Origin of the sequence: Treponema sp. OMZ 805, from assembly GCF_050937395.1 — a bacterium.
GTDB lineage: Bacteria > Spirochaetota > Spirochaetia > Treponematales > Treponemataceae > Treponema.
On sequence record NZ_JACCLP010000007.1, the window covers coordinates 1 to 57,671 of the forward strand.

General features: G+C 46.3%; 51 protein-coding genes and 1 tRNA gene (1 of these 52 running past the window's edge). 33 read left to right on the plus strand and 19 right to left on the minus strand.

Annotation, left to right across the window (positions count from 1 at the left end; genetic code table 11):
- The 6 genes from HGH47_RS06955 to HGH47_RS06980 form a co-directional block, all read left to right on the plus strand.
- The coding region (locus HGH47_RS06955; protein ID WP_432911250.1) for a hypothetical protein at nt 1-213 on the plus strand (213 nt) is incomplete at its 5' end.
- 92 nt (nt 214-305) lie between these two features.
- Nucleotides 306-557 carry a hypothetical protein gene (locus tag HGH47_RS06960; RefSeq protein WP_432911253.1) on the plus strand — a complete coding sequence of 84 codons (252 nt, stop codon included), beginning with the start codon at nt 306-308 and terminating at the stop codon, nt 555-557.
- Nucleotides 521-3,904, plus strand: coding sequence for a hypothetical protein (locus tag HGH47_RS06965; protein WP_432911256.1), 3,384 nt, complete (start codon nt 521-523; stop codon nt 3,902-3,904). Before HGH47_RS06960 ends, HGH47_RS06965 begins: the two co-directional genes overlap by 37 nt.
- A 9-nt stretch (nt 3,905-3,913) precedes the next feature.
- Entirely contained in the window at nt 3,914-4,378 is a 465-nt protein-coding gene (locus HGH47_RS06970; RefSeq protein ID WP_432911258.1) for a glycosyltransferase, read from the plus strand.
- A gap of 158 nt (nt 4,379-4,536) precedes the next feature.
- Complete coding sequence (locus HGH47_RS06975; RefSeq protein ID WP_212564814.1) at nt 4,537-5,268, plus strand: YggS family pyridoxal phosphate-dependent enzyme; 732 nt, start codon at nt 4,537-4,539, stop codon at nt 5,266-5,268.
- A 13-nt stretch (nt 5,269-5,281) separates the two neighbouring features.
- The gene (locus HGH47_RS06980; RefSeq protein ID WP_212564815.1) at nt 5,282-6,004 is read left to right on the plus strand and encodes a DUF4097 family beta strand repeat-containing protein; all 723 of its coding nucleotides are present in this window, start codon (nt 5,282-5,284) and stop codon (nt 6,002-6,004) included.
- Nucleotides 6,005-6,056: 52 nt separating this feature from the next.
- Here the strand turns inward: HGH47_RS06980 and HGH47_RS06985 are convergent.
- Nucleotides 6,057-6,138 (minus strand) — tRNA-Leu (locus HGH47_RS06985).
- Nucleotides 6,139-6,537: 399 nt separating this feature from the next.
- Between HGH47_RS06985 and HGH47_RS06990 the strand changes: the two genes are divergently transcribed.
- From HGH47_RS06990 to HGH47_RS07015, 6 genes are all read left to right on the plus strand, one after another.
- Complete coding sequence (locus tag HGH47_RS06990) at nt 6,538-7,527, plus strand: tRNA dihydrouridine synthase (protein ID WP_212566572.1); 990 nt, start codon at nt 6,538-6,540, stop codon at nt 7,525-7,527.
- 283 nt (nt 7,528-7,810) lie between these two features.
- Nucleotides 7,811-8,539 carry a glycogen-binding domain-containing protein gene (locus tag HGH47_RS06995; RefSeq protein ID WP_212564816.1) on the plus strand — a complete coding sequence of 243 codons (729 nt, stop codon included), beginning with the start codon at nt 7,811-7,813 and terminating at the stop codon, nt 8,537-8,539.
- A gap of 22 nt (nt 8,540-8,561) precedes the next feature.
- A complete protein-coding gene (locus HGH47_RS07000) occupies nt 8,562-9,938 on the plus strand; it encodes an MATE family efflux transporter (protein WP_212564817.1) in 1,377 nt (458 codons plus the stop codon).
- A 5-nt stretch (nt 9,939-9,943) separates the two neighbouring features.
- The gene (gene selA, locus HGH47_RS07005) at nt 9,944-11,293 is read left to right on the plus strand and encodes an L-seryl-tRNA(Sec) selenium transferase (RefSeq protein WP_432911264.1); all 1,350 of its coding nucleotides are present in this window, start codon (nt 9,944-9,946) and stop codon (nt 11,291-11,293) included.
- A 35-nt stretch (nt 11,294-11,328) separates the two neighbouring features.
- Nucleotides 11,329-13,104: a selenocysteine-specific translation elongation factor gene (gene selB, locus HGH47_RS07010; protein ID WP_432911267.1), complete on the plus strand. Its 1,776-nt coding sequence runs from the start codon at nt 11,329-11,331 to the stop codon at nt 13,102-13,104.
- 372 nt (nt 13,105-13,476) lie between these two features.
- Complete coding sequence (locus HGH47_RS07015; protein WP_016522159.1) at nt 13,477-13,764, plus strand: HPF/RaiA family ribosome-associated protein; 288 nt, start codon at nt 13,477-13,479, stop codon at nt 13,762-13,764.
- A 112-nt stretch (nt 13,765-13,876) separates the two neighbouring features.
- Here the strand turns inward: HGH47_RS07015 and HGH47_RS07020 are convergent, their stop codons facing one another.
- Together HGH47_RS07020 and HGH47_RS07025 are read right to left on the minus strand one after the other, a co-directional pair.
- A complete protein-coding gene (locus tag HGH47_RS07020; protein WP_432911272.1) occupies nt 13,877-15,724 on the minus strand; it encodes a methyl-accepting chemotaxis protein in 1,848 nt (615 codons plus the stop codon).
- 169 nt (nt 15,725-15,893) lie between these two features.
- Entirely contained in the window at nt 15,894-17,552 is a 1,659-nt protein-coding gene (locus tag HGH47_RS07025) for a FumA C-terminus/TtdB family hydratase beta subunit (RefSeq protein WP_432911275.1), read from the minus strand.
- A 283-nt stretch (nt 17,553-17,835) separates the two neighbouring features.
- Between HGH47_RS07025 and HGH47_RS07030 the strand changes: the two genes are divergently transcribed.
- A complete protein-coding gene (locus tag HGH47_RS07030; RefSeq protein WP_212564821.1) occupies nt 17,836-18,447 on the plus strand; it encodes an HAD family hydrolase in 612 nt (203 codons plus the stop codon).
- Between the two features lie 166 nt (nt 18,448-18,613).
- Complete coding sequence (gene ppdK, locus HGH47_RS07035) at nt 18,614-21,358, plus strand: pyruvate, phosphate dikinase (RefSeq protein WP_212564822.1); 2,745 nt, start codon at nt 18,614-18,616, stop codon at nt 21,356-21,358.
- 207 nt (nt 21,359-21,565) lie between these two features.
- Here ppdK and HGH47_RS07040 read toward each other — a convergent pair whose 3' ends face one another.
- The 5 genes from HGH47_RS07040 to folK form a co-directional block, all read right to left on the minus strand.
- Nucleotides 21,566-22,405 carry a hypothetical protein gene (locus HGH47_RS07040; RefSeq protein WP_212564823.1) on the minus strand — a complete coding sequence of 280 codons (840 nt, stop codon included), beginning with the start codon at nt 22,403-22,405 and terminating at the stop codon, nt 21,566-21,568.
- Complete coding sequence (locus tag HGH47_RS07045) at nt 22,380-23,255, minus strand: hypothetical protein (protein ID WP_212564824.1); 876 nt, start codon at nt 23,253-23,255, stop codon at nt 22,380-22,382. Before HGH47_RS07045 ends, HGH47_RS07040 begins: the two co-directional genes overlap by 26 nt.
- Nucleotides 23,255-24,235, minus strand: coding sequence for a cation diffusion facilitator family transporter (locus HGH47_RS07050; RefSeq protein WP_212564825.1), 981 nt, complete (start codon nt 24,233-24,235; stop codon nt 23,255-23,257). The genes HGH47_RS07045 and HGH47_RS07050 overlap by 1 nt, the downstream gene beginning before the upstream one ends.
- Nucleotides 24,236-25,270, minus strand: a complete 1,035-nt coding sequence (gene ltaE / locus HGH47_RS07055) for a low-specificity L-threonine aldolase (protein ID WP_432911282.1) — start codon at nt 25,268-25,270, stop codon at nt 24,236-24,238.
- Between the two features lie 116 nt (nt 25,271-25,386).
- Nucleotides 25,387-25,875 (minus strand): 2-amino-4-hydroxy-6-hydroxymethyldihydropteridine diphosphokinase, encoded by a 489-nt coding sequence (gene folK / locus HGH47_RS07060; protein WP_432911285.1) that lies wholly within the window; start codon nt 25,873-25,875, stop codon nt 25,387-25,389.
- 102 nt (nt 25,876-25,977) lie between these two features.
- Here folK and HGH47_RS07065 point away from each other — a divergent pair, with 102 nt between their 5' ends.
- From HGH47_RS07065 to HGH47_RS07085, 5 genes are all read left to right on the plus strand, one after another.
- On the plus strand, nt 25,978-26,682 hold the full coding sequence (locus HGH47_RS07065) for a B3/B4 domain-containing protein (RefSeq protein ID WP_253675093.1): 705 nt from the start codon (nt 25,978-25,980) through the stop codon (nt 26,680-26,682).
- 206 nt (nt 26,683-26,888) lie between these two features.
- The gene (locus HGH47_RS07070) at nt 26,889-28,043 is read left to right on the plus strand and encodes an iron-containing alcohol dehydrogenase (RefSeq protein WP_432911289.1); all 1,155 of its coding nucleotides are present in this window, start codon (nt 26,889-26,891) and stop codon (nt 28,041-28,043) included.
- A 249-nt stretch (nt 28,044-28,292) separates the two neighbouring features.
- Nucleotides 28,293-28,673, plus strand: coding sequence for a GntR family transcriptional regulator (locus HGH47_RS07075; RefSeq protein WP_432911292.1), 381 nt, complete (start codon nt 28,293-28,295; stop codon nt 28,671-28,673).
- Nucleotides 28,670-29,365: an ABC transporter ATP-binding protein gene (locus HGH47_RS07080; RefSeq protein ID WP_212564831.1), complete on the plus strand. Its 696-nt coding sequence runs from the start codon at nt 28,670-28,672 to the stop codon at nt 29,363-29,365. The genes HGH47_RS07075 and HGH47_RS07080 overlap by 4 nt, the downstream gene beginning before the upstream one ends.
- A 28-nt stretch (nt 29,366-29,393) precedes the next feature.
- The gene (locus HGH47_RS07085; protein ID WP_432911295.1) at nt 29,394-30,218 is read left to right on the plus strand and encodes a hypothetical protein; all 825 of its coding nucleotides are present in this window, start codon (nt 29,394-29,396) and stop codon (nt 30,216-30,218) included.
- Nucleotides 30,219-30,561: 343 nt separating this feature from the next.
- Here the strand turns inward: HGH47_RS07085 and HGH47_RS07090 are convergent, their stop codons facing one another.
- The 11 genes from HGH47_RS07090 to gyrB form a co-directional block, all read right to left on the minus strand.
- Nucleotides 30,562-32,655, minus strand: a complete 2,094-nt coding sequence (locus HGH47_RS07090; protein ID WP_432911298.1) for a ribonucleoside triphosphate reductase — start codon at nt 32,653-32,655, stop codon at nt 30,562-30,564.
- Nucleotides 32,656-32,705: 50 nt separating this feature from the next.
- A complete protein-coding gene (nrdR, locus tag HGH47_RS07095) occupies nt 32,706-33,167 on the minus strand; it encodes a transcriptional regulator NrdR (protein ID WP_212564833.1) in 462 nt (153 codons plus the stop codon).
- Nucleotides 33,168-33,181: 14 nt separating this feature from the next.
- Nucleotides 33,182-33,646 (minus strand): hypothetical protein, encoded by a 465-nt coding sequence (locus HGH47_RS07100; RefSeq protein WP_432911301.1) that lies wholly within the window; start codon nt 33,644-33,646, stop codon nt 33,182-33,184.
- On the minus strand, nt 33,639-34,622 hold the full coding sequence (lgt, locus tag HGH47_RS07105) for a prolipoprotein diacylglyceryl transferase (RefSeq protein ID WP_432911304.1): 984 nt from the start codon (nt 34,620-34,622) through the stop codon (nt 33,639-33,641). The genes HGH47_RS07100 and lgt overlap by 8 nt, the downstream gene beginning before the upstream one ends.
- An 11-nt stretch (nt 34,623-34,633) precedes the next feature.
- A complete protein-coding gene (locus tag HGH47_RS07110; protein WP_432911307.1) occupies nt 34,634-36,835 on the minus strand; it encodes a FapA family protein in 2,202 nt (733 codons plus the stop codon).
- Between the two features lie 10 nt (nt 36,836-36,845).
- A complete protein-coding gene (locus HGH47_RS07115) occupies nt 36,846-37,991 on the minus strand; it encodes a P-loop NTPase (protein WP_432911310.1) in 1,146 nt (381 codons plus the stop codon).
- On the minus strand, nt 37,969-38,388 hold the full coding sequence (locus HGH47_RS07120; RefSeq protein WP_212564837.1) for a hypothetical protein: 420 nt from the start codon (nt 38,386-38,388) through the stop codon (nt 37,969-37,971). The genes HGH47_RS07115 and HGH47_RS07120 overlap by 23 nt, the downstream gene beginning before the upstream one ends.
- A gap of 219 nt (nt 38,389-38,607) precedes the next feature.
- The gene (gene gyrA, locus HGH47_RS07125; protein ID WP_432911314.1) at nt 38,608-41,124 is read right to left on the minus strand and encodes a DNA topoisomerase (ATP-hydrolyzing) subunit A; all 2,517 of its coding nucleotides are present in this window, start codon (nt 41,122-41,124) and stop codon (nt 38,608-38,610) included.
- Nucleotides 41,125-41,310: 186 nt separating this feature from the next.
- Nucleotides 41,311-41,925: a hypothetical protein gene (locus tag HGH47_RS07130; protein ID WP_432911317.1), complete on the minus strand. Its 615-nt coding sequence runs from the start codon at nt 41,923-41,925 to the stop codon at nt 41,311-41,313.
- Between the two features lie 3 nt (nt 41,926-41,928).
- Nucleotides 41,929-42,105 carry a hypothetical protein gene (locus HGH47_RS07135; protein ID WP_298680029.1) on the minus strand — a complete coding sequence of 59 codons (177 nt, stop codon included), beginning with the start codon at nt 42,103-42,105 and terminating at the stop codon, nt 41,929-41,931.
- A 31-nt stretch (nt 42,106-42,136) separates the two neighbouring features.
- Nucleotides 42,137-44,053 carry a DNA topoisomerase (ATP-hydrolyzing) subunit B gene (gyrB, locus tag HGH47_RS07140; RefSeq protein WP_432911322.1) on the minus strand — a complete coding sequence of 639 codons (1,917 nt, stop codon included), beginning with the start codon at nt 44,051-44,053 and terminating at the stop codon, nt 42,137-42,139.
- Between the two features lie 294 nt (nt 44,054-44,347).
- Here gyrB and HGH47_RS07145 point away from each other — a divergent pair, with 294 nt between their 5' ends.
- The 14 genes from HGH47_RS07145 to rsmA all read left to right on the plus strand — a co-directional run.
- Nucleotides 44,348-45,208, plus strand: a complete 861-nt coding sequence (locus tag HGH47_RS07145; RefSeq protein WP_432911434.1) for a lipoprotein — start codon at nt 44,348-44,350, stop codon at nt 45,206-45,208.
- Nucleotides 45,209-45,255: 47 nt separating this feature from the next.
- The gene (locus HGH47_RS07150) at nt 45,256-45,555 is read left to right on the plus strand and encodes an FmdB family zinc ribbon protein (protein WP_212564840.1); all 300 of its coding nucleotides are present in this window, start codon (nt 45,256-45,258) and stop codon (nt 45,553-45,555) included.
- Nucleotides 45,467-45,919: a double zinc ribbon domain-containing protein gene (locus HGH47_RS07155; RefSeq protein ID WP_432911325.1), complete on the plus strand. Its 453-nt coding sequence runs from the start codon at nt 45,467-45,469 to the stop codon at nt 45,917-45,919. The genes HGH47_RS07150 and HGH47_RS07155 overlap by 89 nt, the downstream gene beginning before the upstream one ends.
- A gap of 326 nt (nt 45,920-46,245) precedes the next feature.
- Complete coding sequence (locus HGH47_RS07160) at nt 46,246-47,511, plus strand: Glu/Leu/Phe/Val family dehydrogenase (RefSeq protein WP_212564841.1); 1,266 nt, start codon at nt 46,246-46,248, stop codon at nt 47,509-47,511.
- 545 nt (nt 47,512-48,056) lie between these two features.
- Nucleotides 48,057-49,010, plus strand: coding sequence for a D-2-hydroxyacid dehydrogenase (locus HGH47_RS07165; protein WP_432911328.1), 954 nt, complete (start codon nt 48,057-48,059; stop codon nt 49,008-49,010).
- A gap of 217 nt (nt 49,011-49,227) precedes the next feature.
- A complete protein-coding gene (hflK, locus tag HGH47_RS07170) occupies nt 49,228-50,166 on the plus strand; it encodes an FtsH protease activity modulator HflK (RefSeq protein WP_432911331.1) in 939 nt (312 codons plus the stop codon).
- Complete coding sequence (hflC, locus tag HGH47_RS07175) at nt 50,163-51,161, plus strand: protease modulator HflC (protein ID WP_432911334.1); 999 nt, start codon at nt 50,163-50,165, stop codon at nt 51,159-51,161. The genes hflK and hflC overlap by 4 nt, the downstream gene beginning before the upstream one ends.
- Before the next feature lie 150 nt (nt 51,162-51,311).
- The gene (locus tag HGH47_RS07180; protein ID WP_212564845.1) at nt 51,312-51,569 is read left to right on the plus strand and encodes a hypothetical protein; all 258 of its coding nucleotides are present in this window, start codon (nt 51,312-51,314) and stop codon (nt 51,567-51,569) included.
- The gene (locus tag HGH47_RS07185; RefSeq protein ID WP_432911338.1) at nt 51,569-51,964 is read left to right on the plus strand and encodes a hypothetical protein; all 396 of its coding nucleotides are present in this window, start codon (nt 51,569-51,571) and stop codon (nt 51,962-51,964) included. The genes HGH47_RS07180 and HGH47_RS07185 overlap by 1 nt, the downstream gene beginning before the upstream one ends.
- Nucleotides 51,965-52,012: 48 nt before the next feature.
- Entirely contained in the window at nt 52,013-52,636 is a 624-nt protein-coding gene (locus tag HGH47_RS07190) for a periplasmic-type flagellar collar protein FlbB (RefSeq protein WP_212564847.1), read from the plus strand.
- Nucleotides 52,637-52,647: 11 nt separating this feature from the next.
- A complete protein-coding gene (locus HGH47_RS07195) occupies nt 52,648-54,189 on the plus strand; it encodes an MBOAT family O-acyltransferase (protein WP_212564848.1) in 1,542 nt (513 codons plus the stop codon).
- A gap of 16 nt (nt 54,190-54,205) precedes the next feature.
- Entirely contained in the window at nt 54,206-55,354 is a 1,149-nt protein-coding gene (locus HGH47_RS07200) for an SGNH/GDSL hydrolase family protein (RefSeq protein ID WP_212564849.1), read from the plus strand.
- Between the two features lie 592 nt (nt 55,355-55,946).
- Nucleotides 55,947-56,837 (plus strand): acyl-[acyl-carrier-protein] thioesterase, encoded by an 891-nt coding sequence (locus tag HGH47_RS07205; protein ID WP_432911437.1) that lies wholly within the window; start codon nt 55,947-55,949, stop codon nt 56,835-56,837.
- Nucleotides 56,818-57,671, plus strand: partial view of a 16S rRNA (adenine(1518)-N(6)/adenine(1519)-N(6))-dimethyltransferase RsmA gene (gene rsmA, locus HGH47_RS07210; RefSeq protein ID WP_432911342.1) — the 5' portion only. Its footprint extends 10 nt past the window's final position; only the first 854 of its 864 coding nucleotides appear in the window; its start codon is at nt 56,818-56,820; its stop codon lies off the right edge, out of view. Before HGH47_RS07205 ends, rsmA begins: the two co-directional genes overlap by 20 nt.

The following is a 57,671-nucleotide window of genomic DNA, read 5'->3' on the forward strand; positions in this document are numbered from 1 at the left end:
AATGGTCTCATAGCCTCTCTTATTTTGCTGAATTTAATTTATCTGCCTGATGCGTTTACCCGTCTGCACAAAAAGGCCCCTCCTTTGGAAACCCCATCCGGCTTTTGCAAAAAGACTTTGATGCATCAAGAATCCTTGCAAATAATTCTCGCAGATCTATGTTTTTTCTACGGGATGGGATATACTAGATTTGAGAAAAACGGTAAAGCGTGAATACTGAAAAAGATAACGGATAAACTGGAAGTTTTGTTCCATTGACAAGTACGAATAAACGAATCGCTATTTTTTATGGGAGGAGAAAGACTATGAAAAAACGATATGTAAACTTTGTAAGCATTTTTTTTGCAGCGCTGTGTTTTGCATTTACGGCATGTAACGGTATGACTACCGGAAAAGGAACCGGCACGGTACGGGTTATCATTGGGGGGGGGCAGCCCGTGCCGTTGATCCCGCCAGCGGATTGCCTGTTTTTGATGATACCAATACTAAAATTACCGTTACCGATAAAGATGGAACTGAATTGGCAAAAGGAAACGGCAAAACGCCTGTTGAGTTGACGCTTAATATCGATACCAAAATTACCGTAAAGGTCGTTGTTACAACGGCAGCAGGCGTATGGCGCGGTTCAAAAGAACATACCGTTACGGCCGGAAACAATGATGTTGTCGTAAAGCTGTCTAAAACACCGAAGAGTGTAGGGAATGTTCTTTCCAAGGTTAAACTGAACAAGCCTCAAGATGTTGAAATTACGCTCAAGCTGGCAAACGGGAAAGAGCTTATTGATGATGTTAAAATCCGCGGCAATCATCAGGGTTATCCGGTCATAGCACGTGACGGTAAAGGCAGGATATATGTGCTCTATGACAAGGGGAGTTCAAGACATTTTAGCCGCTTTGATACCGAAGGGACTGAGGATGCCCACTTTGAGACCGCTATTACGAGTGCACTGCCATCCTCTGTCCGCATCCGCACTATGACGGTTGATGCTAAAACCAATACCATTTTTGTATTTGATACTTCTTCCCCTAATGTATACGCGCTAACAGAAAGCAGCCCTAAGGTCTTTACCTGTTCAGGTTCGTTTGACATTAGTACGTTGCATGGGGCAGCTACTGCTCTCCCTGTTAGCGCAGCAGCTGCATATAACGGCGTGCTGTTCTTAGCAACAAGTGCAAATAAACTGATTGCCTGCGATGTAACGTTATCCGGTACATCCTTGACACTGGTTGAAAGAGCCATAGAAACGTTGGAAAATCTCCGCCCCAGTTCTCTAGGCGGGTGGACTGCATGTACCGGTCTTTTTGCCGATGAAAGCGGCGTCTACTGTCTGCTGTATGGAAGTTCATTGAGTAGTCCTCAGTGGTATATGGTAGGAGCGCTTGTCCATTATACATATAGTGAAGGGGGGCTTGCAAATAAAACAGTGAAAGGGCTCCATTCCAAAGCAGGAGAAAACGATCCATCCCTTACCTTTGAGGAGAATGCTTTTGTTAATCCCGTAGGCTTTATCGGCTATGATGAGGATTACCTCTACATTGCGGATGACGGTGCTGAAATAAGCGAAAATCCCTATATAGACTTTTGTATTGCCGGCAACAAAAACCGTATTGCAAAGGTCAATCGTGATACCAAGGTCTTGACCTTTGAAGATTCCGCCTCCGACGTAACATGGTTTGCGGAATACCGTGAATATCCTCCAACGAAGATACCGCATTTATTGTGGAGCCGCGATGAGGACGGCCATGTTACCCTCAAGCTGAAAACTTTGGACGGCAGCGTAAAAGAGCTTGTTCAGGATATCAACACAAGGCAGCAGGACAAGCTGATGACCGCGCGGGACAGCGCGGGGAATGTTTATGTGTTGTATTGCGACAGTACGCCGACTGCACAGCTTCATCTTGAACGCTTTAGCGCGGACGGTACAAAAGATAATAACTTCGGAACTGCAAAGACGGGATTTACTTTGCCCGATACCGGTATAACCGATCTTGCCGTAGATTTTAAAACGGCGGATGTCTTTTTGCTCAAACGCACGAGGGTAAGTTCCACGGATACTATGATTACCGCATATATGGCAAAGGCTGATAACGGCTATGCTTCTTTCAGCGGCCCCGCGACAGTTACTATGCCCGATGTTCGGGGGGCGGTAACTATCGATGCCGTTGCCGCGTTTGACGGTACGCTCTTTTTTGCAATGGATGTGAAGGTTGGCTCGGACGATGTTAAAAAACTGTACGCATATAAGGTGCAGACGGCAGGAAGTTTTGCATTTACTACGGATAAAGCCGAAACGGCACTTGATGAACTTTGGCAGCATCCCACCAAAAGCCCAATGGTATGCACCGGCTTATTTGCCGACCGAAAGGGTGTCTACGGCGTGCTTGCCCAACAAAATGTCATTGGGGGAGCGGCCTTCTATGCGCTGGGTAAAATAGTGCGATACACGTACGACGGTTCTACACAATTAACGCCGGTCGTACTGTCGGGCAATAACAGCGGCCTTAATCCGGCTGCTGCAAACCCCGGTTCCATGGGATATGATGCGCAGTATTTTTCCTATCCGGCAGGCTTTCTCGGCTATGACGGGGATACCCTGTACATTGCAGACGATGGCGTAAATATCGAGGAGGTGAACGAAAATATCTATATCAACGGCAATAAAGACCGCATTATGGCCTTTAATCGTAAAAATAACACCTTGAGCGCTTCTTCTTTGGATTTGGACGGTGCAACATGGTTTAAAAGCTATGATAAGTACACATATCCCGAAACGAAGATGCTGCTGTGGGAGAAAGGCAGCAGCCAATATTGGGTCGGTGACAACGGAACGGAGGTATATTCTTCATCCTCTGCACTTAGTACTACCCCCTCCCAACATCTTACCGATGTGTTCTGCTATGACCAAAACGGTAATCTTTATATCGTGATGCGTGATGGCTCGGACTATAAGGTCAAACGCTTTACGCCTACGGATACCGGCTTGAATAGTACGGGAGATATGAAAATAAAGAACGAGCAGAAACAGCCTGTGTCGATTGCAGTGGATGTTTCCGGCGGTACCAATATCTTGTATTACGGCATTAACAATTATAGTCCGTTGCAGTGGGCTGTAAAGAAGATAGAATGGCAATATTCTTTTGATGAAGAAAGAGAGCCGGAGCCCTTTACTTCCTTTGCCCGCGAAGAGTTGTTGACTGCACTCGCCGCAAACAAAGACGGGGTATTCGTCGGTGTAAAGCAGATATATGAAGAGACTGTAGGAGGTAATCAGATTCCTAAATACCGGTTAAAGGTAAAAAAATTCCTGAAAGGAAAGCATGCCAACGGATCGGTTACGGTTGTTGAAAATGCTTCGTCGTATGTGGATCCCGACAATCCTGATACTCCAATACCAAATCCGCAGCCGTATAGTAGCAGTCAGCTACCGTATATCGAGTACGAAGAAGCAATTAACGACTTACAGGTGGTTGAGGGTACGCTGTATGCCATTACGTCAAAGGCAGAAGAGACCAAGAAATGGAATAATGATGCAGGCAAATGTACCATTGATAAATTTAAGATGAGCAGCGTCCTGTACAAAATCGGTAAGACGGTGGTGGGATTCTCCGGCAACGCAGAAAAGCTTGCTGAAAAGAGTGCCGTACCTCCGGTGGGTTCAAATCCGGGAGTCGGCTATGGGTTCTATCGCTTTATTGCCGTTAAGCCGAAAAAACTTGTGATTGCTTCGGACGGCGCTTATGATGTAAACGGACACAATTCCGGTTCGTCCAGTAATCCGGTGCATAATGACAACAAAGTATTGACATACGACTTAGACGGAAACTTGAACACACCGGAAGAAAAGGATGCCGCCGGAAAATTCACCAAAGAATTGCAGCCCGGTTCCGGCTTTAGCTGGGAATAACCCCGTAAGATGAGTTTTCTCCAACGCTGTGCGGTGCGCTTCGGGCGTGCCGCACAGCAAAAGCCGCTTGTCAGCCTCTGCGTGCCGGTATATGGGACAGAGGGGCTGGTGGAGCGGTTTTTAGACAGTGTTTTGGCGCAAAAGGATGCGCCGCTTTTTGAAACGATTGTTGTAAACGACGGCAGCCCCGATACCGTGTATAACTACCGCATCAACACCGGTATAACGTCCCGCAAAGAAATCACCGATCTTGCCGAATGGCAAAAAGTGTGTTCCACCTCCTCGGTGTTTACTATTATCCTTTCTTATCTAGATGAACACCCTATTCCGGACAGCCGTATACGCGAAGCGGTACAGGCATTAGGGCGCATATACCGTGCCGATAACCTCAAACAGCTGGAAGCCTGCGTGGTTCCCTCATTACAGGCAGAAGCACGGGCTCTGCTGGATGAATGGTGGGGAATTATTGATTAAGAATTGAGAATTACCCTTTCCTGCATACCTGATGCTGTGTTACATCGTCCGTTTTTCCATTGCATAAATACCAAAGGGATTATATACTAGACCTGTTCCGAAACGGAAGTTTCCGAACAGGTTTACTTTAGGGTATCAGGAGCATACGGTACATTTTTATGGAACTTATTCAAGAAAACATCCTGCATATTATGGAAAGGATTAAAGTGGCGTGCAAAAAGGCAGGGCGCGATCCAAAAGAAGTTCAGCTGCTGCTTGCAACTAAAACCGTCGAGCCGGAGCGGATTCTACAGGCTTTTTCTTACGGCTGTACTTTAATCGGCGAAAACAAGGTACAAGAGTTGCGCGATAAATATGAAGCACTTTCCGTAGTGCCGCATACGACGCATTTTATCGGGCATCTGCAATCGAATAAGATTAAAGAGGTTATTCAATATGCTCAATGTATCCAATCAATCGATAATATTGATACGGCGCAAAAACTGGAACAGCGGCTTGCGCAGGAAGACCGTAAGCTCGACATCTTAGTGCAGGTAAACACCTCAGCGGAAGAAAGTAAATTCGGCTGTGCGCCGGAAGAAGCGGAATATCTGGTAAAAGCCATCGCTGCCCTACCCCATGTCACTATCCGCGGGTTTATGACTATCGGATTATTCTCCGGGGAAGAAGACAAGGTTCGGGCATGCTTCCGCTGCCTTAAACAGGTACAAAAGCGCGTTGCGGCACTGGCGCTGCCGAATGTTTCTACGGATATTCTTTCGATGGGGATGTCGGGCGACCTCGAAATTGCCATTGAAGAAGGTTCGACCATGTTGCGTATCGGTACGGCGGTATTCGGCGAACGTCATTATCCCGATACTTACTACTGGAATGAACAAAACCCTTCATAATAATGCTAAAGAGATGATGAAAAAAAAGATTTTGCTTGTAATTATATTCTTACTATCTGCCTTAACCGCTTTCGGCGAAGAGCTTACCTACGCACGGTCGAAGACCAACGGTCTTGATATTGAGCTTTCTCAGGTACATTTGATTGCAGAAACGTTCGATGAAGAGCGCATCGCCTATCGGTTTGAACTTGCGGAAGGCAAAAAACTGTCCTGCATAGAGACACAAAAAACCCTGCGGATACGCCAGATGACTCCTTCTCAGGGCACACTGTATGTCTTTATACCGAAAACGATGTTGCTGGAAAATTGCAGCATACGGGTAAGCCGTGCGGATATCCGCCTCGAAGGAGTACAGGCAGTACATATCCTTGCGATGTTGAATATGGGATCGGTAACAACTACCGAATGTGTCTTTAAAAATGCCGTAATCAATATTGTGCGAGGTGCGCTGTCCTTTGATAAAACACAAATTGTAAAATCCTGTGCATTCACCGTAACCGATGCAACCGCTGCCATAGTCTTCCCTTCGGAAGAGACCGAATATCATATCGATTACGTCCAAAACGGAGGGACGCTCACCATTGCCGGTAATGAACTTACCAAAAGCCCGGGAGAATACGGCAACGCGAAAGCAAAACACCGCATCATCTTTTCGGGAAGCGCAGCAAAAACTTCAATCAGCTTTACAAAAAAAGACACAAAAACGGCAGCTTCAACGCAAAATACCGGAAACTGATATTCCTCGTGCATAAAAAAAGGCTTCTTTTGAGTTTCAAAAGAAGCCTTCATGCGGCGAACTGGACTTGAACCAGCACACCTCGCGGCATCAGCACCTCAAGCTGACGTGTCTACCAATTCCACCACCGCCGCATTTGTAACAGTGCTGTACTATATCTAAGATTACAAATAAAGTCAAGACCTTTTGAAATATACGGTGCATCTGCGTTGTCGCTACGCCGAAATAAATGCTCGACGTACAAAAAGTACGCCTCCGCTTTATTTCGGCTAGGCTCCTAGCATCTACACCGTCTATTTCAAAAGGCTAACGGCAAATGGTATTTCAGAACGAACATGGATGTCCGTGGTTCCATGCAGAAGTGAGTTTGCGTTGCAAACTCGTCGTTAAGCAGTGTACAGGGAGGTACACTGCTCAACAGCGGCACGGATGTCGCTGATTCTCGTCAGTAGTGTGTTTGCCCGATTGCTATAAAAAATGTGCGGAATTCCACGCATTGCAAAATCACGGAGTTTTTGCTAAAGTTATCCGCGATGAAGCTCATACTGGCGCCGCTTGCAAATATCAGCCATTCGGGATTGAGGATGCTTATCCATACCTTCGGCGATCCCGACGAATACTTTACCGAGATGATTCATGCGCCGTCGCTGCTTGCGGGCGGGCGGTTTGAACAGTGGTATCTGCGGGCAAACCCCGTGCCGGAAAAGCTGGTGTGGCAACTCACTTCGCCTAAGGCGGAGGCATTCGCACAGGTGATACCTATCGTACTGCAGCACGGCGGCAGCGGGGTTGACTTAAACATGGGCTGTTCCGCGCCGCCGATTGTACGAACGGGGGCGGGCGTTGCATGGATGCTGAAGCCGCTTAACACGACAGCCGAAGCGGTGCGCTCGGTTAAACAAGCGCTTGAGGCATATTCTACGGAACAAGGCAAGTCGTTTAGACTGAGCGTAAAGCTGAGACTCGGCGCTACTATCAATTATGCGTATCTTTTACGCTTTTGTACGATGTTGATTGATGAAGGCGTGCAACTTATCACGATCCACCCACGCCTGCAGCGGCAAAGCTATGCGCGGCCGGCTCTCCACGAATACACGGCAACGCTCGCGAAGGATTTGCCTATTCCGGTATACGGCAACGGAGACATCAATTCGGCAGAGAAACTGCAAACCGCCGCGCAGCACTATCCTTGCGCGGGGTGGATGATCGGACGCGCAGCGGTACAAATGCCGTGGATTTTTGAAGCAATACGCCGCAAACGTGTCGGCGATTCGACTTCCGCACCGTACCGTATCGACCTTGAACAAACGGCGTTATCGTTTTTGCACTACCTCGAAGCCGAACAGCCGCCGGAATTCTTTCTTACGCGGGCGCAGCGGTTCTTTCAGTTTTATTGCGATAACTTCTCGTTTGCACACTATTGCAGAACACAGGTGCTGCGGGCTCGAAGCAGGGAAGAAATGGAGCGCGTACTGCACACCTACTTTGAGCAGTCGCCGGACGACAAACTGATTGAAATATAAAGTTTTCGGATTATTTTCCGATGCTTATTAAATAGAAGTATGTTATTATTAGAAAAGGGAACCTCTAAAAACTTCAGTTTTGAGAGGTTTTCCTTAAGCTTATTTGCGATGTTTTGTTTAAGTCATTATGAAATAAAGACTTAAACAAAACTCGTCGGGCATCTCTAAAATCTAACCGAGTTTTTAGAGATGCCCAAAGATAACAGCCGATTAACTACCAGTGATTACAATCGGTGTTTCCTGAGATTTAGTTACGATGTTTAAAATATTCAGGGAGGACATCATGCGCAATGCAATACGGCAAAAAGCCGTGGCGGTCTTTTTTTTCTTGTGTATACTGATCGCGGTGCAAGCGGCGGAGCAAACTACCATCGACACATACACCTACGGCGAACTTGTTGAAACAATTGCACGGACGGATGCGCCGCTTATCACCGGAAAATATATCATTTTTACGGCAGCCGGATCCGCACGCCATGTCGGTATCGCCTTTGAACATGAAAACTTTCAATCAATTCATTCTTTCCAGCGCTTGTATCGAAGCGATGATAGCACCGAAACCAAAAAATCAATTCTCTTCTACATCATGCAAATACCTGAAGAAATGAGAGAGCTGCGCTATCGGCTGGTTATCAACGGTCTCTGGTCTACCGATCCGCTCAATCCCGATGAAATCTTCGACTACTCCGCCGGAATGTCTCTTTCGGTTTTAAAGATTCCGTATCAAAAAGAATATAGAACCGCTGTTGAAAATAACGGCAGAACTCGTTTTGTCTATCAAGGAGAATCGGGCAAACGGATATACCTTGCAGGCACATTCAATAACTGGGATCCCTTTATGTATACCTTGGAAGAAGTGATGCCAGGCAGATACGAATTATACCTTCCGCTGCCGAATGGCGTTTGGTATTACGCATATTTTAAAGACGGAAAGCAAATTCCCGATACGACAAACCGCGAACACGTCTACATGGCCGACGGCAGAACCGCTTCCGTTATTTCCGTGGAATAGCGGCATATAGGCTTCTTGCCGTATGAAGACATTCCTGAAGCAATCGACGGAAGCGCGACGCGAACTCATCCTGACCGCCAACCCTATTAAAACATTGCTTATTCTCTCTCTTCCCTCGCTTCTGATGAATACCGTGCAAGCGATGATGCCATTCACCGATGGGCTTTTTATCAATAACCTCACCGGTTATGCAGTAACAGGGGCGGTAACTTTTTCGCAGCCGATTATTTCGATGGTATTGGGTTTATCGCAAGGATTAAGCGTTGCTGCGATGGCAATTATCGGGCAGCTGAACGGCAGAGGCGCAATCGAAGAAGGGAAACGGGTCGCAGCACAGATATTCTTATTCGCGGTTATGCTCGGTATCATTAGCGCGCCACTGCTCCTTATCATCAGTGTGGCGGTTTCACGGAGCTTGCAGAGCGATATAGCGCCGTATGTCCGTCAGTACATCGCGTGGTACAGCATCGTCTTACCGTTCAGCTTTTTGGAGTCCGTATACAACGGTATCAAAAACGCGAATGGAAAACCCGAAGCGGCTTTTACCCGAATGACCATCCTCTTTGTTATGAAGGTTGTCGGGAATTTTCTCTTTCTTTATGTATTGCGGCTCGAAATTCTCGGGTGCGTACTCGCCTCGCTTTTGGCAAATACAACGATCACAATCTGGATGGTATACGAATTGTTCATCCACAAAAGTCCGGACAAGCTCGATGTCAAAAACTTCAAGTTCGATTCAAAGATCATCAGAGAGGTTCTGAAAGTCGGTTTTCCGGCAATGTTCAACTATTCTTTTTTATACCTCGGCTTTTTTCTTATCAATAAAGAGATTGAAAAATACGGAGCCATCGTTGTTGCGGCGCAGGGAATCGCGAGCAATATCAATGCCCTGTGCTTCAATCTACCTGCGGCTTTTAGCGCGGCAATTACTACGATGGTCAGTATGCACATCGGCGCCGGTTGCCCTGAAAAAGCGAAACGGGATTGCCTACTCGGCTGTATTACCAGCATCATTATCGCCGTTATAATGATTTCGATTATGATTCCGCTTTCGCCTTATCTAACCGTCTTATTCAGGCGAGAGCCGGAAATTATCGGTATTGCAAACAATGCGCTCAACATCTACACTTATTCGATTGTCGGCTTCGGTATTTGTATGACCATCCAAGGCGCGTTTATCGGACTCGGTAAAACGAAGATGCCGCTTTTGCTCGGGGTTCTCCGTATATGGCTGCTGCGCTATATCTTTGTGCTGGCAACGGAACATGTCCTGCACTACTACGCTATTTTTTGGGGAAATCTCTTTTCGAATATGACAACTGCGCTCATCGCAACCGTCCTCATTTTGCGGACAAAATGGGTGTCGGCGCTCACCATCACCACTGAAAAAAAGGAGTAACCGCCATGCACGGTTCACTGGCACAGATACCGCAAGTCGAAAAACTGCTTTCACATCATGACCTTTCCGGCTGCATCGAAAAGCTCGGTAGACCGATTGTATCTTCCATCGTATCGGAGTATATCAAAGAGATACGGGCTGAGGCTTTAAAAGGAGCCGCCGTTCCGTCTTTTGATGCGTGTATAGCGGACATCCGACAGCGATGTACAAAGCATATACGGAAGCGGATTTCGAAGATTATCAACACAACGGGCATTATCCTGCACACAAACCTCGGACGAAGCCCGCTTCCGCACGGTATTTGGGATGCGGCAAAGGAAGCAGCCCAATCATACTCGGCTATCGAGATGGATTTGGAGGACGGCAAACGGGGACAGCGGTTCCCCTTTGCCGTCGAAGCGATGAGTACGCTTGTCCGTGCGGAAGCGGCGCTGATGCTGAACAACAACGCCGCCGCCGTGTTTCTGTTACTTAAAGCGCTTGCAAGCGGAAAAGAGGTTATCGTTGCGCGCGGCCAGCAGGTGCAAATAGGCGGCGGCTTCCGCATTCCCGACATTCTACGGGAAGCAGGCTGTACGCTCGTAGAAGTCGGCACTACCAACATCACCACCCTTGAAGACATTACCGCCGCCGTTACCGAACAGACGGCGATGGTGCTATGGGTGCATACCTCAAACTATAAAATCCGCGGCTTTACGGAACAGCCCTCCCTTACCGCCATCCGCAAGGCCCTACCGCCTGAGGTAATCCTTGCGGTGGATCAAGGTTCAGGCGCTATTTCGCTTAGCCTACAAGACGAGCCGACCGTACCGGCCTTATTAAAAGAAGGCGCCGACCTCGTTTGTTTTTCGGGGGATAAAGTATTCGGCGGCCCGCAGTGCGGATGGATTACCGGCAAAAAAGATTTAATCGCGCTCATTGCCCGCCATCCGCTGATGCGCACCTATCGGGTAGGCCGCGCCGTCGCCGCTTTAATGGAAGAGACCCTCGTGCACTACCTGAATAACGGAAAGAGCGCCGCGGCCGAAGCGTTGCTGCTTGACCCTGCCGTGATAAAAAAACGGAGTGAAAAACTTGTAAGAAAACTGCCGTCCGGAACCGCATGTGTTGTCCCCTACCCTTTCTCGCTCGGCGGCGGCAGCACCCCCGACGAGACCTTCCCGTCATGGGCAATTATGCTGCACACGCATAAACCGGAAGCGGTAAAGACAGCGCTGCGGTTTTGCAGCATTCCGATTATCGCTATTATTTCGGAGGACAGGCTGCTGCTACACCTTGCCGCCGTGAATCCTGCCGATGATACCTATATTATCAAAGAATTACAGGACATCTCTAAAAACTCGCCCGGCTTTTAGAGGTTCGCTAAAAAAATCACAGAGGTGCGTTGACTATGGCATATATTTTGGGAACCGCCGGACACGTCGATCACGGCAAAACCGCATTGGTAAAATGCTTAACCGGAGTGGAAACCAGCCACATCCCTGAAGAAAAGAAGCGGGGTATGACCATTGAGCTGGGTTTTGCCGCCTTGGAAGATCCCGTACACGGAACGGTCGGCATCGTCGATGTTCCCGGACACGAACGGTTTATCCGTAACATGGTGGCAGGCACGTGGGGACTTGACGCGGCAATGTTGATTGTCGCAGCAGACGACGGATGGATGCAGATGTCGTCGGATCACCTGCGGGTGCTTAAAGCGATGCATATCAACTCCATCCTGTTGGTCATAACCAAATCAGACTTGGCTGATCCCGATATGATCGAGCTGATACGGGAAGATGCAAATCGGCATTGCCGCGAAATTCTCGGAAGGGAATTACCCTCGGTGGCTGTTTCCGCACATACCGGCGCCGGTATCGACGAACTCAAGAAAAAAATTACGGAATTATTGAGCGCCGTCCACACAGCTCCGTTAGATAAACCGTTCCTGTATATCGACCGCGCCTTTACGCTAAAAGGAATCGGCATCACGGTAACCGGTACGCTCCGCGGTAAAAGCATTGCCGTCGGCGATCAGCTTGCACTCTATCCCGGCGGAACCGAGTGCAAGATTAAAAACATTCAAAACCACCACGCCGACGTATCTTCTTCCGAATCGGGAATGCGGACGGCACTCAACCTGAAAATATCCGAAAAAGAAAAGGTAGCGCGCGGGATGCTGCTTGCAGGCATGGGCGAAAGTCCCGTACTGCAAGGCTCCGAACTGCTCGTCCGCGTCGATGAATATTTTAACAAACAGGAAACCGGCGCCGGTATGAAAAATCATATCGAACTGGAACTTGCAACCGGCAGTACCAATGCCATCGGCGCGATTCACTTTAATAAAACCGATCCTACGCTGGCGCGGGTGTCCTTGCAGGAACCTATCGCCGGACGCTGGAACCAACCAGCCGTCCTTATCAGGCATGGCGGAAGTTCCATTCTCGCCTCATGCAGAATACTTGCGGCCTTTGACTCCTACCGCGCATCTGTCTTTAAACAGCTCTTTTCGGTATATGCCGGACGGGAATTACCGTCGTGGAAAAGCTGCGGCTTTTTTATCACCGGCTTTATAGAAAAAGACCGCGCGGAACCTAAGGAGCTTTCGGCTGATGCAAAAGACGTTACGGCTTGCGGCAAACAACTCATCTTTACCAAAAAGCTTGCCGAATGGGAAGCAAAGATTTTAGAGACCGCAAAGAAAAGTCAGGCAGGTTTTACGCTTGAGGAAATCGATACGGCCGTGCCGGTAAAGGTGCGGCAGGAAATCTTGAAAAAACTATGCGCGGAAAACAAACTGGTCAATGAAGGCAGTGTATACAAGCTGGCAGGCAGCGGGGAAACCTTGTCGAAAACGGCACAACAGCTGTTACAGTTGGCGCTTAAAGCAGGGTTTGACGGTATCGAAATCGATAAAATCCAGCTGCCGCAGGTGCGGAAAGACGCTCGCGATTTGGTAAAGCTCGGCAAACTCGTTGTATTGGAAAATTTTTTGCACTACCACCGTGAGATATACGACAAAGCGATTGCCGCTATCTTAAAAGGGAAAAAAGCAGGGGACGTCATCACCATTGCAGATGCCCGTACCGCGACCAATCTTTCGCGCAAGTATGTTATCCCCCTACTCAATATTCTGGAAAAAAACGGCAAGGTAAGGCGGCAGGAGAATGACCGGATCGTTTTGTAGGGTAATCGCACCGGACTTATTTTTTTACGGCCCCGCAGAATCACAGAGGCTATTCAACCAGAGTTGAACCTCTTCGCGATTCAAATGGTCTCATAACCTCTGTGATTCTGCGATTTTGATTTATCTGTCTGGTACGATTACCCTTCTTCCGAAAAAAAATGCATGAAATTTTAGGTAAAATTTCGTGCAAAAGGAAAAGAGGAATACATGCGGATTCTCCTCGACTTTTTGCATTTTATTACGTATACTTAATAAGGAAGGTTTCTAAAAACGTGTTCAACCTTTTTAGAATGACTCGAAAGAAGGAACGCTTCAAAAGGCAGCTACTTTTGCGGCGCCTTCACACACCTGATACCGTATAGGAGGTCTCGTATGAACATCAATTTACAGGCGGTAAAATTTACGCTGGACGAAGATCAAAAAACCTTCGTGCACAAGAAATTTGAACGGATTAAGTATGCGGAAGATTTAATTGTCGATGTCCTCTGCACGATAAAATTCGACAAAAAATTTACCTATGAATGTACCGTCAATTTTAAGGGCGGAACCGCACACGTTTCCACCGAAGATTATGACTTTAACGCAGGGGTCAATAAATTGATGGATATTTTGGATCAAAAAGTACGAAAGGAAAAGGATAAGATACAAGCTAAAAAATAACATAGATCAAAAAAATCGGTTAATTCGTGTAGAGGGAATCGATTCCTTCAAGGTGAATTTAGTGAGAAGGAACTAAACTCTCTACACGAATAATTCCGGTGCGAACACCGAACTATACTTTAAACTTACCGACTTCTGCAGACAAGCTTTCGATTGTGTCTTTATTCTGCTGCGTAATAGCATTTACCTCCTGTACGGCATTATTTATCTGAACAGCTTCGTGCGCCATTGCGTTCATATTATCGGTGATAATTTTTGTCAGGCCGTCAAGCTTCCGTATCTCGCCGCTAACGTGAGTTCCGTCTTTGAGCATTTGTTCCGACCCGCTTTTGACATCCGATGTTACTGTTTTTATATTCGAGATTGCTCCCAAGATTTCACGATTGCCGTTTTCTTGTTCACCCATTGCTTTCATAAGATTGGTGCTCATTGCTTTTACATGTTCGGAAAGTTCGAAAATACTGGCAAATTTTTCTTCGACGGTTTTTGATGACGTAGATAAACTCGCGATTTCGGAGCCGAGCATTTTCAATGTCATCGTGATAGTTTTGCCTTGTACGGAAGATTCTTCCGCCAACTTCCGTATTTCGTCTGCAACGACTGCGAATCCCTTGCCGGCTTCTCCTGCGTGAGCAGCTTCGATTGCAGCGTTCATTGCAAGGAGATTTGTTTGACTTGCAATATTTTGGATAACATTGCTTGCCTCTATCAATCCGCCTGATTCCTCAGCTATCTTTTTTGTTACGGCATTGGAATTCACTATTGTTGTTTTCCCGTCGGCAGTCGCATCGGCAAGCCGTTTGATTGCCTCATCGGTTTTTTCCAGCGTTTGCGTAATAGAAGCGATATTCGCTGCCATTTGTTCTATCGATGATGAAGACTGAGCGACACTTTCCACTTGTACTTCAATACTCGCATTCAGTTGTTTGATCGTGTTGATTATCTCTTCGACTGCAGCGGATGTTTCCATAACACTTGTAGCCTGTGCGATAGTCTGTTGTTTCACTCCTTCGGCATTGGCATTTATTTGATGAGCCGAATCCGCTGTTCGCGCCGTGTTCACGGAAAGCACTCCGATAGCATCTTTCATTGCTTGGGTATTGTTTTTTACGCCGGCAAGTAAGGCGACTGTGTTTTTATGGAATACGTTCAATCTTGTCCCCAAAAGCCCGAAAATATCACGGCGCCGTAATTCTAAGTGACTCGGAGTAAAATCTCCAACCGCTAACTTATCGGTAAACGACACAATAGTTTCGATCTCGTTGTTAATACCTTTGTAAAGCGTATAAGTGACAAAAAGGGCACCCACCAACACCACCAACGATATCGGAATAATTGAATGCGTTATCGTACCGACGATCGTCATACCGTTATAGAGGCTTGCTAAAAACGGAGATACACAGAGAAAAATGATACCCATAAAAAGGAAAAAACCGACAAGCATACCGCGCGTTGTATAAGACATAGCAATATGTTCTCTTTCAAGCGGTAAAAATTTTACATATTGTTCAAGCGCCTGAATCCAAATCACATAAAAAAAGAGTGCGATAAAAAACAAGCATCCAGCCGATGCAAAAATTGCTGCAGTAAACTGTGCGGTAGAATTCATACCTACCCATAATAGTGATACAACCGGAGTTACAGTCGATAATACAATCGGAACCACGATACTGAGCTTTGAATATATATTCAGCGCTCTATTCGCCTTATTTACGCCGTCTTCTTCCGTTTCCCAGTTGAGAACGATATTCATAGTTCTTTTATAGAGAACAATAGGAAAAAGAATTGTAATACAGGCGGCCAACAATGTAGAAGGCGCCATAAAAATTTTAAAGAGCGCCTCTCTGGGAACTACTCTTGTATACCATGCATATAAGAAAATAAAAATAAAAACACCGCTGTATATGAAAAGATTCAAGACAAAAATAGACTTTGGCGGCTTTGAAACTACAGTAGTCATCGGTGATACCTCCCACACTGTACCGCGTTACGGTATAGTGTTTGCCATGATAGAAGTTTTTATTTTCGCGGTCAATAAATTTTCGTAAAAAGAACCATGGTTACTAAACGGCACATGAGTGTTAGACCATTTAGAAAAACGCTCTCTTTTCTCGCCGGATGCGCATTTCCTACCGAAGGCTCTTTTGTAGGGAAGCGTAAAAATCGTTCCCCTTATCATCCGTAATCAAGAATACCGGCAAATCCTTCACCGAAATCAGCTGTACGGCTTCCATTCCCAAATCGGGATAGTCGAGGACTTTACGCGCGGTAATATGCTTTTCCGCAATCAACGCAGCAGCGCCTCCGATGGTGCCGAGATAAAAGGCGCCGTATTTTTTACACGCGGTACGCCACAGTTCAGACCGGTTCCCCTTGGCAATGGTAATCAACGCAGCACCCCTGCTCATCAAATCGTCTGCATAGGGATCCATGCGGTTTGCCGTTGTAGGCCCAAAACTGCCGATAACGGCGCCTTTCGGTGTTTCCGCCGGCCCTGCATACAGGATCGGATAGTGCAGCGTGTAATCGGGCAGCGGCTTACCGCTTTCCAGCAATGCCTTCCAGCGGGCATGCGCCGCATCACGCGCAACTAAAATCTCTCCCGAAAAGAGGAACGCCTGTCCTACCGGATAGTCGGAAAGCTTGGCGCGTGCGGCCTCGATGGAGCTGAGGTCAACCTTAACCGGCTCTCCATGATGCGCATCGGCACCGGCTGTATATGCCGCGGCTTTTTCAAAGAACGGCCGAGGATCGGAAATATTTTTTTGCAAAAAGGCGCCTTCGCGGCTGATATAACCGACGAGGTTCCGGTGCGCATTACAAGATACGCCTATAGAGGCAAAGCAGCTTGCCCCGTGCCGCGGCAATCGGAACACACGGGCATGCGCCGCAAGGTGGGAACCGCCGAACTGGGCGCCCAATCCTGTTTCCGCTGCGATCTGTAATACCCGCTCTTCCCAATCCTTACACCGCAGGGGGCGCACTCCGCCGATTGTATCCGTCCAACGGATAGCACCGCCGGCTTCGTTTAACGCCTCTGCCGCATCCCAATAGCCGGTCGTTGCCAGCTTAAGCGTCTGTAAGTTTTGTTCGGGGCTTAAGCCGCCGATAACAACGGCAATCGTGTACGGGGGACAGGCAGCCGTTCCAAGGGCGGCGATCTTTGTCTGCAAAAAACGCTCAAATGATTGCGGGTTTAACAGCGCCTTAGTCGCGCAGGTAAAATCCGTTTTATTGGATGAACCGCCGCCTTTCGCGCAAAACAAGAAACGGTACGAAGGCTCGCCGCTTTCGTTTGTACTGAATACATCGACTTGAGCCGGTAAATTGGTAGCCGAGTTTTTTTCATCAAAAAGCGAAGAAGGAATGTTGATAGAAAACCGCAGATTATTCTCTTTATACGCCTTCCCGACACCGGCAGTAAGCGCTTCCGTATCGGAAGTGAAAGGCATTGTTCGATTCACAGCATTTAAGATCGAATACACAGAGGAATCCTTCCATGCAAAAACTTGTGCAACGCCTGTGTCCTGACAGAGCGGCAGCGTACCTTTCGCCGCAATGACGGCATTTTCCAGCAATTTTACTGCAACGAGCCGGTCATTCTCCGAAGATGCGGGATCACACGCAACATTCAGCAAACTTTCCAAATGTTCTTGAGGAAAGGTAAAGGACAAGCGTTTAAACGCTTGCTCTGCAAAGACAGCGAGTACGCTGCCGTTAACTAGTAAGCCGTTTCCGCCCTGTACCGCCGCAAGACCGGAGGCGGGAATAATCTTTTCAAATTCCATATACATCAGTATACATCGAAAAGAACAAATTTACCAGCCCACGCATCGGTTATATATCGGTTATATCGGTTATATCACTATTTTTTTTGACTCTATTTATAATGCGGAATCCATAGCGTTTACCGTGAACTTCTTGAGTTTTATATTCAATTCATGCTATGACAATAAGGACATCTCTAAAAAACTGCGAGCTTATCAGCTTATTCTGTAAGAAAATGCTCATTCAGGTGTCCGCGTTGCCGACCTACGAATCAGTTTTTAAAAGATGCCCAAGGAGTCTTTCATGATTAAAGCACTGATTTTGGATTACGGCAATGTTATTTCTTTAACCGATACGGAAGCTATCGATGCGACACTGGCTGCCGAAACCGGCATTCCGCTGAAAGCATTTGGAAATCTTTACAGCACACACCGCAGCGATTTTGATCGCGGCATCATCAGCGGTGAGGAAATGTACAGCCGCTTACTGCAAAATAACGGCTATGAAGAAGCCGCTAAAGATGCCGAGCTACTAAAAAAAATGGTGGATATCGATTTAGCCGCTTGGCGAACTTTAAATAATGCGGTATGCGATTGGGCATTGAACATTCAAAAGCAAGGATTTAAATTGGGCATCCTTTCCAATATGCCATATCAATTTTTAGATCGATATGAAAAAGAAATTCCTCCCTTTGTAGCCGCCGATTATGCATGCTTTTCATGCCGGTTGCATCTGATAAAACCCGAACCGGAAATTTATCGCAAGTGTCTTAAAGGTTTGGGTATCCGCGCAGATGAAGTTGTTTTTTTCGATGACATTGAACGGAATATCGCTGCAGCGCAAAAGCTCGGATTCCGAGGTTTTGTATGGACAGGATTGGCGCAAGCTCAGAAAGATTGGCTTTCTTGCCTGTAAACGACAAAGCCCGGATTAAGCCCTGATTGAGCCGTTGACATAAACTATCGTACACTATAAAATAACGGCATTATTTATATGTTAGGACATTTCTAAAAGCTAACCGAGTTTTTAGAGATGCCCATGTATCTAATCTATTTTTATCTATTTATTAAGGAAGGAAATCATGGCAGAAGAAAAATATGTCTATTTCTTCGGAAACGGCAAGGCTGAAGGTAACGGCGAGATGAAGCAGTTACTGGGCGGTAAAGGCGCCGGCTTAGCCGAAATGACCCGTGCAAAGTTGCCCGTTCCCGCTGGTTTTACAATTACCACTGAAGTTTGTCAATTGTATTATTCAAATAATAAGAAATACCCTACCGGTTTGGAAAAATCTGTAAAAGAGAATTTGCAGAAGCTGGAAAAAAGCGCCGGTAAGAAACTCGGTGATCCCAACGATCCGCTTTTGGTTTCCGTCCGTTCAGGTGCTCCCGTCTCGATGCCCGGTATGATGGAAACGATTTTGAACCTCGGTTTAACCGATAAATCGGTTGAAGGCTTGGCAAAAAAGACATCGAACCGCCGTTTCGCTTTGGATGCGTACCGCCGTTTCATTATGATGTACGGTTCAACGGCAATGGGTATTGACCGCAGTAAATTCGACGCCCTTTTTGATGAAGTAAAAGAAAAACATACCCGCGGACGCTTGAACATTGCAGCAAGTAAAAAAGTCGGCGATACCGATGTAAATGAAGACGAGCTTGCAGAAGTTATTACAAAATTTAAGGCGCTGTATAAAAAAGAGATTAAGAAAGACTTCCCACAGGATCCGATCGAGCAGCTTTGGGGCGCTATCGGAGCGGTATTCAATTCATGGATGGCCGAAAAAGCCGTTACTTACCGCCGCGTAGAAAACCTCGTCGGAATTAAAGGCACTGCAGTAAACGTTATGCAGATGGTATTCGGTAACAAGGGGAATACCTCCGGTACCGGCGTTTGCTTTACGCGCGATCCCAACAGCGGTGAAAATATATTCTACGGAGACTACCTCTTTAATGCACAGGGTGAAGACGTTGTTGCGGGTATCCGTACACCGATTAAACTTTCCGAATTTGAAAAAGAAGATAAAAAAGCTTATGACCAGCTCTGCAAAGTCCGCGCTCTTTTGGAAGACCACTACAAGGACATGCAGGATATGGAGTTTACCGTAGAAGAGGGTAAACTCTATATGCTTCAGTGCCGTACCGGTAAACGCTCTCCTGCTGCCGCGTTCAGAATGGCTGTCGATATGGTGAATGAAGGGCTTATCACAAAAGAAGAAGCGATCATGCGTATTAAAGCAAGCGATATCGAAGGTATCTTCTATCCGGCTATTGACTACAAGCAGGCAAATTTGAAATCCGCATTGCTTGTAAGCGGAATTGCCGCAGTCCCGGGCGCTGCCACCGGAAAAATCTGTTTTTCCGCCGCTAAGGCAGAAGAGCTTGCTGCAAAGAAAGAAAAAGCAATTCTCGTGCGTAAGGAAACCAGCCCCGAAGATGTCGGCGGTATGCACGCTGCACAGGGTATTTTGACTGCAACCGGTGGAAAGACCAGCCACGCAGCGGTTGTTGCGCGCGGTTGGGGAAAATGCTGTATCGTCGGATGCGAAAAACTCGTTATCGATTACGAAAAAGGCGAATGCAGCTATGACGGTAAAGTCCTGAAAGAAGGCGATTTTATCACCCTTGACGGAACCAAAGGTGATGTGTATGTCGGCGAGCTGAAATTGGTACAAGCAAAACAGCCTGAATCATATAAGACCTTGATGAAGTGGGTTGACGAGATTCGTACCATTAGAGTACGCACCAATGCTGACCGCCCCGAAGATGCGAAAGTTGCAATCGAACACGGAGCCGAAGGTATCGGTTTGTGCCGCACCGAGCACATGTTCTTTAATGATGAAAAGCGTATTCTCGCGATCCGTGAGATGATTGTTGCAAACACTACCGAGGGACGCAAAAAGGCTTTGGCTAAGCTGCTTCCGATTCAAACAAAGGACTTTGAAGGCATCTTTAAAGCAATGGATGGAAAAGGCGTTACCATCCGCTTAATCGATCCTCCGCTGCATGAATTTGTACCACACGATAAGGAAGGTCAGCAGAAGTTGGCCGAAGCGCTCAATATCAGTTTTGCAAGTGTAAAGGAACGGGTAGAACAGCTCCATGAAGCAAACCCGATGCTCGGTCATCGCGGCTGCCGTTTGGCAATTACTTATCCCGAAATTCTCGAAATGCAAGTAACCGCTATTATTACTGCAGCATGCAATGTGCACAAAAAAGGTATTACGGTACTGCCCGAAATTATGATTCCGCTTACTATCGATCCTAAAGAATTTGCGATTCTTGAGCAAAGAATTCGCAGCGTTGCAGACGCAATTCTAAAAAAGCATGAGGCTAAGATTAAATACTTGGTCGGTACGATGATCGAAACTCCGCGCGCTGCTTTATTAGCCGATAAAATCGCAGAACGGGCAGAGTTCTTCTCGTTCGGAACTAACGACTTAACGCAGATGACGCTTGGTATAAGCCGCGATGATGCTGCGAAGTTCTTGCCTGCGTATGTGGATGAGCAAAAAGCGGGAGTATTCCCCGCCGATCCCTTCCAGTCGTTGGATCAAGTCGGCGTCGGGTTGCTCGTAAAAGACGGTATTGCAAAAGGCCGTTCAACTCGCCCCGAATTAAAGGTCGGTATCTGCGGTGAACACGGCGGAGATTTGGAATCCGTTAAGTTCTGCTGCCGTGTCGGCATGTCTTATGTTTCGGCATCCCCATTCCGTGTTCCGATTGCCCGCCTTGCTGCTGCACAGGCTGCAATAGAAGCGAAAAAGGGCGGAGCTAAAAAAACGACCAAAACGGCAAAATCCGCTAAAACCACAACAAAGAAGAAATAAATAATCGTTATAGTTTATATAACTGTACCCAAAGGCTGCCCGAAAATTTTAGTTTTGGGTAGCCTTTTTACTTTATAGCTTAATTCCGGATGAAAGCTAATAAGGGAGATACGCTTAAAAACTATAAAGAAGGAGCATGGGGATGTTCCAAAAGTTAGTTACTTTCAAGACAGCTCCAAGGCAACGAAGTAGATGTGTCGTATATTTTCAAAAGTCAGAGGGGTTGTACTTTTCATGATACACCCGCTCATACAAAAACCGTTTATCCTCTTCGAAAAGATCTTCGAACACAAAGCCGAGTACAGCACAGTTGCTTTTTGGAAGAAAATGGGAAAATAGACTTCGCCCTTTGCTATGAATGGTACGGTGAGGAAAATGCAGCACAAACTGAAGCGATTGCCGTTTCCCGATTGAAACTGCATAGCGGTCTTTGCATCCGCAGATGAGTATCTTACTGTCTATAAACAATACATACAGCCCGCTTGATGAATATGGGTTAAACATCATAAACGTTTGCCGTTCAAACTCGTGCAGGCGGTATAAAAAAAGCGGGAACATATTCCGCGTTATTGTTTTTTCTGCCGTATATTGTGCGGCCGTTTGATAAGCCGATGGTAAAAAATCGGTGAAGGCAGGCAAATACAGATCAGTATGGATAATCGAATCGAGGGGAAAATGTTCGTGTTCATGCGCGGTAATCGGAGAGTTATCCGGTATATGAATTTCTGCAAAAACATTGTTTTTTTGCTGTCCATCGGGGTCGTATTTATATGCAATATCGGGTAACGCTATAGAGCAGCTGCCGTTATGTGCATAAACAGTTGTATGAAAGACAATGCTTCGTTTTTTATGATCAAAAAAAACGGATGTTTTTTTCCCGATGAATTCAGGCAGTGGTTGAAAATAGAGCTTACTGTTTTTTATCGTATAGGAGCCGGACGGCAACATATAAAAGAGCGCTCCCGATTGTAGAAGAAGCGGCGGGAACTCCTGTAAGAATGATTCAATGATATAGTCATATTCAATTCGTGAGAGCGGAATCTGCATATTCTGCCCCCTTAAAATCGATATAAGAAATTTTCCATGCGGTATCTTCTTTTACTGCGCCGAATTCCAGCATAATAAACAGCGGCTGTTCGTCATCGGAAAAAAAGTCTGGAACCTCAGCGATATTCTCCGGCTGTTCTTCGATACCTTCCTCGATAGCTTTAGTACCTGCGGTATTTTCCATACTTTTGGTATTTTCGATAGGAAGAGCGTCCGGTTCCGGCTCTCCAGTCTGTACAATTGCATTCTGTTGTACAGCTGCATCTTGTTGTGTAATCGCATCCTGCTGTAAAGATGAACCTTGGCTTATCGCCGTATCATGCGGTACAGCGGTCTCTTTGCTTTCATTGCTAACTTCATCACTCACTTCCGCTGCTGCCGGTTTTACAGTCAGCCGCATCAGTATTATTGCACTGCCATCCTGTTTGAATGATGGGCGTCCGTAAAACGCATAAGAAAAATCAGGAAAATGTTCTATCATAAAACGACCGAGATGAGATAAAAATGCTTTTTGTGTACTAAAAAAGGCATCATCAATCGATTTTGAAACAATTGCTGCTGTGATTTTATCACAAAAGGCGAGGACATCTTCGGGAATATTTTGATAATCCAGTATCCCAAGCTGCGGCAATGAAGGAAGAATATCGCCGTCATCGATAGTATCCGCATACGGAACAGGCCGGTCGCCTTCAATAGTATACGGTTCGGGAAGGGGCGGAATAACCAAATCATCTCCCAATGCTTCCCATTGAATAGAGTCAAAATATGCCTTATTTTGATCCCGTAGAGATTCCGAACAGAGCGGCAGTAGTATCAATAAAAAAAATGCCCCGAACCATTTTTTTCGCACTATTTTATATCTCCTCCCATACCATCCATATCTTCCAACGATAATCCGTAGCACTCCCCGTCCCTATCGGAATTATACGGTTCAATATGGATCACAATATCATACACATTCCCAAGTGCATTTCTAATAGCGAGCGAAGTTTTTTCGGCAATACTGTGCGCTTCACTTACCGGCATGGAGCCGTCAACCTCGATATCCAAATCGATATCCCACAAATTCGCCATTTTGCGTATCCGCGCCCGATGCGGGTTTTTAACCTCCGGGATGGTTGCTACGGCGCTAAAAAGCTGTTCGTAAAGCTGCTTATTGGTATTGCCATCCATCAATTCAACATTGAGTTCAATAAAGAGCGTAATGGCCGATTTGATAATCAGGCATGAAACGAGCAATGCAACAAGCGGGTCAAAATACGGTGCATGGAATAACAGAGAAATAACAAAGCCGAAAAGTACCGATGATGATATAACAATATCATTTACCATATTGCGTGCATTGGCGAGTATCATCAAGCTTTGGGCTTTTTTACCGAGGAGATATTGATTAAGCGCGAGGAGAAGCTTACCGGCAATAGACACCGTCGTTACGATTATCGCAATGCGCTGCGGCATCGGAAGCAGCTCGCCTTTATATACCTGTATCAGTTTATTGATTGAGGCGATAAAGAGCTGGATGCCGGCGAACATAATGATAAACGCCAATACCATAGAGGCAATGGTTTCGGCACGCTGCCGTCCCCACGGATAGCGGGAGTCCGACGGCTTATTGATGATAAAGCTGACGAGCACTGCCATCACGGCAATACCGACATCGGTTGCCGTATCGATGCCGTCTCCCAACACTGCAAGACTGCCGGTTATAAGGCCTACGGCGAGCTTCATTATGCAGAGAAACAGATTACCCCCGAGTGCAATAAAAGAAGCTGTGCGTACAATCTTGGTGCGTGTATCCTGTGTAAGCGTATTTTGATCGGTCGATTGCATTTAGGCGTAAAACTCTTTAATTGTGTCCGCAATATATTGGATATGTTCTTTTGTTATCCAATAGTGTGTTGCCAATCGGAAATACCCGTTGCGGTCGCAAGGATTGATCAAAATATTTTTTCCATGCATATATTCGACAAAGGCTTCCGTATCCAATTGTGCATCTGCGCTATTTTTGAAAAACAAAAAGTTAATGTCCCTGCGGTCATGCGCAATCTCTATTTTATCGATATCGTTTAAGAGCTTTTCCAACATTCCCGCATTCTGATGGTCGGTATCAAGGCGGTACCGCATCTCTTTTAAGGCGATTAAGCCCGCAGCGGCAAGGATACCCACCTGACGCAAACCGCCGCCCATAATTTTGCGGTTCCGGCGGGCTTGGTCGATAAATTTGCGGCTTCCCGCTAAAATAGAGCCGACCGGTGCGCATAAGCCTTTGGAAAGGCAGAACATAACAGAATCGACATGCTGCGTCAGTTCCTTCGCTTCAACACCTAAAGAAACGGCTGCATTGAACAGACGCGCGCCGTCAAGGTGAACGGGAATATGATAGCGGTTTGCGCATCTCCTCACCTGCTCCATCTGCTCTACCGAAAACACTTTTCCGTTTGAGTGCGCATTTTCCAAACAGATAAGACTTGTTTTAGGTTCATGGATATCGTCGCCGATACGTACCCGCGGTTCGATTGATTCCGGCGAAAGAATAGAACCGTGCGCATCGATCGTCCGCAGTTGTACGCCTGCAATAATACTCGCGGCTCCGCTTTCGTGCTGTACGATATGACATTGATCGTCTAAAATGACCTCACTGCCGCGGGGACAATGCGTGAAAAGCGCCAACTGGTTTCCGAATACGCCGGACGGCACGAAGAGCGCTGCCTCTTTTGCCGTAATACTTGCCGCATATTGTTCCAGCTCCTTAACGGTAGGATCATCTTCGTACACATCATCGCCGACCGGAGCCTTCGCCATCGCTTCTCGCATTGCCTCGGTTGGCCACGTAACGGTATCACTGCGTAAATCAATGTAATTCATATATTCAAGTGTATCTCATAACCCCTTCCAATGCAATACAGGACATCTCTAAAAAACTTACGGTTTTTAGAGGTTTTTCTTAGATGTAATTTGCGATGCTGAACCTCAGCTACGCATCAGACACTTTTCCGCACGCCTTGATCGGGGAGGGCTGCGAGTGCGGCGGCGAGCGGCTGTCGCGTAACGGGATCATGGTAGTCAGGATACAGTTCCAATAATGGGATGAGTGCAAAGGCTCGCCGGTGTACGGCAGGGTGCGGGATGATAAGCGGAGGATTATCGAGCTTAACGATTTGGCTCCCAAAAAAGAGAATATCGATGTCGAGTGTACGAGGGCCTTTTGGAATCTCAATTTCACGGTTTCTGCCGTAGTCCGCTTCGATCCGTTGCAGAGTTTTAAGCAACGAGGCGGGACTCCCTGCATAGTGTCCCGATACAACCATGTTGTAAAAATCATCCTGATCGAGATAATCCTGCGGCTTTGTGATATAGACGGATGAGGTACGGATATTATTTAAAAAAGACGCGAACCGTTTAATTGCTTCTGCAAGGATTGTTTTTGAATCTCCACGGTTGGAGCCAAGTCCCAATATAATTGTTTCCATAACTAAAATTTTCGGCCTCTTTACAAAAGAATAGTATACTTTTATAGTAGCAATACTATTTTACATTGTCATCATTTATTACAAAGGAGATACGAAGGTATTATGAGTAAATTTTTGGCGGATGCTTCTTTTTGGGAGCTTTTTCCTCAAGCGCAGCTCGGTGTGGTACTGTTAAAGGGTATAGATAATAGCGGCGAAAGTGTTCGTGATATAAAGGTATTACTTTCGCGGAGTAATGCCGATGCGGAAAAATTTTTGGTAAAAAACGTATTCAGCGAAAACCCCGTTATCGCCATCTGGCGTGATGCATACCGCAAGTTTAAAACAAAGAAAGGTGTTCGATGCAGTATCGAAGCGCTGCTGAAGCGGGTAGAAAAACAGAATCCCGTTTCGTATATTAATCCGCTGGTAGATATTTACAATGCAGCGTCATTGCAATTCGGCTTGCCGTGCGGAGCGGAAGACAGCGATACCTTTGACGGTGATTTAATCCTCGGTGTTACAAAGGGCGGCGACGATTTTTTTGCGCTCGGCGATGAAGAGCATAGCCAAACACTGGAAGGTGAGTTGTGCTATCGTGATAACAAGGGCGCAATATGCCGCTGTTTTAATTGGCGCGACGGGCAGCGCACAATGATTACCGAAAACACAAAAAATGCGTTTATCATCATGGAAAACCTTGATCCTGCCCGTTTGGAAGACTTAAAAGCTGCATTGGCGCTTATCGGAGAGTATGCTCAAAAGTACCTCGGTGCAGCTGTTACAACCGAAATTTTAACGCAATCAAATCCTTCTATCGAACTATAATTCTATCTTACTATAAATAATAAGAACACCGGTTAGTCTATTTTTTTTGGCTGATCGGTGTTTTTTTATCGTTTTCCTATTTACTAAATAATAAAATATCGTTATAATACTATCTATAAAATAAAAGAGGATTAGACTATCCGTTTAAGATACAGTTACAAAACGGTACAACATAACGCCTCTTTTAATGAATAGGAGTATAAATTATGAAGTACGCAACATTCAGTATCCCGCCTAAGATTGTACACGGAGTGGGTGCCTTGGAATTTCTTTCCACATTGGAAGGGAAAAAAGCGGCTATCGTTACCGGTGGAAGCTCGATGAAAAAATTCGGCTTTATCGATGAAGCGAAGGGCTATCTGGAAAAAGCCGGTATGGAAGTAGCGGTTATCGACGGCGTAGAGCCTGATCCTTCCGTTAAGACCTGTAAAGAAGGCGGCGCAAAGATGGCAGCCTTTAATCCCGATTGGATTATCGCATTAGGCGGCGGTTCTGCAATGGATGCTGCAAAAATCATGTGGGTGTACTACGAATACCCCGGCTATAACTTTGACGATTTAGCCGCCTTCAAATTCCCCAAGCTGCGTACAAAAGCAAAGCTGGTTGGTATCCCGTCAACATCCGGAACTGCTTCCGAAATTACCGCATTCTCCGTTATTACCGACACGGAAAAAAATATCAAGTATCCGCTCGTAAGCCCTGATATTATCCCCGATATTGCGATTGTCGATGATAGAATCCCCGCAAAAATGCCGCCGCTGGTAACGGCTCAAACCGGTATGGACGTTATGACCCATGCTATCGAAGCCTTCGTGTCTACCGCTCACGACGATTACACCGATCCTTATGCACTTGAGGCGATCCGGCTGGTGTTCGACTATCTTGAGCGGGCCGTCGCAAACGGAAACGATATGGAAGCACGCGGAAAAATGCACACGGCATCAACGGTTGCCGGTATTGCATTCAGCAATTGCTCGCTTGGTATCGTTCACTCGATGGCGCATAAGATTGGCGGTGAGTTCCATCTGACGCATGGTGAGGCAAACGCAATTATGCTTCCGTATATTATCAACTATAATAGAAAAGAAACCGACCGGTACAGCAAGCTGGAAGGGGCTTTAGGTATTGATAATATCGCAAATGCAGTCTCTGCCTTGAACCGGAAAGTTGGTATTACCCGCACCATACAGGAAGGCAAGAATACCGTTATTCCAGAAGATAAGTTCCTCAAGGTATTGGATTTGATGAGCGAAAGAGCCTTTAACGATGCCTGTACGCTGACCAATCCGCGCAAAACCTCTCCTGTTGATATTAAGAAGATTTACCTTGCAGCCTATTACGGCAAAGATATTGATTTTTAACAATATAACCATTTCATAAGATAAAACGCCCTTGCTGCCCTCATCGGTAGCAGGGCTTTCTTTTATGCATAGGATGTTGTTTACGTTGCAATGTGCTTCTCTTCTGATTCTACAACCTCTTTTACCGTTCTTACATAAACAATTTTTATCGGTTCATGTGTTATTCTTTCCCTTAACATCCCCCTCTCTTGACATTTATTACTTAATAAACTAGTATACTAGTTACATAGTATACTAAAGGAGGAGGGCATGAAATATGATACCGATATACCGATTTATGTTCAAATTATCGAAAAAATAAAAAACGATATATTGAACGGTACATTGGTACCGAGTGAAAAACTTCCTTCCATTCAAGAAATGGCGATGATGATGGAAGTGAATCAAAACACCGTTTCACGGGCATATAAGGACTGTGAATCGCTCGGCATTATCGAAACAAAACGAGGCATCGGCTCATTTGTCATTGATAATCAAGACTTGATCAGCCGGCTGCGTACTGAAAAAGTTACGTGTATCACCAAGGCATTTATCCATGACTTGGAAAGCCTCGGCTATTCACGGGCTGAAATTATTGAACTGATAAAAAATTCAGCTACAACGCAGGCTGCACAGGAGGTTACCCCATGAGTATTATTTTACAAGCGGATTCACTGAAGAAATCTTATTTTACTAAACCGGTACTAAAAGATATTTCGTTAGAAATACAGGATGGTTCGATACTCGGCTTACTTGGTCCCAATGGTTCGGGCAAAACGACCTTTTTAAAAATTATTGCAGGGCTCCTGCACGCAAGCTCAGGGGAGATCAGGATATGCGGTGAAACTGTCGGTCTTGCAACAAAAGCTATGGTCTCTTTTTTACCCGACAGGAATTGCCTCTATCCTAAAATGACTGCGTTGGATGCCATTCAATTTTATCGAGATTTTTTTGAGGACTTTGACCGGAATAAGGCTTTGGAACTGCTTAGTTTTATGCAGCTTGATCCAAACCAAAGTATTAAAACAATGTCAAAGGGCATGATCGAAAAAATGAATCTGACGCTTACTTTTTCCCGTGCAGCAAAACTCTTTGTTCTTGATGAACCGCTCGGCGGAACCGATCCAGTCGCCCGTGAAAAAATTATTAAGACAATTATTAAAACATGGACGGAAAATAGCGCCATTATTATCAGTACGCATCTGGTAACCGATGTTGAACACGTCTTTACCGATGTTGCATTTTTACGGGAAGGAACGATCGCCCTATCCGGTGATGCAGAGCAGCTGCGGGAATCGCACCAAAAATCAATTTATCAGCTCTATCTCGAAATTTTCGGTTAAGACGGCTCTTGAGTTTACGGAGGTTTATATGAAGCAGATTTTTAAATACATCTTTTTACAGCGGAAACAAAGTATTCTCCTTCACTGTGCCCTTATGGCATGTATGAGTGGGGTTGAACTCTTGTTCCTTACCATGACAAACGATGTAACAAACGGTTTTTATCATTTCTGGTTTGTGCTAACCATGTTAGCGTTAGCGGTTATTCCGCTTTCATCCTTTATCCGGTGCAGCAGCGGCTATGGGCGCTCATTGCTATTCACCGATGAAAGTTATCTTATGCTCACGCTGCCGGTACGTACTGAATGGATAGTGCTTGGCAGAATGCTATGCGGACTTGTAGAATTTTGTATATACGCGATTGCCGCACTGATCCTTTTTGTGATAGTGATGCTGTTTTGGATTATCCATTATATGGGATTCCACTTCCGGGATTTATTCCAGCTTAATATCGAGCTTTTAAACACGATACTAGTCAAAAATATTCCGGGATATATTGTGCTGCTGTTTCTGTTTATTGCAGGATTTATTTTGATCGGAAATATAACCCTTGCTGTTCAAACTATTGTGCGGTCTTTTAACATTAGACGTATGCGTGCCCTCTGGACAGTAGGAGGTATCTTGTTATTTATGGGTATGCTTTCATTTATTGGAACGATTGAAACAGGAGCAGCCGCAATGTTGGGCGAAATATTTACTATTAACATTTACGGAATACACCATTATGCCGGAACGCTTACCTATCCTACTACTACGGTACATGTACCGGTAGTATCCATTCTGCTTTCTATCGCTTTCGGTATCGGATGCTTTTTTCTTTCGGTCTGGCTTTTAAAAAAGAAGGTAGAAGTGTAAGAGGGAACCGCTAAAAACTTCAAGTTTTTGGACAGTTTCCTTAGATTTAGATGCGATGTTACTACTAAAACCACTGCCATCCATGTCCGTTTTGCAAAGCTGCCACGGATGGCAGTGGAACTAGGCAGAAACAAGTTTTCGCAAGAAAACTTGCAGTCAAGAAATTGACATGGAGATCAATTTCTTGACGTTGACTTAATTTTAAACTCGTTATCAGCTATGCTGATGAGGGATGGCGAAAAAGTAACCAACTTTTGAGACATCCCCTTGTGTTCAGCGAAGTACATGGACGTACTTCGCTGAACAAGCAAAAAAGCAGACGGCGTGTATATCTTCAAAAGGACTACCCCAGCGCTTCCTTTTCCGCTTCCAGTTCACGCAAGCGGGCTTCCAATTCAGCTTCTTTTTCGCGCTTACACAAGGGACATTCAAAATGCTCCCCGTCGATATATCCGTGCTTGGGGCAAATGGAGAAAGTCGGTGATATGGAAAAATACGGGATACGGTAGTGGGATGCAACCGCTTTAACCAAATCGCGGCACGCCTGCCAATCTTTAATCGATTCTCCTAAAAAGATATGGAATACCGTACCGCCGGTATATTTACGCTGCAACGCTTCCTGATGATCGAGCGCTTCAAACACATCGGCGGTGTACGAAACCGGCAGCTGGCTTGAATTGGTATAGTAGGGATCGCGCTCCCCTGAGGTGATAATATCGGGGAACTGCTGTTTGTCGTGCCGTGCAAGCCGGTACGAGGTGCTTTCGGCGGGGGTTGCTTCAAGGTTAAAGAGGTCGCCCGTCTGCTCCTGAAAATCCGCGAGCCGCTTACGGATATGAGTCAGCACTTTTTCGGCAAAAGCTTTACCGGTTCCGCTCACGATAGTTTCTCCGAGGAAGTTAAGGCAGGATTCGTTCATGCCGCAAATTCCGATGGTAGAAAAGTGATTGTTTAAGTGCTGGAGATACCGGCGCGTATACGGGAAAAGTCCTCCCTCCAGCAGCCGCTGAATCACCTTGCGCTTAATCTGCAAGCTGGTTTTAGCAAGCTCCATCAGATAGTCGAGGCGGTCAAAGTATTCTTTTTCCGTGCGCGCAAGGTAGCCGATTTGCGGCATATTGATGGTAACAACGCCGATGGATCCGGTAAATTCGTCGGAGCCGAAAAGACCGCCGCCCCGCTTCCTCAGTTCGCGTTTATCCAGCTGCAAACGGCAACACATAGAGCGGACATCGCTCGGGTTAAGATCAGAATTGATAAAATTCTGAAAATACGGCGTCCCGTACTTTGCCGTCATCTCGAAAAGGAGAGCGGCGTTCGGGCTATCCCACTTAAAATCCTCGGTAATATTGTAGGTCGGAATGGGATACTGAAAGCCGCGACCTGCCGCATCGCCTTCCAGCATCAGCTCGATAAAGAGCTTATTGATCATATCCATTTCCGCTTGGCAATCACCGTAGGTAAAATCGGTTTCCTTTCCGCCGACCACCGCCTTTTTATCGGCAAGGTCTTTGGGGCATGTCCAGTCGAGTGTGATATTGGTAAACGGCGCTTGGCTTCCCCACCGGCTCGGCGTGTTAACCCCGTAGATAAAGCTTTGCAGGCACTGTTTTACACTCTTTTCGTCCATCTTGTCGGCTTTTACAAAGGGTGCGAGATAGGTGTCGAAAGAGCTGAATGCTTGCGCCCCCGCCCATTCATTTTGCATAATGCCGAGAAAGTTCACAATTTGCTGAATAAGGGTAGAAAGGTGGCGCGCAGGCTTCGACGTAATCTTGTCGGGAACGCCGCCCAAGCCCTCTTGAATGAGCTGCCGGAGCGACCATCCCGCACAATAGCCCGAAAACATCGAAAGGTCATGGATGTGGAAGGCGGCTGTCTGATGCGCTTCGGCGATTGCCGGCGTGTAGATATTTTTAAGCCAGTAATTCGCCGTTATCGTGCCGGAGTTATGCAGGATGAGTCCGCCGAGCGAAAAATTGACATTGGCATTCTCGTTGACCCGCCAATCGCTTTTGCTCAAGTAACCGTTCATCGTTTTGTCGATATCGATCATCAGCCGTTCCGCATCGCGGACAGCTTCCCGTTTTGCACGGTAGAGGATAAATGCCTTTGCGATGCGTGCTTCATTGCGTTCGATCAAAACATTTTCAATAATATCCTGAATTTCTTCGATTGCCGGAATCGAATGTGCATGGCGCGAAGCCATCAACTCCGTCAACTTTTCTTCTACTGCAACCGTCAATAAATCAGCTTTTTCTTCATCTACGGAACCGGTAACCGCTTCAATCGCTTTTTGAATTGCTATCTTTATTTTATTTCGATTAAAAACTTCAATATCGCCTGACCGCTTTACCACCGAGCGTAATATCGGTTTTGTTTCTATTGTTGTATCGCCCAAAAAGGCTGTCCATTCAGGAAATACTGCTTGATCCATCTGCTTCCTCCCCATATTTGACATATCGGAACCTCTAAAAACTTGAGTTTTTAGAGATGCCCATGTATTTTTTGTACTTCGTTGATAAACTCATCAAGGTTATTGAATTTCTTATATACCGATGCAAACCGGATATACGCTACTTTATCTACAGTGTATAAACGGGCAAGTACCATTTCACCCAGCTCGGTACTCTTGATTTCTTTAGCGCTCTTACTATTCATAACCGCTGCATCTTCAATATCGCTGACGATGTTTTCAATTTCGTTCATCGAAACGGGGCGCTTTTCCAGTGAGCGTTCGATGCCGCGTTCCAATTTTGAGCGATCGAATGGCTCTCTCCGGCCGTTTCGTTTAACCACCATCAGCGGTTTTTCTTCTATCCGCTCATAGCTGGTAAAGCGGTACCCGCAGCTGAGGCATTCTCGTCGCCGCCTGATGCAATCACCTTGCCCGAGCGTTCGGGACTCTACCACTTTGTCGTCAACACTTCCGCAATACGGACAGCGCATATTCTCTCCCTTTTTTAACCGGCAAAAAAGGCTGTGAGTGTTTCCCACTGCCGTTCGAGCGCTGTGTTGCGTGCCGGAAAAATGGCGACTGTTTTCTTTTCTCCGGTTCGTAAACACAGCACGCACTTTATGAACGGTGTTTTAAAAATCCCTTTGGTAAAGCGCTCCGTTTCGGCTTTTTCTATATCGGAAAAAAGATGTTGCGTACGCAAAGCAAAAAACACAAGGCCGACTCGATACTCTACCGTCTGTTCCGTACAGTTAAAGCTCCACCGATCTATATAGCACAGCACAAACAGCGAAAAACATCCCAATATAATTCCCAAAATCGGTAGCTGATGCCGTTCATTATACATAAGAACGGAGGCCGCACTGGTACACAGCAGCATCACCGCATATCCTACCCGTGTTCCGGGAGAAAGGAGCGAAAAGGTGAAAATATTGCTTCGTTTTTTTTCAGGTAACAACGGTTTATCCATGGTTACGCTTCCGATTATATCGAGCTAAAAGGCCGATACCGATAAGACCGCCTGCAATCATCATAAAGCAAAAGATTTGTCCGGTAGAAATATTTTTGAACGAGCTAAAAAGATAGATATTTGCCTCGTCCGCTGCAATCCGGAAGCCCAGCTCATAATCGGGCTGTCGAAAGTATTCGATAAAAAAACGGACAACACCGTAACCGATGGTATAGAAGCAAAATAAAAAGCCGTTAAACGGTTTTTTATTGCGCACCAGCCATACCGCAATCCAGAGGAGCACTCCTTCAAACAGCGCTTCGTACAGCTGGCTCGGATGGCGAGGCAGGTTGACATACTGTGCTCCTTCCTGTATAGCGATTCCTGCTTTTGCTGCAAACTCTTGTACCCATGCTTCTTTGACCGGAAAGCAATCGTGCAGCGGCACTGACGGAAAAATCATACCGATGGGACTTGTTGTGATGCGCCCATAGAGTTCTCCATTGAAAAAGTTTCCGAGCCGTCCGAAAGTGTAGCCGAGCGGTATGCCTGCTGCTGCGGTATCCGCCCAAGCGAAAAAGTCCTGTTTATGCCGTTTTGTCCACAGAAAGGCGCCTAAGAAGCATCCGATAAACCCCCCGTGATACGACATTCCCTGTAAGCCCGTCCATTGCCGCGCTTCTGAGAACGGCCAAAAGATCAACCACGGTTTTTGCCAATAAAGCCATGTCGGTTCATATACCAGCGTTGCAAAAATGCGGGCGCCGAGCATCAGCCCGAATAGAGACCATGTAAAAAAGTCGATGATATCTTCGTTCGTGATAGGCTTTTCGCTTTTTGCATATCGTTGTAACTCACCTTTTTTAACCTGTACCTTAAACAGCGCGAAAGCTATCGCAAAGGCAACGAGGTACATAAGTCCGTACCATCGTAAAAAGGGGAAGCCCGGAATAATCTCCGGTTTTATCCACGACGGATATTGAATAGCACAAATCATAAAAACACCTCTTATTCCGCCGTAAAGTCGATTTTATCTTCAATTTGATTACAGACTATTCTGCCCTGTTTTGAATCAAAGGTGAATATGACATGAGAAGCCGGTTCGCGTACTTCGTAATATCTGCCATGGCTTTCTAAAATAACGCCGGGGTACACGGTGCCGGTTACCTTCACCTCCGAGGGAATATGCGATTCAAAATTCTCTTTCAACTTAAAAATCTTTATACCCAGAGACGTATTTGATTTAAGCAAGATGACTTTTTGTTCCCGCAGTTCTTGGATACGGTCAGCAGGGGTTTCCGTATCGCTTAACTCCGCTTCTATGCGAGCAAGCTCCAGCAGGTTTTCCTGCGTCTGTTTTTCGTATACCTCGATTTTATCTTTTATGAGGTAGTCTTGCCCGAAAGAAATAATCGTGCGGACGGTTTTGTAATCACCTAAATTGCGCACATTGATACCGTGGGCAGCATGGGCGTTTCCCCCGATAAAACTACCCGGTTCTCCGTTCATAATGAGTTGACCGTTTGTTTTAACAACGCAGCGGAAACTGTATTCATTGATATAGATATTACCGCCTGCGAACAACCGTGCGGTTTCGGCAAAATGGAGTGCCATCGTGTTCTTTGCCCACACCGTACCGCGGCTTTCTCCGCGTATGCCGCCGTTCATTAAAAGCGATTCTTTGGTATACACCAGCGATACACCTGCATCTCCGTTGACGGTTAAGCTGCCGCCTGCCTTTACGCTGCGGTCTGCATCTATGTCCCCATTGATAATCACATCACCCGCAAAAATAATGTCGCCGGTTTCTTTATTCACATCAGTGTCGATAATTTTTGAATTCAGTATCTTGAGCCTTTCACCGGTGCGTATCAATTCTCCGTGTACAGCCGCTACGAAAGAAATTTTTCTTCCTTGTTTAATGACACGGATCGTGTTATCGGTTTGAGGCAGATTTAATGGTACGGCCTTATCGATTTCTATAGTAGTACCGAATACGTCGGATCCTTTCTCGCCGGTTTCCTGAAAGAATGTTTCCAACAGGGTTTCTCCTCGTTTTACCGAAACACTGTTGGAATGCCCGAAATGTACCTTCCAGTCAAATTGGTACGAATGCGGGGCGACCGGCTGTATGCCTCTGCTGACGGTAAATTCAACCGGCGCAGAGGAAAGCCGTGCTTCGTAAATAGCCTCCCTCAGTATTTTGTCGGTATATCGATCAGGCGGTAGGTTTACCTCGTCCAAGGCTTTTTTTAAGCGGGAAAGTGAAAGGCGTGCACCGGCTCCTCTTCCCGATTCGAGGATGAGCGATGCTTCCATGTTGTCGGCACTGATAACAGCTTTGACCGTGGCATCTTTATACGGGATAATACGTAGCTTGAGTCCGTCGGGACTTTCCGCCGATAAAAGAATACCGTTACAACCGGCTTTTAGTTCGTCGTTGGTTTGCGTGATATTTCGTAAATCAAGTACAAAGGGGTCATTGCCCGGTAAGCCCGGAATAGTATTTCCATAAATATCCGCTCCGCTTGTTCCGAGTTCCGATTTTGAAAATTCGTACAGCAGATCGTGTTTTGCGACGATGGAAAGAGCTTGCGCTTCGGATAGCGGAAAGTCTTTGTCGTATATCATCTGCGGTTGCTCACGGGCTGTTCCTACCGCATGGAGCAGTTTTTTACGGAACAGGATATCTTCTGCCTCGTCCAACTTTGTAATATGCGAAATAAGAGATCGATCTTTTCCTCGGCCGGGAAGTGTGCCTTCTGCGATGACAAGTTCAATTTCACGGTCAGATGCTTCGACAAAAGCAGTTATTTTTTCGTCCAGCGCTTTAAAATCGATGTTTGCAATTTGGCTGTTATTCAGCATTGTCGTAATCAGTTTTTTATCGATACTGTGCGGTTCGTTTTTTGCTTTCCGTATATAGAGCGTCGCCTTGGTTTTATTCGGATCGATAATAAGCCGTGTATCAAAGGATGGATCAAGTTCGATTTCGAGGGGAAGCGGCAAGGTTATTCCATACAATATTTTATCGAAGTAACGTTCAAACTGCTGTGCGTTGATGAGGTTTTCGGTAGATACTCCCTCTTTTTTAGCCTGTTCTACTATTTCTGCATAGCTGGGGAATACACAATCCTCTTTATTGTCTACGTCGCTGACGGAAAAATACCACTTTTTATTTCTTTCGTTTTGTTTTATCGTCCACTTCATATCATACCGCTTATATACGATACCCTTGTTCAAGGGCTGTTTTTATTTTCCGCTTTAACAAAGCATTTTCTTTCTTTAAGACGGAAATCTCATATTGTTGACTCTTGAGCATTTCGGCAATATCGCTCATCGACAGCGCCTCGCTGCCGATGAGGTCTTCGATATAGCCCATTTTTGAGCGGAAGTCGGTTTCAGCCTCCAATTCGGCAGACTGAAACGTTTCGTCGGTATATTCGGCGTAGTCTGCCGCATTTTGAAAGGTTTCGGTTTCGGACTGCAGAATTTTGTCGGCGATGCGATAGATTGCCTGAGAAATCATCGCATGTGGTTTGTATAAGATGACGGGTAAACGCGATGCAAGCGCCGTATCCTGTATTGTATCTCGGTAAATAACGCCGAGGTGTTCAAGGTTGATATTGAGGTATTCCTGACATGAACGGCGGATCTTTAAGGCTTTATCGGCATCTTTCGGGTCGTCAAGCATATTCATAATAAGCCGGGGCTTAAATTTCCGCAGATTGGATAAAAAAAGTTCGGTGTTTTTAGAATCGACTTTTTCCAGCTCGGTGATGATGCGGGGAATATACATTCGCTGCATAGATGCGGAATCCGACTTGAGCTTCTCAAGGTATTTAAAACCGGGGCTGTTTCGCTTAAAGGCTCCATAGAGCATACGGAATACGACATTTTTTAGGAAAAGATATGCGTTCAGTATTGCGGTAACCGACGGCGCAGTAACGACAATGCCCTGAGGGGAGAGTAAAAAGAAATCCAGAATACCGAGGTGCGTTCCTGCACCGAGATCAAGAATTAGGTAGTCTGCATCCATTTTAAGCATATTTTTGATTAAGCTGTTTTTATCGGAGGCTTTTAAGGCTGCGAAGCCGGGAATTTCGGAGTCGCCCGGAACAAAACGAACATTCGGATACCCCGTATTTACAATAATATTTTCAAATGACGAATTTCCCGACAGAAAAGTACCGATTCCGTGCGCATTCGATTGCTGCCCAAGGACTAAGTGAAGATTCGATGCGCCTAAATCCAGATCGGCAACCAGAACGTTTTTTCCTGCTTGTCCGAGTGCAATTGCAAGATTCGCGGAAAGAAGACTTTTTCCGACCCCGCCCTTTCCGCTAGCAATCGGTATTATTTGCATAATACACACTCCCCTTTATAAATGAATAAAACAACAGCACCGTATCAGCTGCGAGGAAAAACAGAACTTCCTTTGAAAAATCGATCCTAATGCTGTTTTGTGCCGAGTTAAAGACAATCCCTATTATAGCAAATCCCTGTTGAAAAATATAGAGGAATTCCGCGCAAACAGCGGTTAATTTGAACAATGCAACCGCATAAAGCGCCCAGTGAAAGTCTTTTTCGTTTAACGCGAGCATCAGCCACAAAAGTACCGGCATACAGAGCGCCGCAAGTGCGCTATACTTAAAGAAAGTCATCCCTTGGGGATAGCCGACAGAAAAGACAGCGATATAAAAAACTTTTATTATTTCGTACACAAAAGCGGCACAATAGGCAGCAACCGTTTTCTTGTTCATCTAATAGAGTGTATGCGCTAGATTACGTTAGGTCAAGGGCTATTATCAAGGCGCACGTAATACAAAAGCTCCTTCAAAGGGGAGCGGCGTGTCCAAACTGCAACAGGCTTGAACGTTAGTGGAAGCGTAGAACTTAAGTCTTGGCTTAAGTCCCTGTTTTTATAGACTCAGTACAAATCACCTGTTTTACGGGTGGTTTGTACTACGTCTAAGCTCTGTCTACTCCGCATCCCCTCCGTCGAGGTCAAGCTCTCCGTTGAAGGTTGTTTCCGAAGCGGGCGGCGCGATGTCTTCTTCATCCTCGCGTGCAACCACATCCAACCCGATGAGCTGGTCGGGGCTTTCGATATCGAGGATTTTAACACCCTGCGCGGCGCGTCCCATCACATTAATAGAGGAAACCTGCACGCGGATGGTCTTTCCCTGTCCGGTGATGCACACAATTTCGTCATCGTCAGCGACGGCAAGCAGCCCGACCACTTCGCCGGTTTTTTCGGTAATGGTGTACACCTTTTGCCCGCCGGTACCGCGCCCATGCGGAGAAAACTCGGAAAAGTCAACCCGCTTGCCGTAGCCGTTCTCGCTCATCACGAGGAGCTTGCCGCCGTTAATCCGAAGCGCGCCGGTCAGCTCATCCCCGCCGGACAGCCGAATACCGATTACCCCATGCGAAGCGCGTCCTTGATCCCGTATTTCGGTTTCGGAAACGCGGAGCGCCTGTCCGTGCCGGGTTACCAGCATCAGCTCATCTTTACCGGTGGTAAGGATCGCACTCACGAGCTTATCCCCTTCATCAAGCTTAATGGCGATAATACCGCGCGTTTTGGCATTCCGGAAGCTATCGGTCTGTACCTTCTTCACAATGCCGCCCGCCGTCGCCATCAAGAGGTATGTGTCGCTACTAAACTCTTTTAAGGACACAATCGTGGTAATTTCCTCGTCGGAAGATACGGCGAGCAGCGACTTGATATGCGAACCGCGGCTTGTACGGCTCGCTTCGGGGATTTCGTGTACCTTAACCCAATACGCCTTCCCCTCATTGGTGATAAACATGATATAGTCGTGTGTAGAAGCGGTGAAAATCTGGTCGATAAAGTCGTCTTCAACCAAGGCAGCCGAGTTGGAACCCTTGCCGCCGCGGTTCTGCCGCTTGTAGGCGGTAACCGGTACCCGCTTGATGTAGCCGAGGTTGGAAACCAGCACTACCATCTGCTCTTTTTTGATGAGATCTTCGATGTTAATCTCTTCTACCTCATCGCTGACAATATCGGTACGACGATCGTCGCCGAATTTCTCTGCAAGCTCATCGGTTTCCTGCTTAATGAGCGCAAGTATCTTTTCAGGATGCGCCAAGAGGTCTTTCAAATGCTCAATCAGCAGTTCAAGCTCCCGCAATTCCTTGCGAAGGTCTTCAATTTCGAGGCTGGTGAGCCGCTTGAGCTGCATATCAATGATTGCCTGCGCCTGTATGTCGTCAAACGAGAACCGCTCCATCAGCGCGTTCTTGGCGCTAGCCGTATCGCGGGAGCCGCGGATAATCTTAATCACCTCATCGATGTTGTCGATGGCGACGATAAGAGCGCGTAAAATGTGAGCGCGTTCTTCAGCTTTTTTGAGGTCGAAGCGGACGCGGCGGGTAACAACCTCCTGCCGGTGCGCAACAAAGTAGCCGACCAGCTGTTTGAGCGTCAGTGTTTGCGGCCGCCCATCCACCAATGCAAGGTTGATAACGCCGAAGGAGGACTGCAGCGCCGTCTTGGAAAAGAGCTGGTTCAGCACCACCTTTGCGATTGCTCCCCGTTTCAGCTCGATAACCAGCCGTAAGCCGGCGCGGTCTGAGGTTTCATCGTTGACTGCCGCAATCCCTTCTATCACTTTTTCACGGGCAAGGTCGCCAATCTTCGCAACGAGCGCCGTGGTGTTTACCTGATAAGGCACTTCGGTAAAGATAATCGTTTCCTTGCCTTTTTTGTCAACTTCGATATTGAACCTGCCGCGGACTAAAATCTTCCCGCGTCCGGTTTTAAACGCCTGCCGGATGCCCTTTTTACCAAAGATAATGCCGCCGGTCGGAAAGTCAGGTCCCTTAATATACTTGGCAAGCTCATCAATGGTAATATCAGGATTGTCGATATAGGCGGATACCGCTTGAGCAATTTCGCGTAGGTTGTGCGGCGGCATATTGGTTGCCATACCGACGGCGATACCGCTTGAACCATTCGCCAATAGGAACGGAAATTTGCCCGGCAGAACGGTCGGCTCCTGCGTAGAATCGTCAAAGTTCGGAATAAAATCAACGGTGTCTTTTTTGATATCCTCTACCATCGACTCCGCAAGCCGCGCCATCTTTGCTTCCGTATAACGGTAGGCTGCAGGCGGGTCGCCTCCGATGGTACCGAAGTTTCCTTGCGGATGGATTACCGGATACCGGAGGGAAAAATCCTGCCCCAAACGGACAAGCGCATCATAGACGGAGGCATCACCGTGCGGATGGTAACTTCCCAGCACATCACCGACAATCTTAGCGCATTTGCGCGTCGGCCCCGAATAGCGTAAACTCTTCTCTTCCATCGAATAGAGGATTCTGCGGTGTACCGGCTTCAAGCCATCCCGCACATCAGGCAGCGCACGGCTCACAATAACCGACATCGAATAGTCTATATATGCACGTTTTACTTCAGTTTCAATCGGAATGGGGATTAACACCCCGCCTTCCGGCGTTTTTATCTCTTCCACGTTTTATGCTCCCATAAAAAGTCAAGAAGAAAGTGTCAACTTTCGATTGACTTTTTACGCATGTTCGCAACGAAGTGAGAACATGCAGATGATATACAAGTTTGCTATTAAGCGAACTTGAGTAAATCAAAGCCGTGCCATTTGTACGGCTTTAATTTAACACTCCTTAATTATAAATCCAAATTGTTATACCGAATGAAAACTTTTATCCTCACTTCGAACTTTAAAAAAGCCCTTTATGCAATTAGGATTCAGTATTGCAATTTGAATATGATCTTTCTCTCTAAATCCTGACGTTGGATATAATTCATTTCCTTCAAAGAATACGCCGCGTACAGAATCGTATGATTGGCTTTCATCTTCTTCTTTTTGCTTTGCGACAAATGAATTTATAAGAAAACAATCCAGTTCTCTTTTTAAAAGATCTTTTCCGCCTTTGTTTTCAGGTAAATTTACACCTTGCTTTTTAAAATACTCGGAAATTGTATTATAATATTCTTTTAATTTTCTAAGGTTTTCTCTTTCAAGAAAATCAAGACAACGCCCAAGGCAAATAACAGCGCCTAAAACCGCGGGTTTTGTTATTTTTTGATTTTCATTTTGCTTCCGACGCATAAGACTTTCAGCCCATTCGAAAGCGCGTTCAGGATCGTTTTCCCAGAAATACATACCTTTTCCGAGCCAATCATAAGGATTTTCGCTAAAATTCAAATTTCTTTGCTTTCCGGATACTAACGCATCGCAAATTGTTTCATCACAACCGTGAAAACCGAATAGTAAATTATCTCGTTTTTTATACATACGTTATTCTATCACTTTATTCGGATCCGGCTCATACTCGGTTTTAGTGAGTTGATTATTGATAATTTTATATCCGCAATAAGCTAAAACAGAAGCGGATAGTATTCCTATCCCTGCGGCAATGATTTTAGAAGCTGCGCCGGTATCGGTATTTACATCTTCATTTCTTTTTTCATCCATACAAAACACCTCCCTGACAAACCCCTGTATCTTACACATCCAAATTCGCGTACACCGCATTTTCTTCGATAAATTTGCGGCGCGGCTCTACTTCTTCGCCCATCAGCGTGCTGAAAATCCGGTCTGCCTCTACCGCATCGGGCAGGGTTACCCGCATCATCTTACGGCGGGCGGGATCCATCGTAGTCTCCCAGAGCTGCGTGCCGTCCATTTCACCCAAACCCTTGTACCGCTGCACCGCAGGGCTGACGTTGCGTCCGATTTCATTCAAAATGCTGTCCCGCTCACTGTCGTCATACACGTACCATTCTTTCTTATTGTAGGAAATTTTATAGAGCGGCGGCATCGCGAGATACACATAACCGTGCTCGATCAGTTCCGGCATATAGCGGAAAAAGAAGGTGAGTAAAAGCGTGCGGATATGGGAACCGTCCACGTCGGCATCCGCCATAATGATAATCTTATGATAGCGGATTTTATCAAGGTTAAAATCCTCGCCGATGCCGGTACCGAGCGTTGCAATAATCGGCTGGAGTTTCTCATTGCTGAGTACCTTGTCGAGCCGGGTCTTTTCGACGTTCAGCATCTTTCCCCACAGCGGCAAAATCGCCTGCGTCTTACTGTCGCGCCCCTTCTTTGCGGAACCGCCTGCAGAATCACCTTCTACAATATAGACCTCGCATTTTTCAGGGTCTTTGGAAGAACAGTCGGCAAGTTTTCCCGGCAGTCCGAAGCTGTCAAGGCCGCTTTTCCGGCGGGTCGCTTCCTTCGCCTTGCGTGCTGCGATACGGGCGGTTGCTTCACCGACTGCTTTTTCAAGGATTTTATCGATTTCGGTCGGGTTTTGCTCAAAAAAGAGGGTGAGCTTTTCGTTGATAAAGGTATCAACGATGCTGCGCACATCGCTGTTGCCGAGCTTGGTCTTTGTCTGTCCTTCAAACTGAGGCTCGGGAACTTTGACCGACAGTACCGCCGTTAAACCGGCTCGCACATCTTCGCCCATCAGCTTTTCTTCTTTTTCCATCTTTTTAGAAAGCTTGGCATTTTTTTTCAAGAATTCATTCATCACGCGAGTGAGCGCCGTTTTAAAACCTTCGAGGTGGGTACCGCCCTCGCGCGTGTTAATATCGTTGACAAAAGAAAGGATGTTTTCTTTATAACCGTCGTTGTACTGCATTGCAAGTTCAACAATGACATCGTTTTTTTCACCGTCAAAATAGATCGGTTCTTTGGGTAACACCTGTTTACTTTCGTTCAGGTAACGCACAAAGTGAGAAAGCCCGCCGTCAAAGGCAAAAGTAACTTCTTTGGGTGTAGAAAGCCGCTCATCCCGCAATACGATGCTGATGGTGTTGTTCAAAAAGGCGAGTTCGCGCAACCGGACTGCCAGTACGTCAAAGTTATAGGTGGTCGTTTCGGTAAAAATAGTCGGGTCGGCAGTCCAGCGGATGGTAGTGCCGCGCTTTTGCGTTTCTCCACGTTTGGCAACCGGGCCGAGCGGCTCACCGGCGGCAAATTTCTGCACATATTCAAAGCCGTCCCTGCAAACAATCGCTTCCATACTGGTGGAAAGTGCGTTTACAACAGAAACACCGACACCGTGCAAACCGCCGGAAACCTTGTACGAACCCTTGTCGAATTTACCGCCTGCATGGAGCCGCGTCAAAACCAACTCCAGCGCGCTCACGCCCTCTTCGGGGTGAATATCGACGGGAATACCGCGTCCGTTATCTTCTACCCTGACGGTATCGTTTTTTTCCAATACGACCAAAATCGTATCGCAATAGCCCGCCATCGCTTCGTCGATACAGTTGTCGACAACTTCGTATACCAAATGATGCAGCCCGTCAGGTCCGGTAGAGCCGATATACATTCCGGGGCGCTTGCGGACGGCGTCCAGCCCCTTTAAAACCGTAATATTTTCCGCTGAATATGAAGGCGTTGTCATGCACTATCCTTAGAGAATAAAATGAAGGGAACCGATAAAAGGATGATTTTTAGCGGTATCCTATGAATTATGGGGTATTCTATAAAATGATGATAATGATAGAAGTTCCCGTTCTTTATGAAAATCGAGCTATCATACTATAATCGGCCGAAAAAGTAAAGGCTGAAACTAACGTACGGGTATTTCAAATTGACAGTGTGTCCTCATACGTATTATAGTAGGCAAAGAATGATGAAAAAAGAACTATCTTTTAAGCCATTTTCATATTTGAAGCATAAAAATAAAGGGAATTACGTGCAGAAGTCTTGTTTTTTTAAAATAGTCGGACACAGCTGCCTTATCGCTGTGGTTGTTTTTATCAGCGGTTGTGTGTCGCGTCCGCCTGAGTATGATATGCAAGCTTTCGGTGCCGTTGGAACGGATGCCGATGTGTATATAGTTGCTCCCGTTGCAGGGAACGAACCGCTTTTAAAGGCGCTGTTTACTGCCTTTGTGTCGGAGAAAACCGCTCTGCAGTATTTGAGCCGAACATCGGCGCTGTATATCGGTGTTAACTACGAGGTAACACCGTCGATAACGCTTGTATCTGCCGGTTCCTATCCCGTCAGCTTGGGAGATTTGCTGTTTCCTAAGAAAGACGGCTGGGAAAAGCACCGTGCGGCCGCGCTGAATAATCATGCTTATTATACTTCCTCGATTGCGGATATAGTGGTACAGGAAAAAACAGCTTTTATGTGCTTAGGTGATAATCAACGGAATTCGGCGGCGTTTTTGCAGCGGATAGCCGAGCCGCACTTGCCGGTGTTCCCGCCTCGGTTCCAAGCTCTGAGCGAAACGGGCGGAGTAGGTGAAATCGGTTTATATGCTCGATCAGGCAACCTCATCGCAGCCGCTTTGCTGGATTTAGAAGATATCGAATTACCGATACGGTCGATAGAACTCTATCTGAAAAAAAACGCGGATTCGATCTATCGCTGCTCCGCCGTATTTGAAACGACTGATGTTCGTACAGCGCTTGTAGTCCGGTTGCTTCTGAGCCATGGCATGAATGGAGATTTTTCCGTTCAAGGCTCTTCTGTTTTTGTAGAAAATGCCGATATTACAGAAACAGAGTTCATTAAAATGCTGGAATCTATGTTTTTTAAAAGCTTATAGCGTTGACGAAAATCTCTTTAAATATTTTTCGTAGTTATGGGGTGCGTATGCCTACGTATGACTATATGTGCGATTCTTGCGGAACGGCTTTTGAGGTGCAGCATAAAATAGCTGATACTCCCGTTATAGTTTGCCCTCAATGTGGAGCATCCGCTCATCAAGTATTCTCCGCAGGATTTGGATTAAATTTTACCGGTAAAGGGTTTTATCAAACCGATACACAAAAAACAGCTGCGTCTGCAAATGCGAAGAAAGTTGATGGACAAGAAGGAACTTTGCAAAAAAAGGATAAACCAGCCAAGTCGTGCGGCTGTAGCTGTTCGGGCGCCTGTTCGTGTTCAAGCTAAATATATGAATAAACAACCTAAGTTTTTTTGTGAAAATTGTAATGCAGAAGTTCGTCGTGATGCGGTGATCTGTCCGTATTGCGGTCGTTTTTTTGCCTCCGTGCGGTGTCCTTCGTGTGGATTTACCGGAACACATAAAGAGTTTAAAGATGGATGTCCTTCATGCGGCTATGCATTCACTCCTGATGTACAAGAGGATAAAAAGAATAATACAAAAAAAATAAAAAAAAAGAAATTTCATATTCTGCGGTATATCAAACCTAAAAACGATATTCGCACTGATGCCGACCCTTTACCTTTATGGATATATGGGGTAGTTATTTTGCTCTGTGTAGTTCTTGCAGCACTTTTCTTCTTCCTTTAAGCGAAAAATACTTATTCCAAACAAAAAACATCGGTGGCATATCGATCTCTCAAAGATATGATAATTTTGCTTGACTGTTAGCAATTTCGGCTCTATACTTATAGATAACAAACCTGTTCGGAAACTTCCGTTTCTGAACAGGGTACCTTGAAATGCGATGTTCTTGCATCGTGCTATTTGTGCGATGCGTGAACTCGTCGACCTATTCGAAAACGCAGTTATCGAATAGATCTAATATAAGTGGGGTAAAATGAGTACGGCTAAAGTTTTTAGTTCCATTTTACCATAATATGATTGTTTGCTGAAACTTATTGAGGAGGAGTTTTATGAGCAAAGAAACCTTAAATCCGTTAGCAAATGCACAGGCACAGGTAAAAAAAGCGTGTGATGCTTTAGGTGCAGACCCCGCGGTCTATGAATTATTGAAAGAACCGCAGCGGATGATTGAAATTTCCATTCCGGTAAAGATGGATAACGGTTCTATCAAGGTATTTAAAGGATATAGAGCTGCACATAATGATGCGGTCGGTCCTTACAAGGGCGGTATTCGCTTCCATCAGAATGTCAATGCCGACGAAGTAAAAGCTCTTTCTATTTGGATGAGTATTAAATGCCAAGTAACCGGTATTCCCTATGGCGGTGGAAAGGGTGGTATCACGGTCGATCCTTCCGAACTGTCTCAGCGTGAGCTTGAGCAACTTTCACGCGGCTGGGTACGCGGTTTGTATAAGTACTTGGGTGAAAAAGTAGACGTACCTGCTCCGGACGTTAATACCAACGGCCAGATTATGGCATGGATGCAGGACGAGTACAATAAGCTTACCGGCGAGCAGACAATCGGTGTATTTACCGGTAAGCCGCTCACCTACGGCGGTTCCAAGGGAAGAAACGAAGCAACCGGTTTCGGTGTTGCAGTTGTTATGCGTGAAGCATGCAAAGCAATCGGTATGGATTTAAAGAAAGCGACCGTTGCCGTTCAAGGTTTCGGAAACGTCGGACGGTTCACCGTTAAAAATATCATCAAGCTGGGCGGAAAAGTCGTTGCAGTTGCAGAATTCGATAAGAAAGAAGGTACATACGCAACCTACAAAGAAAGCGGCTTTACCTTTGAAGAATTGAACGATGCAAAAACAAAAGACGGCAGCTTACTCCATGTTCCCGGTGCAAAGAGAATTTCTCTCGATGACTTCTGGGCATTGAACGTCGATGTTATCAGCCCCTGTGCAATGGAAAACGCGATTAAAGAGCACGAAGCTAATCTGATTAAAGCGAAATTAATTTGCGAAGGCGCAAACGGCCCCATCACGTTGGAAGCTGACGAAATCCTTTACAAGAAAGGTATCCTCGTTACTCCCGATATTCTGACCAATGCCGGTGGCGTTACCGTTTCTTACTTTGAATGGGTACAGAACCTCTACGGCTACTATTGGACTGAAAAAGAAGTTGAAGAGAAAGAAGAGCGTGCGATGATCGATGCGTTCAACCCAATTTGGGCATTGAAGCAAGAAAAGAACGTTTCTTTCCGCCAAGCAACTTACATGAAATCTATCAAGAGAATTGATGAAGCGATGAAGGTAAGAGGCTGGTATTAATCCCGAACTTCATATTTGCCTGAAAATATATGAGAACGGGGCTGTCCAAAATCTGAAAGCCTATCGGCTTTTTCTGTAAGGAAATGAATTATCATATCCGCTAAAGCGGATTGCGCAACAGTTTTTGGACAGTTTCCTTAGATTTAGATTCGATGTTGTGATGCAAAATGTACGTCCTTGTACATTTTTCATCGGCGAGTTTTTGCTGTGCAAAAACGTCGCTGCTGCCGGGAACCACCGCCATCCGTGGCGGGTCTGACAGTCATTACTGTATAAAGACTTAATTTTAAACTCGCGGGGATGTCGAAAAAGTAACCAACTTTTGAGACATCCACGTTTCTATATGGGTAGATAACAGGTTTTAATTTACAAGGTGCATTGGGTGTCGTAAATGATCATCCGATGTGCCTTTTTTATTTTTACAGGAGCAATCTCTGAAAACTCAATGAGATTTGCCTCGTATCATTCGGACTGAATATCCCCATATAGAAAAAAATGCTGTTTTTTTCTATAATAAAAAGTAACTTTTTATGGGAGGCTCAACTATGAAAGCAGCCGTATTGGACGGATTTACGCTTAATCCGGGAGATTTGTCGTGGCGAGTTTTACAGGACATTGCGGATATTACGATATATGACAAAACAGCACCTGATGAGGTATATGAACGGGTAAAAGACTGCGAGGCGGTTTTATCAAATAAAATTGTGTTTTCAAAAGAATTGATTGAGCGCTTACCCAAGCTGCGCTATATCGGCGTACTGGCGACCGGCTATAACGTTATCGATATAGAGGCGGCTCATGCGGCGGGCATCACCGTAACGAATATCCCCAGCTACAGCACCGACAGCGTTGCCCAGCTGGTATTTGCATTCATCTTGCAGTTTTATTGGCACGTAAAAGAACACAGCGATGAGGTACACAGCGGTAAGTGGAGCCGCAGCGCACATTTCTGCTATACCTCGTTCCCGACATTTGAACTGACGGGAAAAACGCTTGGTATTATCGGTTTTGGACACATCGGGCAAAAGGTTGCGGAAATTGCACTTGTGATGGGTATGCGGGTGCTTTATGTCAACCGCTCGCCTAAAACGGTACCGCAGCTCGCGGCGGCGAAGCAGGTGGAGCTTGACACTCTCCTTGCCGAATCCGACATTATCAGCTTGAATGCGCCGCTTAACAGTGCAAGCGAAAAAATGATTGATGCCGCAGCGCTTACGAAAGTAAAGCAGGGTGTGTTTATTATCAATACCGGACGGGGGCCGCTTATCGATGATGAAGCGGTTGCCGCAGCATTAAAAAAAGGTTCCATCGGCGGCTATGCGGCCGATGTGCTTAGTGCCGAGCCGCCGCCTGCAAACCATCCGCTGTTCGGCTGTCCCAACTGCGTTATAACACCGCATATTGCATGGCAAACCCACGAAGCGCGGACGCGGCTATTGAACCTCGCCGCGGATAATTTAAAAAGCTTTCTTTCCGGTAAACCGCAGAATGTAGTGTAGAATAATTCATAATTATGAATTCTGAATTCTGCCATCGCTGGCATCACTAAAAAATATACAGGGGCAAACACATCAGATAAGCCAGTCAAATACCGCAGAATATATAAGCTGGACGACCATTTGAGCCGCAACGCGGCGAAACTCTGGTCGGAGTGCTTATATATTCTGCGGGGGTGTACTACAAAATGTCTGATACGCTTGCCCGAAAGGAGTCTCGATGAAGCAATTAAAAAACGGGCAGCTTGTTGCAATAGGCGCAGCGGTTGTACTCGTTATCTTGGCATTTTTCAGTTTTACCGTTGTTTCGACAACGGATAACGGTGTGGTAACGCGGCTCGGTAAGTACAACCGGACGCTGCAGCCCGGGCTGCAGTTTATTATTCCGATCGTCGAACGGGTGTACCATATTCCTGTTACGACCGTTCAAAAAGAGGAGTTCGGCTTTCGTACTACGATGGCGTCCGACCGGAGTCAGTACCGGAATAATATCCTCACCGAATCTTCCATGCTAACCGGTGATTTGAACATTATCAATGTTGAGTGGACGGTGCAGTACCGCATTATCGATCCTAAGGCGTGGCTCTTCAATGTTGAAGAAGGGGAACGGATTAACACCGTCCGCGATGTGTCCACTGCGGCAATCAACAGCTTAATCGGCGACCGAGCTATTTTGGATATTATGGGATCGGAACGCGATTCCATTCAGTTCTCTGCCAAGGAGATTATGAACGAAAAGTATAAGCAGCTTGGGCTCGGCATTGCGGTTTCGTCGGTGCAGCTGCAAAACGTTATCCCGCCGGAAGATGTGCAGCAAGCCTTTGAGGACGTTAACATCGCCATCCAGGATATGAACAGGATGATTAACGAAGGCAAAGAAGCCTATAACAAGGAAATCCCTAAAGCGAAAGGAGAGGCCGACCGGATGATTCAGGAAGCGCGCGGCTATGCGGCGGAACGGGTCAACAAGGCGGAAGGAGATGTTGCCCGATTTAATGCTGTCTATGTCGAGTATAGCAAGGCGCCCGATATTACCAAGCGGCGGCTCTATCTTGAAACACTCGATAAGATATTTTCAAATACCGACAAGGTAATCTTCATCGATAAAAACGTTAAAAATTTCTTACCGTTAAAAAATCTTTCGGGAGGGGAGCAGTGAGAGCGAGTAAAATAGATCCGGTAAAGGCTAAAAAGACCGTGCGGTTTGGCGCAGTGGTGTTGTTTATTCTTATTCTTGTGTTGTCGGTAAAGCCGTTTTATGTTTTACATGAGGGGCAGACGGCCATTATCACTCAGTTCGGTGAGATTGTCAAAACCGAAACGGACGCCGGGCTTCATTTTAAAATGCCGCTTTTGCATCAGGTACATCGATATACGGCAAAACTGTTACGCATCGACGGCGACCCTCAAAAAATCCTCACCAAAGAAAAGCAATTCATCGAGGTGAATACGACCAGCCGTTGGCGTATTTCTGATATCCGTAAGTTTTATCAGTCACTCGTAACCTACGAAGGGGCTTATTCGCGGCTTTCCGATATTATCGATTCGTCGGTACGGGATATCATCACCGTCAACAGTTTGGATGATGTTGTCCGCACTACCAACAGCATTAACGAAACCGTCCATCAAGAGCAATTCGGATTGAATACGGACGACGTGAAGCTTGAGGAGGTAACCGGTTCGGAAAAGGTGGTATATGCCGCTATCGAAAAAGGGCGCGATGTGCTGGCCGCCGAAATTTTAAAGAAGGCGAATATGCAGCTGGAAGATTTCGGCATTGAGGTTATCGATGTCATCTTTAAAGAGATAAAATATTCCGACGAATTGCAGGTTTCGGTCTATAATAGAATGATTAAGGAACGGAATCAAATTGCCCAGACCTTCCGTTCTACCGGTGAGGGAAAAAAGGCGGAGTGGCTCGGTAAGTTGGAAAACGAGAAAAAGAGCATCCTGTCAAAGGCGTATTCCGAGTCGGAGAAGATAAAGGGAACGGCAGATGCGCAGGCTACCGCAATCTATGCTGCATCGTACGGCAAGTCTCCTGAGTTTTATAGCTTTTGGAAGAGCCTTGAGGTATATCAAAACGCGCTTCCCGATACCGAAAAGATATTATCAACCGATATGGAATACTTTCAATATCTCTATAAACATTAACAGCGTGTGATGGGTAGATAAAATCAAGTACGGGAGACTTGATTCGTGCGGAAGGTTTAATACCCCGACGCTTGCGTCAGGGTTGTTGATTTTTTCTATCTTTAAGCTTATACTTTAAAAGTGGGGATTCCCACCGTGAGGAAATAGATTATGCCGACAACAGTTTTAAAATCCTATGATGCAAAAATCGACTCAAAAAAAAGGATAACATTGCGAAATGCGTTCTACGAATACTTCCATGTCGAAGAATATGATGATGGCAGAATATTACTTGAACCTCGTGAACTTACAAAACCACTTCAAGTTTCAGTGAATACTCTCAAAATGATGGATGCAAGCATGGAAAATTTCAATAAAGGACTTGTTTCCGAACCCATTGATTTTTCTGCCTATGCGGATATTAAGTAATGTTCAACATAAGAATGGGTATTCCTGAAATGAGAGAATATTGGAACGGTTTGGAAAAGAACATTAAAGCTCATGTCGCTAACAAACATGAAGTTATGTTATTCAAAAAATTAGTGAACTGTTTTAAGAAGCTGTCGTCTGACCCGAAATATCCGGGACTGTGTACACATGATATTGAGGCACTGACAAAACGATATGGAAAGAAAGTTTGGCAGTCATATTTGGAAAACAGCAAACGTGCAGCCGGTAGAATTTTTTGGGTGTATGGTCCGAATAAATCTGATATTACGATAATCGGACTTGAACCGCATCCGAATGATAAGAAAGATGCGTATCGGAAAGTAACGCTTTCAAGTACGGATAAGGGAAATGAGGGCAACGCCCTAATGCCCTAATATTTGTTGGAATTTTTACCGATACTGAAATATGCAGGGAGGACTCCGGTGAGACGTAGAGGTTCTTTTGGACGAGTAATAGTATTACTTTTATTGATTATTATATTGGTTTTCGGCGGACTTTTTTGGTTTAGCTATCTCGGCTTAATCAATGCGCGAGGAATCTTTTCGCCGGTATACTCGTTGTTCGGATTAAAGACACCTGCCGGTGTCGCTTCTCCGGCTGATGCGGATGCGGATTTGGATGCCGACCGGTATGCAAAGCGGTTGATTGCCTTGGATGTCCGTTCGCAGGAGCTTGATAAAAAAGAAGCTGATGTTACCGCCCGCGAAAAAGAAGCGGCGCAGGTATCGCAGGAACTGGACGATCGGCTTTCTATTATAGAAGAAAAAGAAAAGTCTTTTAAACAGATGATGACGGAACGAGATATGCGAGAAGCGAATATCGACCAGATTGCGCGGTATATCAACGGTATGCAGCCTGAGAAAGCGGTCGCAAACTTATTGCAAATGGATGATCAAGATATTATCGATGTACTGCGGGCGGTAGAGGCAATAGCAAAAAAAGCGAACAAAACATCTTCCGTTGCATACTGGTTCTCGTTGATGCCGGCGAATCGCGCCGCCGATATTCAGCGCAAGATGGCAAACAAACCGGCAGCGCTTCCTTAATCTCTTGAGAGATGTTATTTCCGACACTTCAGTTTGCGCTCTTTTTTTCCGTTGTCTTTTTTCTGTACTGGTATGTATTCAGGCGGAGAGAACAACGGATTGTGCTGCTTACCTGCGCAAGCTATTTTTTTTATGCCTGCTGGGATTGGCGTTTTTGCCTCTTGCTGTTTGGAGTGTCGGCGCTGTCCGGCCTTATCGGTTATCTGCTCGGAATTCAAAAAAACTATATTCCCCGTACTGTTACGATGATAATCGGTACCGTACTGCACATTCTCTTCCTCGGTTTTTTTAAATATTTTTATAATATTGTTTCCTTTTTCAACTACACATTTTTTAACGGGCAGCTCCAAACGCCGTTATTGTTGCAACTGCAAAGTTACTCACTCTTATTACCGGTCGGAATTTCGTACTATACGTTCCGTTCGATGAGTTATATCTTTGATATTTACCTTTGCAAAATGAGGCCGGTTAAATCGTTTATCGAAGTAATGCTCTATATCTCGTTTTTTCCGCAGCTGGCGTCGGGTCCCATCGTGCAGGCGGAAGCTTTTTTTACCGCCTTGCCGGACAATCTTACACAAGACGCAACGGCAGAACGTCCGATCGCCTTTGACCGCAGCGTACTGTTGATCTTGTCGGGGCTGTATAAAAAGATGGTACTGGCCACCTTTCTTTCCGTGCTTGCCGTCGATCCCGTATTTGCGAATCCTGCACAGTGCAATACCCTCGAACTGCTTGTCGCTTTGGTGTCGTACACATTTGTCATTTACTGCGACTTTTCCGGTTACAGCGATATGGCGATCGGCATCGGGCTTTTACTCGGCTTTGAAGCGCCGCAGAACTTTAACCGGCCGTATCTTTCCCAATCGGTGAGCGAGTTTTGGCGGCGCTGGCATATCAGCTTTTCGTCGTGGCTGCGCGATTATGTGTATTTTTCCTTCGGCGGCTCACGCTACGGGTTAGTCCGCACAGTGTTTGCGCTGGTCGGGACAATGCTCATCGCAGGGGTGTGGCACGGCGGCTCTCTTCCTTTTATACTGTGGGGGCTGCTTCAGGGTATTGCCTGCGCCGCAGAGCGGGTTGTCGCCGTACTCGGCAAAGAGCGCCGCGCCGCCGCTATAAACACTGCTGCGGGCAACCAAGGATCTCTCATTGCTGCAACGGCTGTATCCGATAAACCGCGCCGCGGCATGGTGCGGTTTGCCGGCCGGGATATTGATATAAAACAGCTGCTTCGGCTCGGCGGTATGTTTGTGTTTATCAATATCAGCTGGTTGATTTTCCGGTCGAGTACCGTGCGGGAAATTGCGTTGTATCTTTCTTCGCTCAAGAATATCACACAGCCGATTCGCACGGTGCATTGGTTTGTGCTGGTACCGCTTGCCGCCGCCTTCCTACTGCAAATCCCGAAAGAAGAGACGCGCCGCGTATGGTTTACACGGTATGTGCGGCTGCCGCTTGCAGTAAAGACCGCTGCCGTTGTGCTGTTTTTTGTCGCTCTCAACATTGTGTCGACCTCCGGTATCGCACCGTTTATCTACTTCGGCTTTTAAGGAGGATGTGCAAAGTATGAATGAACCCAGTCAACACGGCGAATCTGCTCAGCAAGAGTGGAACGGCCGATACTCTCCCAACCAGTGTTTTTTCTTTGCGGTGCTAGCGCTGCTTATTCTTATTCCGTTTTTAGGGCAGCGGCTTGCGCATCCGGTGCAAAACATCAAAAGAGCCTCTCTAAAAAACATTTACAGCGCGCTCACCGCTCCGATTGTTTCCGTTACCGAAGCAATTCCGGTAGCAGCCGTTATTCCCGTACTCAGGAATGCGTTTATACGGGGGGCGGGATTAGCGGAGCGCGGCGAATGGGATACGTTTTTTTACCGACAAGGGGTGTACGACAGCGAGGTTGCAGCCTTTTATGCAATAACCGGTGAACAGGGGTACACCGAAACAATACCCGGCTTTTCGGATACGCTGAATGAACGGGAAGGTATACCTGCCGAGTTGAGCAGACAGGTTTCTAAAGAAACGCTCCGCAATGTCGCACTGCCGGTTATTCATTCTGCACGGACGCCTCTGCGGATATTTTTTTTCGGGGATTCCCAAATGCGCAGTATCGCTGCCGGTATGACCCGCGCGCTCGGTTCCGATACCTCTATTGCCGTGCGGGAATTAAGCGTTCCTTCTTCCGGTTTTCTCCGTTCCGATTACTATAACTGGCCGCAAAAACTTGAAGCCGTGTTTGCCGGTCAAAAAGACGGGGAACGTTTTGATGCAGCCGTCATTTTTTTAGGGATGAATGACTATCAGGATATGTGGACAACCGGCGGCATCATGCTTACGGCGGGTACCCCTGAATGGGAAGAGGTGTACCGTAAAATGGTAAAAGTACACCTCGACACTGCGCTCGCTTCCGTTCCGCGGCTGTACTGGCTCGGCTTACCGGTCGTTCGGAGCGCTGCATATAACGAAAAGATGCAATACCTAAATGCAGTGCACGATTCCATCGCGGAAGAATACGATTCTAAAAAGCTGGTCAGAATTTCGCTCAAAAGCCTCGTCGAGCGATACGGAACGGGATACCTCGGCGCAATTAAGCCTGAAGGCAGCGCATGGATATCCCTCATGCAAAGCGACGGTATCCACTACACAATCGAGGGCGGCGAGTATTTAATGAAGCAATTCATTGACCGCCTGCACTGCGACTATGCATTCAGGTAAACGCATCAGACCGTTTTTAAACACCCCCGTGGAAAAATTAAGACTATTCGACCAGAACTGCCACGGATGCCATCGCTAAAAAATGTACTTCCTTGTACATTTTTTAGCTTCGAGTTTTCCTGATGAAAAACTCGATACTGTTTTGAACCACTGACTTCCTGTCAGTACAGCGATGTTTTGTGCGTGCACAAAACTCGCCTTCAACTGATGTACATGGATGTACAACAGTTGAAGATGGTTCAAATGGTCTCACAGTCTCAATTTTTCCGCGGTTTTTATCTACTCTATCTGATGCGTTTACCTGTCTGCTGGAAAAATGTGCGAAATTTTATTTCCTTAAAATGCAACAGTTGAACAAAATATGAATTTTTGAAACTGTTGCATTGGTGCGCGTCAAGCGCACGCATCAATACGCAAGTTTTCGAAAGAAAACTTGGCGGTTAAGGTGAGCGGCGTCATTGTAGACGCTCACCTTATACCTATGAAATTTCGCACAGAAGGAAGGCAACCACTAAAAATATTTTTCATGCGGTTGCCCTGATGTATTTGAAACGCATTGAACAACAGTTTAAAAGCAGTTACACTGATGCCCATGATACTCGACAATAAATATATGATGCCGTATACGGTACCGACCACAGCCATTGACGGGCAGTACCGTTGTACGCCGATAACTCTTGCTGCGCTTTCGCAGGATTTGGCGGCTAATCACTATAGCTCTACCGGTATATTTATGCCGCAGCTGCAAGAACGAGGTTTGATGTGGATTATCTCCAAGCAACATTTTGAAATACATGAATATCCGCTCTGGCTCGATTGCCTGACGTTACAAACATGGGCGCAGCCGCCGAAGGGACTTTTTTGTTTTCGGGATTTTGCTTATTACTACGCCGAGGGCGGAAAGAAAGCTTCGTTGTCTGCGGCCTTTAAAGATTTTGATGCAGCGGAACGGAAGGGTACCGAATGGACGGCAGACTCGTTGCGCCGATATGGAGCTCTGTGTGTGCGCGGCAGTACGTGCTGGGTTGTGCTGAATATGCAAACCAATCAGCCTGCCGTTCTTGACGATACGGTGTTCGGTTCGCTGACCTTTTGTGACGAGCATTTAGAAGGGCGGGTTTTTGCAAAAATTCCCTTGCCGACACACTGGGATCGCGAGGAGTTGTTCCATCCGTCGCTTTTGGATATCGATATGAATGGACACGTCAATAATCTGAATTATATCCGCTGGGCATTGTCGTTTATGGATGCGGACTTTTGCCGCGGCAAATTGCTCCGCGTACTTGATACCAATTTTTTGATTTCCGCTCAATATGGAGAACAACTCTGTTGTCGCTGCTCTCATATTGAAGACAATGTGTGTGTGCATTCTATTGTGAGAACTGCCGACGGCAGCGAGGTATTCCGCGCCCGTAGTGAATGGGCTGACGAACGGAAGATGGCACGGCCGCTTCAGGTTGAACATGAAACATCCCGACTATAACGCGCCGTCCGCACTCGCCACCGTGCTTGATGAACACGGGTTCGGGATGCAGAAAAAATTCGGACAAAACTTTTTGATTAACGCACATATACGGCAGGAGCTCGTTTCCGCACTCGGTCTTTCCGCCGGAGATACTGTATGGGAAGTCGGCCCTGGGCTTGGCTCGATGACGTCGCTGTTGTTAGAAGCCGGTGCCGATCTAACCGTATTCGAAATAGACCGCGGCTTCGTACAGCTTTTAACGTCATACTTCGGCTCCTATCATTCGTTTCATTTAATAGAAGGCGATGTGCTTAAAACATGGAAAGCGGAGTATCAACGGCATGCACCGGAAGCCTTTTTCGGGAATCTGCCGTACAATATTGCGGCAAAGCTCATCGCGGCGACAATCGAAGCCGAGTGTTTTTTTGACCGTATGGTGATAACCGTGCAAAAAGAGGTTGGACTCCGGATGACCGCGGCTCAGGGAAGCGCTGATTATTCATCGTTTTCGGTGCTGTGCCAGTGGGCTTATGATGTGGAACCGATCCGCGATATTGCTCCCGCCGCTTTTTGGCCTAAACCGAATGTCGAATCACGGGCGCTCCGCTTTACCAAAAAGCAGTCCCCGCAGCCGGTACGCGATGCGCGTTTTTTTTTAAGTCTTGTCCGCGGTTTGTTCAGTGCGCGGCGTAAAACGGTAAAGAATAATTTAAGTACGATCCTTGCTGCACGGGGAAAAAAGACGCTGTCTGCGGAATCCTTGCTGAAAGCAGCCGAAATCGATCCCGCCGCCCGTGCGGAATCTCTTACGGTCTATGATTTTATCCGATTATCGGATACACTGGCGGGCTG

Excerpts from the sequence above, each read along its gene's own strand:
- hflK (WP_432911331.1), top strand. The coding sequence starts at position 49,228 with ATGAAGCAATTAAAAAACGGGCAGCTTGTTGCAATAGGCGCAGCGGTT.
- HGH47_RS07135 (WP_298680029.1), bottom strand. The coding sequence starts at position 42,105 with ATGGATGAAAAAAGAAATGAAGATGTAAATACCGATACCGGCGCAGCT.
- lgt (WP_432911304.1), bottom strand. The coding sequence starts at position 34,622 with ATGATTTGTGCTATTCAATATCCGTCGTGGATAAAACCGGAGATTATT.
- HGH47_RS07130 (WP_432911317.1), bottom strand. The coding sequence starts at position 41,925 with ATGTATAAAAAACGAGATAATTTACTATTCGGTTTTCACGGTTGTGAT.
- HGH47_RS07160 (WP_212564841.1), top strand. The coding sequence starts at position 46,246 with ATGAGCAAAGAAACCTTAAATCCGTTAGCAAATGCACAGGCACAGGTA.
- HGH47_RS07085 (WP_432911295.1), top strand. The coding sequence starts at position 29,394 with ATGAAGCAGATTTTTAAATACATCTTTTTACAGCGGAAACAAAGTATT.
- HGH47_RS06960 (WP_432911253.1), top strand. The coding sequence starts at position 306 with ATGAAAAAACGATATGTAAACTTTGTAAGCATTTTTTTTGCAGCGCTG.
- folK (WP_432911285.1), bottom strand. The coding sequence starts at position 25,875 with ATGGAAACAATTATATTGGGACTTGGCTCCAACCGTGGAGATTCAAAA.
- HGH47_RS06990 (WP_212566572.1), top strand. The coding sequence starts at position 6,538 with ATGAAGCTCATACTGGCGCCGCTTGCAAATATCAGCCATTCGGGATTG.
- HGH47_RS06975 (WP_212564814.1), top strand. The coding sequence starts at position 4,537 with ATGGAACTTATTCAAGAAAACATCCTGCATATTATGGAAAGGATTAAA.
- HGH47_RS07065 (WP_253675093.1), top strand. The coding sequence starts at position 25,978 with ATGAGTAAATTTTTGGCGGATGCTTCTTTTTGGGAGCTTTTTCCTCAA.
- selB (WP_432911267.1), top strand. The coding sequence starts at position 11,329 with ATGGCATATATTTTGGGAACCGCCGGACACGTCGATCACGGCAAAACC.
- gyrB (WP_432911322.1), bottom strand. The coding sequence starts at position 44,053 with ATGACAACGCCTTCATATTCAGCGGAAAATATTACGGTTTTAAAGGGG.
- HGH47_RS06980 (WP_212564815.1), top strand. The coding sequence starts at position 5,282 with ATGATGAAAAAAAAGATTTTGCTTGTAATTATATTCTTACTATCTGCC.
- ltaE (WP_432911282.1), bottom strand. The coding sequence starts at position 25,270 with ATGAATTACATTGATTTACGCAGTGATACCGTTACGTGGCCAACCGAG.
- HGH47_RS07185 (WP_432911338.1), top strand. The coding sequence starts at position 51,569 with ATGTTCAACATAAGAATGGGTATTCCTGAAATGAGAGAATATTGGAAC.
- HGH47_RS07070 (WP_432911289.1), top strand. The coding sequence starts at position 26,889 with ATGAAGTACGCAACATTCAGTATCCCGCCTAAGATTGTACACGGAGTG.
- HGH47_RS07100 (WP_432911301.1), bottom strand. The coding sequence starts at position 33,646 with ATGGATAAACCGTTGTTACCTGAAAAAAAACGAAGCAATATTTTCACC.
- HGH47_RS07000 (WP_212564817.1), top strand. The coding sequence starts at position 8,562 with ATGAAGACATTCCTGAAGCAATCGACGGAAGCGCGACGCGAACTCATC.
- HGH47_RS06995 (WP_212564816.1), top strand. The coding sequence starts at position 7,811 with ATGCGCAATGCAATACGGCAAAAAGCCGTGGCGGTCTTTTTTTTCTTG.
- HGH47_RS07155 (WP_432911325.1), top strand. The coding sequence starts at position 45,467 with ATGGACAAGAAGGAACTTTGCAAAAAAAGGATAAACCAGCCAAGTCGT.
- HGH47_RS07165 (WP_432911328.1), top strand. The coding sequence starts at position 48,057 with ATGAAAGCAGCCGTATTGGACGGATTTACGCTTAATCCGGGAGATTTG.
- HGH47_RS07200 (WP_212564849.1), top strand. The coding sequence starts at position 54,206 with ATGAATGAACCCAGTCAACACGGCGAATCTGCTCAGCAAGAGTGGAAC.
- HGH47_RS07015 (WP_016522159.1), top strand. The coding sequence starts at position 13,477 with ATGAACATCAATTTACAGGCGGTAAAATTTACGCTGGACGAAGATCAA.
- HGH47_RS07050 (WP_212564825.1), bottom strand. The coding sequence starts at position 24,235 with ATGCAATCGACCGATCAAAATACGCTTACACAGGATACACGCACCAAG.
- HGH47_RS07075 (WP_432911292.1), top strand. The coding sequence starts at position 28,293 with ATGAAATATGATACCGATATACCGATTTATGTTCAAATTATCGAAAAA.
- HGH47_RS07120 (WP_212564837.1), bottom strand. The coding sequence starts at position 38,388 with ATGAACAAGAAAACGGTTGCTGCCTATTGTGCCGCTTTTGTGTACGAA.
- HGH47_RS07025 (WP_432911275.1), bottom strand. The coding sequence starts at position 17,552 with ATGGAATTTGAAAAGATTATTCCCGCCTCCGGTCTTGCGGCGGTACAG.
- HGH47_RS07115 (WP_432911310.1), bottom strand. The coding sequence starts at position 37,991 with ATGCAAATAATACCGATTGCTAGCGGAAAGGGCGGGGTCGGAAAAAGT.
- HGH47_RS07195 (WP_212564848.1), top strand. The coding sequence starts at position 52,648 with ATGTTATTTCCGACACTTCAGTTTGCGCTCTTTTTTTCCGTTGTCTTT.
- HGH47_RS07080 (WP_212564831.1), top strand. The coding sequence starts at position 28,670 with ATGAGTATTATTTTACAAGCGGATTCACTGAAGAAATCTTATTTTACT.
- selA (WP_432911264.1), top strand. The coding sequence starts at position 9,944 with ATGCACGGTTCACTGGCACAGATACCGCAAGTCGAAAAACTGCTTTCA.
- HGH47_RS07150 (WP_212564840.1), top strand. The coding sequence starts at position 45,256 with ATGCCTACGTATGACTATATGTGCGATTCTTGCGGAACGGCTTTTGAG.
- HGH47_RS07205 (WP_432911437.1), top strand. The coding sequence starts at position 55,947 with ATGATACTCGACAATAAATATATGATGCCGTATACGGTACCGACCACA.
- HGH47_RS06970 (WP_432911258.1), top strand. The coding sequence starts at position 3,914 with ATGAGTTTTCTCCAACGCTGTGCGGTGCGCTTCGGGCGTGCCGCACAG.
- HGH47_RS07110 (WP_432911307.1), bottom strand. The coding sequence starts at position 36,835 with ATGAAGTGGACGATAAAACAAAACGAAAGAAATAAAAAGTGGTATTTT.
- ppdK (WP_212564822.1), top strand. The coding sequence starts at position 18,614 with ATGGCAGAAGAAAAATATGTCTATTTCTTCGGAAACGGCAAGGCTGAA.
- HGH47_RS07020 (WP_432911272.1), bottom strand. The coding sequence starts at position 15,724 with ATGACTACTGTAGTTTCAAAGCCGCCAAAGTCTATTTTTGTCTTGAAT.
- nrdR (WP_212564833.1), bottom strand. The coding sequence starts at position 33,167 with ATGCGCTGTCCGTATTGCGGAAGTGTTGACGACAAAGTGGTAGAGTCC.
- HGH47_RS07040 (WP_212564823.1), bottom strand. The coding sequence starts at position 22,405 with ATGCAGATTCCGCTCTCACGAATTGAATATGACTATATCATTGAATCA.
- HGH47_RS07090 (WP_432911298.1), bottom strand. The coding sequence starts at position 32,655 with ATGGATCAAGCAGTATTTCCTGAATGGACAGCCTTTTTGGGCGATACA.
- HGH47_RS07030 (WP_212564821.1), top strand. The coding sequence starts at position 17,836 with ATGATTAAAGCACTGATTTTGGATTACGGCAATGTTATTTCTTTAACC.
- HGH47_RS07180 (WP_212564845.1), top strand. The coding sequence starts at position 51,312 with ATGCCGACAACAGTTTTAAAATCCTATGATGCAAAAATCGACTCAAAA.